Origin of the sequence: Paraburkholderia mimosarum LMG 23256 = NBRC 106338 (genome assembly GCF_000739815.1) — a bacterium.
GTDB lineage: Bacteria > Pseudomonadota > Gammaproteobacteria > Burkholderiales > Burkholderiaceae > Paraburkholderia > Paraburkholderia mimosarum.
The window spans coordinates 111693-167189 of the sequence record NZ_BBJJ01000017.1; the positions used below are offsets into that span (position 1 = coordinate 111693).

Sequence of the window (55497 nt, forward strand, 5' to 3'; positions counted from 1 at the left end):
CGCAGTTCTCGCTCGACGGGTTGCCAGGCATCGGTGTTCACGCCCAACGCGATCGGCTCAGGCTCGTAGGACGGCTTTGCGATCTCCCTTGCGAGCAGTTCGGGCGCGTTGACCTTCGCGTAGATGCGGCTTTCGAAGTCGAGCCCCGGCGAGAGGCCGAGATAACTGTGCGTGGGCCGCGCGAAACAGTAGATGCAGCCGTGCTCGCAACCGCGGTAGGGATTGAGCGAGACGTTGAACGGGATGTCCGGCGACTGGTTGCGCGTGAGGATGCTTTTCGCGCGTTCCTCGAAAACTTCGGTCCGCAGCGCGGGCTCGACGGTTTGCTCGCCATCGGGCGCCTCGCCGCCCGGGTGCTGCCATCCGTCGTCGAAGGCTACACGCTGGTCGACTTCGTAGCGCCCTTGCAGGTTCGTGACCGCACCGCGCCCCTTGCGTGCCGTGGGCGGCGCAATGGGGTACCAGGTAGCGGCATCGGGATCGGGGTGACGGGAATCGCTCACGGCAAAGGCGGAACAGACAGGGAAACGCGGCTCGATACTGTACAAATATACAGTATCGAGCCGCGTTGTCGAGTCCTAAAAACGGGGCGCTTTCAGTTGCCTCGCACGCCTCGTCATTCACCCACGGCGATCGTCAGCGTCTCCTTGATCTCTTCCATCACCACGTAGCTTTTCGACTGCACCGCGCCCGGCAGCTGCAGCAGGATGTCGCCGAGGAGCTTGCGATAGTCGGCCATCTCGCCAATGCGCGCCTTGATGAGATAGTCGAAGTCACCCGACACGAGGTGACATTCGAGCACCTCGGGGATCTTCTGCACCTCGCGACGAAACTGGTCGAACATGTTGCCGCTCTTGTGGTCGAGCGTGATTTCCACGAACACGAGCAGCGCGGCCCCCAGCACCGACGGATTCACGCGCGCGTAGTAGCCGGTGATGACACCGTCGCGCTCCATGCGCTTCACGCGCTCGATGCACGGCGTGACCGAAAGCCCGACCTGTTCCGCCAGGTCCTTCATGGCCATCCGGCCGTCTTCCTGGAGCAGCTTGAGGATGCGGTGATCGAGCCGGTCGAGCGCGCGGACCGGTTGGCGCTGCGTTCTCATGATTTAATCCTGAAAACCTGAAAAATACGATAACAAAACCTGGACGTACCGCAATAGTATAGCTGCAAATACTGGCTATACCCGGATTTTCGTGCCTTCCGCCCTATCGGTGCCACAACACCGCGCTTCGGGCTCCCGGCAACGCGGCATAGCCCCCACGAATCTATATGGAGCAGCTATGCGAGTCGTCATCCTGGGCAGTGGTGTGGTCGGTGTGGCCAGCGCCTGGTATCTCGCCCGCGCGGGCCACGATGTCACGGTGATCGACCGCGAGGCCGGTCCCGCGCTCGAAACCAGTTTCGCCAACGCCGGCCAGATCTCGCCGGGCTACGCCGCGCCGTGGGCCGCGCCGGGCGTGCCGCTCAAGGCGATCAAATGGATGTTCGAGAAGCACGCGCCGCTCGCCATCCGGCTCGACGGCACGAAATTCCAGTTGCAGTGGATGTGGCAGATGCTGCAGAACTGCACGACCGAACGCTATGCGCTCAACAAGGGCCGTATGGTGCGCCTCGCCGAATACAGCCGCGATTGCCTGCAGGCGCTACGCGCCGACACGGGCATCCAGTATGAAGGCCGCACGGGCGGCACGCTGCAGGTGTTCCGCACGCAGCAGCAATTCGAAGGCGCGGCGAAGGACATCGCCGTGCTGAAGGACGCCAACGTCCCGTACGAACTGCTCACCGCAGCCGAACTCGGCCGCGCCGAACCGGCGCTCGCCGCGGTTTCGGGCAAGCTCACGGGCGGCCTGCGCCTGCCGGGCGACGAAACCGGCGACTGCCAGATGTTCACCACGCGCCTCGCCGCGATGGCCGAACAACTGGGCGTCAAGTTCCGCTACAACACGCCGGTAGACGGCCTCGTCATGTCGGGCGATCGCATCGCGGGCGTGCAATGCGGCGCCGAACTCGTGCGCGCCGATTCGTATGTGGTCGCACTCGGTTCGTTCTCCACGAAGATGCTCGCAGGTCTCGTGAAGATCCCCGTGTATCCGCTCAAGGGTTACTCGATCACGGCGCCGATCGTCAACGCCGATGCCGCACCCGTCTCGACCGTGCTCGACGAAACCTACAAGATCGCGATCACGCGCTTTGACGACCGCATCCGCGTGGGCGGCATGGCCGAGATCGTCGGCTACGACAAGACGCTCAAGCAGGCGCGTCGCGAAACGCTCGAAATGTGCGTGAACGACCTGTTCCCGGGCGGCGGCGACACGACCCAGGCCACCTTCTGGACCGGTCTGCGCCCGATGACGCCGGACGGCACGCCGGTCGTAGGCCGCACGCCGATCCCGAACCTGTTCCTGAACACGGGCCACGGTACGCTCGGCTGGACGATGTCGTGCGGTTCGGGCCAACTGCTCGCCGACCTGATCTCGGGCAAGCAGCCCGCCATCCGCGCCGACGACCTTTCGGTGCACCGCTACCTCGGCGACACGCAGGGCGCGCATCGTCCGGCTTACGCCTGAGCCAGACTCTGTGCGTGAAAGAACACGGCGCCTCGAGGGCGCCGTGTTTCATTGGGCGCGCGAATGGGCGGACGTCGTCAGAACTGATCCTCCGCCAGCGCCAGCACGCCTTCGCTGCCGTTCGCGCTGACGATCGCCGCTTCGAGCGCCACCGCCTGGGGCAACACGTGCTGCGCGAAGAACTGCGCTGTGGCGATCTTAGCGCCGTGGAACTTCGGATCGTCGTGCATGAGGCGCTGCGAGGCGAGCATGGCGCGCGCCATCTGCCAGCCGCCCAGCACGATTCCCGCGAGCTCTAGATACGGCACGCTGCCCGCGAACACGGCGTTGGGATCGCGCTTCGCGTTCGCCAGCACGAAATCCACGGTCGAAGCCAGCGCGTCCTTGCCGAGCGCGAGGTGCTTGCGCATCGACTCGAACGCCGCGCCTTGCTGTGCGCCGAGCGCGTCCACGGTCTGCGAGATATCGGCGAGCAGGGCCTGCGCCGCCGCGCCGCCGTCGCGCAGCGTCTTGCGCCCGATGAGATCGTTGGCCTGAATCGCCGTCGTGCCTTCGTAGATCGGCAGGATGCGCGCATCGCGGTAGAACTGCGCCGCGCCGGTCTCCTCGATAAAGCCCATGCCGCCGTGCACCTGCACGCCGAGGCTCGTCACCTCCAGCGCAAGCTCGGTGCTCCATCCCTTCACGATTGGCACGAGGTACTCGTAACGCGCCTGATGCCGCGCGCGGGCCGCCTCATCGGGATCGCCGTGCGCGCGGTCGCTCTCCCCCGCCGCGACGTAGGCGAGCGCACGCGCGGCTTCGGTGAGCGCGCGCATGGTCGCGAGCATGCGCCGCACGTCGGGGTGATGGATGATGGTCACCGCCGCTTTCGCGGAACCGTCCACCGGGCGGCTTTGCACACGTTCCTTCGCATAGGCGAGCGCCTTCTGGTAGGCGCGATCCGAAATGGCCACGCCCTGCATGCCCACGGCGAAACGCGCCGCGTTCATCATGATGAACATGTACTCGAGGCCGCGGTTCTCCTCGCCGATCAACTGGCCGATCGCGCCGCCATGATCGCCGAACTGCAGCACGGCAGTCGGGCTCGCCTTGATGCCTAGCTTGTGCTCGATCGACACGCAATGCACATCGTTGCGCGCGCCGAGCGAGCCATCTTCGTTGACGAGGAACTTCGGCACGACGAAGAGCGAAATGCCCTTCACGCCTTCGGGCGCCGTGGGCGTGCGCGCGAGCACGAGATGGACGATGTTCTCCGCCATGTCGTGCTCGCCCCAGGTGATGAAGATCTTCGTGCCGAACAGCTTGTAGGTGCCGTCGGCTTGCGGCTCGGCGCGCGTGCGCACGGCGGCGAGGTCCGAACCGGCCTGAGGCTCCGTGAGATTCATCGTGCCGGTCCAGATGCCCGAGATGAGCCGCGGCACGAAGCGTTGCTTTTGCGCTTCGCTGCCGGCGGTGAGCAGCGCTTCGATCGCGCCGTCGGAAAGCAGCGGGCACAGTGCGAACGAGAGATTCGCCGCGTTGAGCATTTCCATGCACGGCGTACCGACGAGCTTCGGCAAGCCCTGTCCTTCGTATTCCTGAGGATGCTGCACGCCCTGCCAGCCGCCTTCCACGTATTGCCGGAACGCCTCCTTGAACCCTGGCGTCGCGTGCACGTTACCGCCTTCCCAGCGGCTCGGATTGCGATCGCCTTCGGCGTTCAGCGGCTCCAGCACTTCGCCGCATAGCTTCGCGGCCCCCTGCAGGACGGCTTCGACGGTTTCGGGCGTGGCATCCTCGCCGCCCGGCAACTTCGCGATCTCCTCGAGGCCGGCCAACTCCTTCATGACGAACAGCATGTCGCTCGTGGGCGCCTGGTACATGGCAGTCTCCTCGTGTGTCGACCGGACCGGGCGCTCGAGCGCTGGGTCCGCTCCCATGCAATGCACGGCCAGTGTTGACACCATGGTGCCTGGATCTGGCCACATCCAGCCTACGCCGTCCAAATGACAAAGGGGCGCCGCGGCGCCCCTTTGTAGCTTCGTCTCACGCCGCGAGGTCGTTCATCTTTCGCAGCGCCCGGTAGCGTATTTCACCGGCCAGCTTCAGCCGAGTTCGTTGACGAGTTCCGGCACGAGCGTGAACAGATCGCCGACGAGACCGTAATCGGCCACGCTGAAGATCGGCGCTTCTTCGTCCTTGTTGATCGCGACGATGACCTTGGAGTCCTTCATGCCTGCAAGGTGCTGGATCGCGCCCGAGATGCCCACGGCCACATACAGTTGCGGCGCGACGATCTTGCCGGTCTGGCCGACCTGGTAGTCGTTCGGCACGAAGCCCGCGTCCACGGCGGCGCGCGATGCGCCGAGTGCTGCATTGAGCTTGTCCGCGAGCGGCTCCAGCACCTTCGTGTAGTTCTCGCCGCTGCCCAGACCCCGGCCACCCGAGACGATGATCTTCGCGCTCGTGAGTTCCGGACGGTCGAGCTTCGTGACTTCACGGCCGACGAACTGCGAGAGGCCGCTGTCTGCTGCCGCTTCGAGCTTCTCGACCGCCGCACTGCCGCCTTCGGCCGCGACGGCATCGAACGCCGTCGTGCGGACCGTGATGACCTTGATTGCATCGGCCGATTGAACCGTTGCAATCGCGTTGCCCGCATAGATCGGACGCTCGAAGGTGTCCGGCGAATCGACTGCCGTGATGTCGCTGATCTGCGCGACGTCGAGCTTCGCGGCGATACGCGGCGTGACGTTCTTGCCCGCTGCCGTTGCCGGAGCCAGGATGTGCGAATAGTTCTTTGCGATGCTCAGGACCGTCGCTTCGACGTTCTCGGCGAGACCCTGTTCGAGTTGCGGCGCATCGGCGAGCAGCACCTTCGCAACGCCTGCGATCTTTGCTGCCGCGTCTGCTGCGGCCTGTGCGTTGTGGCCCGCGACCAGCACGTGCACGTCGCCGCCAATCTTCTGTGCTGCGGCAACCGTGTTCAGCGTTGCGGCCTTGATCGACTGATTGTCGTGTTCTGCAATAACCAGATTCGTCATTTTCGTCTGCTCTCCTTACAGCACCTTGGCTTCGGTCTTCAGCTTCTCGACCAGCGTCTTCACGTCCGGCACCTTCACGCCAGCCGAACGCTTGGGCGGCTCGGCAACCTTCAGCGTCTTCAGACGCGGCGTGACGTCGACGCCGAGGTCCTCGGGCTTGATCGTCTCGAGCGGCTTCTTCTTCGCCTTCATGATGTTCGGCAGCGTGACGTAGCGCGGCTCGTTCAGGCGCAGGTCGGTCGTGACGACTGCGGGGAGCTTCAAGGACAGCGTTTCCGCGCCGCCATCCACTTCGCGCGAAACCGTTGCCTTGCCGTCGGCGACCACGACCTTCGATGCGAACGTCGCCTGCGGCAGGTTCGCCAGCGCGGCGAGCATCTGGCCGGTCTGGTTCGAATCGTCGTCGATGGCCTGCTTGCCGAGGATCACGAGCTGCGGCTGTTCCTTGTCGACCAGCGCCTTCAGGAGCTTGGCCACGGCCAGCGGCTGGAGGTCTTCGTTCGACTCGATCAGGATCGCGCGATCGGCGCCGATCGCCAGCGCCGTGCGCAGCGTTTCCTGCGCTTGCGCGACACCCGCGGACACGGCGATCACTTCCGTCGCCACGCCCGCTTCCTTCAGGCGCACCGCCTCTTCCACGGCGATTTCGTCGAACGGGTTCATCGACATCTTCACGTTCGCAATGTCGACGCCCGTGCCATCCGACTTCACACGAACCTTTACGTTGTAATCGACTACGCGTTTCACTGGCACAAGGACTTTCATTCACATGCTCCGAAGTTACGAATACGTCAACCTGGCGGACATTATAGCGAGAGCCCCGCAGGGCAGATCTGCCACCAGCAATTTTCACGAACAACCGCTGCCGCAACCCGGCTGTCGGTAGCGAACGATCGTGCTATTTTACGTTGCAAAAAACCCGGGCATCAAGCCCGGGCGCCGAAAAATATCGCTGATTTCATGGCAAAAAAGGGGCGCTTACCATGAGGTGATGACCGCGCCACCGAACTTCGTTTCGATGTACTGCTTCACCTCCGGCGAGTGGTAGGCGGCCACCAGCTTCGCCACCCAGGGCTTGTTGCGATCGGCTTCGCGGATCGCGAGGATGTTCACGTACGGGCCCTTCGGATCCTCGATGGCGATCGCGTCCTGTTTCGGCTTCAGGCCGGCTTCCATCGCGAAGTTGGTATTGATCGCGGCGGCGTCCACGTCGTCGAGCGAGCGCGGAATCTGCGCGGCGTCCAGTTCGACGATCTTCAGCTTCCTGGGGTTTTCCACGATGTCGAGCGGCGTCGCCTTCAGGCCAGCCTCGCTGCGCAGCTTGATGAGGCCTTGTTTCTGCAGCAGCAGCAACGCCCGGCCACCGTTCGTCGGGTCATTGGGCACTGCGATACGCGAGCCCGGCTTCAGCTCGGCGAGCGACTTGATCTTCTTCGAGTAAATGCCCATCGGGAACGTGACCGTATCGGCGATCTTCACGAGCTTGTAGCCGCGATCCTTCACCTGCGCGTCGAGATACGGTGCGTGCTGGTAGCTGTTCGCGTCGAGGTCGCCGCCCGCGAGCGCCGCGTTCGGCTGCACGTAGTCGGAGAACTCGACGATCTTGATGTTCAGCCCGTTCTTCGCGGCCACGCTCTTCACGACTTCCATTACCTGCTCGTGCGGGCCGCCCGTCACGCCGACCTTGATGGTGTCGTCCGCGTGGGCCGCCAGCGGTGCGATGAACACAGCCGCACCCAGGGCGGCCGCGAACCGGATCACGAAACGTCGTTGCATATCCAAACCTTTGTTTTGTGGAGTTGTGTCGATCGAAAGAACGCTTGCTGCAGGGGCTTATTTGTGGCTCAAGCGCCGCACGAGCCAGTCGCCGAACGACTGCACGAGCTGCACGAACACGATCAGGATCACGACGACGATCAGCATGACTTCAGGCTCGAAGCGCTGATAGCCATAGCGGATGCCGAGGTCGCCCAGCCCGCCGCCGCCGATCGCGCCCGCCATCGCCGAATAGCCGACGAGCGAGATGAACGTGATGGTGAGCCCCGCCACGACGCCGGGCAGCGACTCGGGCAGCAGCACCTTGAAGACGATCTGGCTCGTGCTCGCGCCCATGGCCTGGGCGGCTTCGATGAGGCCGCGATCGACTTCGCGCAGCGCCGTTTCCACGAGCCGCGCGATGAACGGCGCAGCGGCGATGGTGAGCGGCACGATGGCGGCCGCCGTACCAATCGACGATCCCACCACCAGACGCGTGAACGGAATCACGGCGACGAGCAGGATGATGAACGGCGTCGAGCGCACGGCGTTGACGACCACGCCCATCACGCGATTCGCAGCGATGTTCTGCAGCACGCCATTGCGGTCGGTGAGATAGAGCAGCACGCCGAGCGGCAGGCCGATGGCCGCGCCCACGAGCCCCGAGATGCCCACCATGACGAGCGTCTCCCAGAACGACTGGACGAACATGTCGAACATTTCACTCCACATGGGACAGCTCCTCCACCACGACGCCTTGCTCGCGCAGCCATGCGATGGCCTGCGCCACCTTCACCGGATCGCCGCCCGCGAGCACCGCGAGCGAGCCGAACGCCTGCCCCTGGATCTCGTCGATCTGGCCGTGCAGGATGTTGAAATCGAGTTCGAAGCGGCGAATCGTCTCCGATAGCACGGGCTGATCGACGCCCGTGCCCTTGAACGCGAGACGCAGCAAGTGGCCGCTGCCTTTTGCGAGGTGCTCGGCCACGCGCGCCTTGAGCGCCGGCGGCAGCTCCTGGGCGATGACGTCGCCGAGCAGCGCACGCGTGACTTCATGGCGCGGCTGCAGAAACACGTCGATGACGGGACCGCTTTCCACCACACGGCCCGCATCGAGCACGGCCACACGGTCGCAGACCTGTTTGATCACTTCCATCTGGTGCGTGATCATCACGATGGTCAGGTTCAGCTCGCGATTGATCTTGCGCAGGAGGTCGAGAATGGCGCGCGTGGTTTCCGGGTCGAGCGCCGAGGTCGCTTCGTCGGAGAGCAGCACTTTCGGCTTGCTCGCGAGCGCGCGTGCGATGCCGACGCGCTGCTTCTGGCCGCCGCTGATCTGCGACGGATAGCGGTCCTTCTGCGCGCTCAAGCCGACGAGTTCGAGCAGGGGCAGCACCGTCGCTTCGATCTCGGCGCGCTTCACGCCGGCGAGTTCGAGCGGTAGCGCGACGTTGTCGAACACGGTGCGCGACGACAGCAGGTTGAAGTGCTGGAAGATCATGCCGATCTCGCGCCGCGCTTCGCGCAGGTCGCCGGACGAAAGCGACGTCAGCGCGCGACCGTTGACGACGATATCGCCTTCGGTTGGACGTGTGAGCAGATTGATGGTACGGACGAGCGTGCTCTTGCCGGCGCCGCTGCGCCCGATGATGCCGAACACTTCGCCCGGTGGAACCGTCAGATTGACGTTGTGCAGCGCTTCGATCCAGCCTTGTGGGCCGGCGAAGCGCTGGGACACGTTTCGAATTTCGATCATGGAAAAAACGAAACGGCGGGTGCGCCGCGCGCCGCTCACGTAGCCCGCCCTTTTGGGTTTCGGGAAACGCGTCGCGCCGGCAGACAGCCGCCGTTTGCTAGTTTGCTGGACTGGATTCAGGCCGGCATTTTACCCTGGCATGTAAAATTCCTTTTAATAATCAATTTCGATACTTTCATGACTTTGAGACATTAGAGGCCGCCGGCAGGCCGCCGGGGCTCAAGAGGCCGTACACTGCCTGGCCACGCACTGACGAACGATACCGACAATGAACGGCGAGCCTGGGAGGGAGATGGAGACCAGTCAGCAGAGCGGCCCAATACACGCCACCGGGTCCACCGAACCGGCGACATTGCGTACGCGTGACGGCGTCGAACTACCGCTTTACGTCTGGCGTTCGAACGCGCCGCCGCGTGCGGCGCTGGCGCTGGTTCATGGCCTCGCGGAACACGCGGGCCGTTACGCTTCGCTCGCCGCGCGACTGAACGCCGCTGGCATCGATGTCTATGCGATCGATCTGCGGGGCCACGGTCACGCTCCCGGCCGCCGCACGTGGGTCGCGCGCTTCGACGAATATCTCGACGACGTGGAGGCGCTCGTCGCCTACGCGAGCGCGCAGTGCGCCGCCGGTGCCGCGGGCGCCAGTGCGCGCACGCCGCTCTTCCTGATGGGCCACAGCATGGGCGGCGCGATCGCCGCGCTCTACGCGATCGAGCGCCTGCCGCAATCGCGTGTGCCGCTGGCGGGCCTTCTGCTTTCGAGCGCGGCGCTCGCGCCGGGCCGCGACGTTCCCGCGTGGATGATTGGCGCGAGCCGCATCATCAGTGCAATCTGGCCGCGCTTCCCGGCCATGAAGATCGACGCCGCGCTGCTCGCGCGCGACCCCGCGGTGGTCGAAGCGAATCGCGCCGATCCGCTCGTGCATCACGGCGCGATTCCCGCCCGCACGGGGGCGCAATTGCTCGAAGCGATGCAGCGCATCGAAGCGGGCCGCGCGCAATTGCGCGTGCCCGTGCTGGTCTGGCATGGCACCGCGGACAAACTCACCGAACCCGAAGGCAGCCGCGAATTCGGCGCGAACGTGGGATCGCCCGATCGCACGCTCACGCTGTATGAAGGCAGCTATCACGAAACGCTCAACGACCTCGATCGCGAACGCGTGATCCGCGCGCTGATCGACTGGATCGACCCGCGCTGCTGAGCGGCCGGACGCTGTTATCTTGCGCTGCGTTTTTCGATGAACGCCTGGACGCCGTCGAGGGCGGGGTCGGTCATCATGTTGCAGGCCATGGTCTGTCCGGCCAGCTGATATGCGGCTTCGATGCCCATTTCGAGCTGCCGGTAAAAGAGGCCCTTGCCGGCCGCGACCGCTTCGCGCGGCTTGGCGCAAATGCTCGTGGCCAGCGCCGTCACGGCGCCGTCGAGTTCGTCGGCGGGGACCACGCGGTTCACGAGGCCTTCGCGCTGCGCCTGCGCCGCGTCGATGAACTCGCCCGTCATCAGCATCTCGAAGGCCGCCTTGCGCGAGACATTGCGAGTGAGCGGCACGGCGGGCGTGGAGCAGAACAAGCCGAGGTTGATACCCGACACGGCGAAGCGCGCCGAATCGGCTGCGACCGCCAGATCGCACATCGCGACGAGCTGGCAGCCCGCCGCGGTCGCCACGCCCTGCACGCGCGCGATGACGGGCTGCGGCATCTTCTGGATCGCCAGCATCATCTTCGAGCAGCGCTCGAACAGCCTCGCGTAGTAGGCGTGCGAAGGTTCCGCGCGCATTTCCCTGAGATCGTGGCCCGCGCAGAACGCGCGGCCCGCCGCCGCGATCACGACGACGCGCGCATCGGAAGCGGCGAGCGCCGTGAGCTCGGCATGGAGCGCGTCGATGAGCGCCTCGGAAAGCGCGTTGAACGCGTCAGGGCGATTGAGCGTGAGGCACACGACGCCCGGCACCCCCCAGGCGTCATGCGCGATTTCGACGAGCGGCGCGCCCTCGGCCTGCGCTGGCGATGCGCTGGGATTTGCGCTCATGATGCGTGTCTCCTTCGTTCAGATGTGCGCGCCGCCTGGGGCACCGAGGGACGCCTAGATATCCGCCAGCACGCGCAGATGCGCGACCACGCTGCGCCCTAGCGCCGAGAGGTTGTAGCCGCCTTCGAGGCAGCTCACGATGCGCCCCTTCGCATAGCGGGCCGCAATCGTGCGGATCTGTTGCGTGATCCAGGCGAAGTCATCCTCCACGAGCCCCATGTTCCCCAGGTCGTCCTCACGGTGCGCGTCGAAGCCCGCCGAGACGAACACCATCTCGGGCTTGAACTCGTGCAGGCGCGGCAGCCACATGATGTCGATGGCCTCGCGCACTTCCATGCCCTTCGTGCGCGCCGCGATCGGCAGATTCACCATGTTCGGCGCCGGATTTTCGGCACCCGTATACGGATAGAACGGATGCTGGAAGAAGCTGCACATCAGCACGCGCGAGTCGCCCGCGAACGCCGCTTCGGTGCCGTTGCCGTGATGCACGTCGAAATCGATGATCGCCACGCGTTGCAGACCGTGGACTTCGAGCGCATGGCGCGCCGCGATCGCCACGTTGTTGAAGAAGCAAAAGCCCATCGCGCGCGCCGGTTCCGCGTGATGGCCGGGAGGCCGCACGCTGCAGAACGCGTTCTCGTAGCGGCCCGCGAGCACGGCATCGGTGGCGGCGATCGCCGCGCCCGCCGCGCGCAGCGCCGCCTGCCACGTGTGCGGATTCATCAGCGTGTCGGGGTCGATGCTCGCGTAGCCTTCCCTGGGCGCGGTGTTGCGGACGAAGTCGATGTGCGCCTGGGTATGCACGCGCAGCAGTTCTGCCTCAGCCGCGAGCGGCGCCGATTCGTCGCGCTCGATCAGCGCAGCGATGCGGCTGGCGATCAGCTGGTCTTCGATGGCCTGCAGACGCGCCGGACATTCGGGATGCCATTCGCCCATCTCGTGCAGCAGGAAGTCGGGGTGAGAGAAGAAACCGGTCGTCATGAGTCGCACTGGCCGCGGGCTTCTGGCGCGGCCGCGTGTCTCCTTGTGTCTTTTGTATGCCGGCGCGCCGGCTGGCGCGCCATCAGTCACCACGTTACCACAGCGACCCGACGCTCAGGCGCCGCCGCGCTCGCAGGGGTCCAATTCCCGCCAGGCGCTCGGTTATACTGCCCGGGTTCTTCCTGGCCCGCTCTCCCCCTCTTCGCTCATGACGCTCAACACTGCCCTGTCCGCCTCCGGCCGCCCACGCCGCACGACCCTCGCACTCGCGCTTTGCGTGGCGGCGTCGCTGTGCACCGGTGCCGTGCGTGCGCAATCCAACGCGCCGAAAACGCGACAGACGCCGCTTACGCTCGCGCAGGCACAGCCGCAAACGCCGACCCCGGGCCAGACGTTCGAAGAGGAAATCGTCCCGCAGCGCTACGCGAACAATCCCGACGTCGACGGCTTCATCAACGACATGGTGGCGCGCTACGACTTCGATCCCGCCGCGCTGCACGCACTGTTCGCGAGCGCCAACTATTCGGCGACGGCCGTGAAGCTCGTCACGCCCTCGCCCGTGCCGGGCATCAAGAACTGGCACGCGTATCAGGCGCGCTTCCTCGACCCGGTACGCATCAATGCGGGCGTGCGCTTCTGGCGCGCGAACCAGGCCACGCTGCAGCGCGCATCGGAAGAGTTCGGCGTGCCGCCGGAGGTGATCGTCGGCATCATCGGCGTCGAGACGATTTACGGGCGCTACATGGGCGATTTCCGCGTGCTCGACGCCCTCACGACACTCGCTTTCGACTACCCGAACACACCGAATCGCGCCGAGCGCATGGCAACGTTCCGCAAAAATCTCGAGGACTACCTCGTGTGGACGCGCGGCGCGCAGATCGATCCGTCGTCGGTGCTCGGCTCGTACACGGGCGCGATCGGCATTCCGCAATTCCTCCCGAGCAGCATCGTGCAGTACGCGGTCGACTACGAAGGCAACAACCATATCGACCTGCGCGGGAGCCAGGCCGACGCGATCGGCAGCGTGGCGAACTATCTGCGGCAGAACGGCTGGGAAACGGGACGCCCCGTCGTATGGAATATCGCCACCGATGCGGGTAGCCTGGGTATTGCGCAGGCTGCCGCGGACGGCAAGCCCGAACCGCGCTGGCCGCTCAGCCAGTTGCTGCGCTCAGGTCTCGTGCTGGACCAGCCGGACGTTGACATCGCCGCCGAGGCGAGCACGCCCGTCACGGTCATCGACCTGCCCACGCCGGGCCGCGGCACGGAGTACAAGCTCGGGCTCAAGAACTTCTATGTGCTCACGCGTTATAACCGCAGCTTCTTCTACGCGCTCGCCGTCTATCAGCTGGGCTTGCGCGTGAAGGCGCAGATGCTGGCGACGCAGCCGGGCGTGGGCGTGGGCCCGTCGAACGGTAATCGTGCCAGTGGTGGCAATGGTGGCAATGCCGGCAGTTCGAACGGTGCCAATGATGTCAATGGCGGCAACGCCAATGGCAATAGCAGCAACGGCACGAACAGCGGCGCAGGCAACGCAGGCGGCACGGGCGCGACGCCTGCGGGACAAGACCAATAACGCGACAGCGAGCCGAGCCGCACAAACGAAACGGCCTTCGGAACACCGAAGGCCGTTTTTGCATCGAGGCTTCGATCAGGCCGGGAACACGCCCGTCGACAGATACCGGTCGCCACGGTCGCAGACGATGAACACGATGGTCGCGTTCTCGACCTGGCGCGCGAGACGCATCGCCACCTCGCACGCGCCGCCCGACGAAATGCCGGCGAAGATGCCTTCGACCGAGGCCAGACGACGCGCCATGTTTTCAGCGGCAGCCTGGCTCACGTTCTCCACGCGATCCACACGGCTGCGATCGAAGATTTTGGGCATATACGCTTCGGGCCACTTGCGAATGCCCGGGATGCGCGAGCCCTCCTCCGGCTGCGCGCCGACGATCTCGATGGCCTGGTTCCTTTCCTTCAGGTACTGGGACGTACCCATGATCGTGCCGGTCGTTCCCATCGACGACACGAAGTGCGTGATGCGCCCTTCCGTGTCGCGCCAGATTTCCGGGCCGGTGCCCTCGTAATGCGCGAGCGGATTGTCGGGGTTGGCGAACTGATCGAGGATGATGCCCTTGCCGTCGCGCTGCATCTGCTCGGCGAGGTCGCGCGCATATTCCATGCCGCCCTTCACCGGCGTGAGCATGATTTCGGCGCCATACGCGGCCATGCTCTGGCGGCGCTCCACCGACAGATCCTCCGGCATGATGAGCACCATCTTGTAGCCACGGATCGCCGCCGCCATGGCGAGCGCGATGCCCGTGTTGCCACTCGTCGCCTCGATGAGCGTATCGCCCGGCTTGATGCGGCCGCGCTCTTCGGCCTTGCGGATCATCGAGACCGCCGGGCGGTCCTTCACCGATCCAGCCGGGTTGTTGCCTTCCAGCTTGGCCAGAATGACGTTGTTGCGGGCGCGGGTTTCATCGTCCGGCAAGCGGACGAGCTGCACGAGCGGGGTGTTGCCGATCGTGTCTTCAATGGTCTTGTAGGGCATGGGAATGGCGGTGAGGCGCGATGACGTGATCCGTCGATTCTAAACCACGCGGCCAGCGACCGCAGGGGACCCATGACGCCGGTATGGCCGCAGGCTGAAGCGCGAGGCGCCACGCAGGCAAAAAGCCCGCGGCCTGAGCCGCGGGTCGAAGTCGCGGGTGAAGTTCACCGAGGCGACACCTGAAGGAGACTGACGCCCCGTGACGCCGGTGCGCGAGGACGCACGACGCGCGGGGTAAAGCGCAAGAGGACGCCTACTTCTTGACGGCCACGGCAGGCGGCTGATGGGCAACCGGCTGCGCGGCCACCTTCCCAGACGTTGCCTGTGCAACTTTCGCCTGCGCCGCCTGGGCGTTCGCCGGGCCGACGGCCAATCCTTCGGCCTGCAAACGTTCGACAGTATGGCCGCCCATGCCCTTCACGCGCTTGCCGAGGTCGGCGGCATCCTTGTAAGGGCCGTGCGCACCGCGCTCGTCGAGAATGGCCTTGGCGCGCGCGGGCCCAATGCCCTTGATGCCGCGAAGCGCGTCTTCGTTCGCGGTGTTGACGTCGACGGCCGCTAGGGCGTGGCCGAACACGGCCAGGAGCGCGGCCGCCGCAAGGACTTTTCGGAACATGCTGGATCTCCCTGAAAACGCCGGCGACGATCGCCGGCGAGGAGAGTCCAGTTTAGGAAGTCGCGGCTTTGCGTTACACCTGGCCAGAAAGCCAACGTACGTAACGATCCACCCCTTCCTGCACCGTCAGGAACGGGGCGTCGTACCCCGCTGCGCGCAGCTTCGACTGGTCCGCCTGCGTGAAGCACTGATACTTGCCGCGCAGCGCATCGGGGAACGGAATGTATTCGATCAGCCCTTCCTTGACCTGCTCCGCGAGCGAGAGCGCGGGCTTGCCTTCCATCGCACGCAGTGTGTTCACCACGGTCGTCGCGATGTCGTTGAACGGCTGCGCGCGGCCGCTGCCCAGATTGAAGATGCCCGTTTTCTCCGGGTGATCGAAGAAGAACAGGTTGACCTTCACCACATCCTCGACCGAAACGAAGTCGCGCGTCTGCTCGCCGGGCGCATAGCCGTTGTACTCGCCGAACAGCTTCACGCGGCCTTCGGCGCGGAACTGGTTGAAGTTGTGGAACGCCACCGACGCCATGCGCGCCTTGTGCGTCTCGCGCGGGCCGTACACGTTGAAGTAGCGAAAGCCCGCAATCTGGCTTTGCGCCGTGGGCAGCACGCGGCGGATCACCTGGTCGAACAAGAACTTCGAATAGCCGTACACGTTCAGCGGCGCTTCCACTTCGCGTTCTTCGACAAAGCGCGTCGAGCCGCCATAGATCGCCGCCGACGACGCATACAGAAACTGCACGCGCTGCGCGAGGCATGCGTCGAGCACGGCGCGGCTGTAGCGGAAGTTGTTGTCCATCATGTAGCGGCCGTCGGTTTCCATCGTGTCCGAACAGGCGCCTTCGTGGAATACCGCGCGCACGTCGCCGAAATCGCCGCGCGCGAAGCGCTCGACGAACTCGGTCTTGTCGATGTAGTCGTCGATCTCGCAATCGACGAGATTCCTGAACTTGTCCGCGCGGGTCAGGTTGTCGACGGCGATGATGCGGTCTTCGCCGCGTTCGTTCAGCGCCTTGACGATGTTGCTGCCGATGAAGCCGGCCGCGCCGGTGACGATGAGGGTCATGATAGGTCTGCGGTGACGAGGTTCACACGAGGTTGATAGCCCGCCGGAATAACGCTCGGGAAATTCCGGCCGCGGCGCGAGCGCTGCGCGCTCGCGTGCACAACGTTATTGGAAGAGTTCGTCGTAGTCGACGGTGGCGGTACCCAGCTTGCCGACGACGATGCCAGCCGCGCGATTGGCGAGCGCGACACATTCGACGAGCGGCAGGCCCGCGCCCAGCATGACTGCGACGGTCGCGATCACCGTGTCGCCGGCGCCCGAGACATCATACACTTCGCGCGCGTCGGCCGCGGCGTGGAGCACGCCGGCGTCGGAAAAGAGCGTCATACCCTCTTCCGAGCGCGTGAGCAGCAGCGCATCGAACTGCAGTTCGCGGCGCAGCTTCGTCACGCGTGCATGGAGATCCTCCTCCGACTTCCACGTGCCCACCACTTCACGCAATTCCGCGCGATTCGGCGTAATGAGGCTCGCACCGCGATAACGCTCCCAGTCGTCGCCCTTGGGATCGACGAGCACTGCCTTGCCTGCGGCGCGCGCCTTCGCAATCATCTGCGTGACATGCGTGAGGCCGCCCTTCGCGTAGTCCGATAGCAGGATCACGTCGTACGTGGGCAGCAGCGCGTCGAAGCGGGCAAGGCCGGCGAGCAGGATTTCGTGCGCGGGTGTGTTCTCGAAGTCCACGCGCAGGAGTTGCTGCTGGCGCGAAAGCACGCGCAGCTTGATGGTCGTCGGCAACGCGGGATCGCGTTCGAGATACGCGTTCACGTTGCTCTCGCCCAGCAGCTCGATGATGCGCTCACCGGGTTCGTCGTGGCCCACCACGCATAGCAGGCCCGCATGAGCGCCGAGCGCGGCCGCGTTGCGCGCGACGTTTGCCGCGCCGCCAAGGCGGTCTTCCTTGCGTTGCACATGCACGACCGGCACCGGCGCTTCAGGCGAGATGCGATTGACGTCGCCGAACCAGTAGCGGTCGAGCATCACGTCACCAACGACCAGTACGCGCGAGGTAGCGAGTTTCTCGCGCGGCACGACGCGCACCTCTGGCGCGATCGGGGTTGCGAGCGCAGTCACAGCCGCGGCTTCAGGCTGCGGAGTTTGTGAAATTGACATGGGGCCGCCCAATCGAGTGATAGTCAATGCCGAGCTCCGCCATCGTGTCGGGCTCATAGAGATTGCGTCCGTCGAAGATCCGCGGCGCCTTGAGCACCTTCTTCAGGTGCGCAAAATCGGGCGCCTTGAACGCGGTCCATTCGGTGACGATCACGAGCGCGTCCGCGCCCATGAGCGCGTCGTCCTGGCTCGAAGCGAACGTGAGGCGCGCGTGTTGCTCGGGCGCGTGGGCCAGATCGAGCGCGAACACGCGCTGCGCCTCCTCGGCCGCCACCGGATCCCACGCTGCTACGGTCGCGCCGCGCGCAAGGAGGTCGGCGATCAGACGGCGGCTCGGCGCTTCGCGCATGTCGTCGGTATTCGGCTTGAACGCAAGGCCCCATACGGCGAAGTGCTTGCCGGTGAGGTCCGCGCCACACACCTTGGCGATCTTCTTAACGAGCACTTCCTTCTGGCTGTGATTGACCTCTTCGACGGCTTCGAGAACGCGCAGGTGCTGGCCCGACTCCGCGGCGGTGCGAATCAGCGCCTGCACGTCCTTCGGGAAGCACGAGCCGCCATAGCCACAGCCCGCATAGAGGAAGTGATAGCCGATGCGCGGATCGGAGCCGATGCCGCGCCGCACCGACTCGATGTCGGCGCCCACGCGGTCGGCGAGATTCGCCATCTCGTTCATGAACGAAATGCGCGTGGCGAGCATGGCGTTGGCCGCGTACTTCGTGAATTCGGCGGAGCGCACGTCCATGTAGATGGTGCGCTCGTGGTTGCGGTTGAACGGCGCGTACAGGCGTTTCATCTTCTCGCGCGCGGCGTTGCCGTGATCATCATCGTCGAGGCCGATGATGATGCGGTCGGGGCGCATGAAGTCGTCCACGGCCGCGCCCTCCTTCAGGAACTCGGGGTTCGAGACGACCGAGAAGCGATGGTCCGCGCTATGCGCGAGGCCGCGTTTCGCGAGCTCTTCGGCCAGCACGCCGTGCACGCGCTGGGCCGTGCCGACCGGCACCGTCGACTTGTCGACGACCACCTTGAAGCCGTTCATGTAGCGGCCAATGCTGCGCGCCGCTTCGAGCACGTACTGGAGATCGGCCGAGCCGTCTTCGTCGGGCGGCGTGCCCACGGCGATGAACTGCACTTCGCCGTGCTCGACGCTTGCCGGGACATCGGTGGAGAAGGTGATGCGACCCGCCGCGCGATTGCGCGCGATGAGCTCGAGGAGGCCCGGCTCGTGAATGGGCACGCCGCCGCCATTGAGGATGTCGATCTTGCGTGGATCGACGTCGAGGCAAAACACGTCGTGGCCGATTTCGGCAAGACACGCACCGGTAACGAGGCCGACGTAGCCGGTACCGACAATGGTGATCTTCATGGGCGCTCCGGTGACAGATGCTGGTGTTGAAATGACAATGCGGTACGGCCGGTTAGGTACGGCCGGTTAGCTACGGCCGGTCAGGTGCGGCCGGTCAGTGCGGCCGCTCAAGTACGTCCGGTCAGGTACGGCCGGTTAGGTACGGCCGGTTAGGCACGGCCGGCGAGCCGCGCGGCTCGGTGCGCGCGCCCGCGGGCTCAGCTCGACGCGGGAACCGGTTCGACGCGACGAGGCGCATAGGTTTCCCAGCCGCTGCAGCCCGGGCATTGCCAGTAAAAGAGGCGCGCCCGGAACCCGCAGTTCTGGCAGGTATAGCGTGGCAGATTTTTCGTGCGCTGCTGGAGCAGCTTGTGCATCAGTTCGAGTTCGCTGCGACGCGGCTCGTCGGCAGCGGCCTGCTGCGCCTCGAGCAGGCGCGACATGCCGGCGAGGTTCGGCGACTTCTGCATCTGCGCGCGGGCGAGCGCGTGTGCCGCATCGGCGCCGCGCAGCGCGGCGACGTACTTGTACGCGACGTCGAGCAGGTCGTTCGACGGATAGGCGTCGACCCACGTCGTGAGCAGTTCTGCGCCCTCTTCCGCACGCCCGAGCGCCTCGTAGGCCTTCATGACCTTTTCGGCAACGAGCGGCAGATAGGCCGGGTTTTGCGCCTCGACCTCGCGCCAGTGGCCGAGTGCCGTTGCGGAGTCGCCGCTTGCCGCATCGACGTCGCCCGCGAGGATCGTCGCGCGCACGTTCTGCGAATTGGCCTTGAGCGCGAGCGAAAGCTGGCGGCGCGCCTCATCGGGCTTCTTCTGCTGGAGCGCTTCCTGCGCGAGCTCGCAATGGAACTGCGCGATTTCGAGGTCGAGCGACGCCGCGCCCATGACTTCGAGTTGGCGCGCGGTGTCGATGCAGCGGTTCCAGTCCTTCTCGATCTCGTAGATCGCGAGCAGCGCGCGCTGCGCGCCGAGCGCGAAGTCGCCCGTCTTGAGCTTGCCGAACGTCTCCTCCGCGCGGTCGAGCAAGCCCGCCTTCAGGAAGTCCTGGCCGAGTTCATAGAGCGCGTGGTCGCGCTCGTTCACAGGCAGGTCGGAACGCGAAAGCAGATTCTGATGCACGCGGATCGCGCGGTCGGTCTCGCCGCGGCGGCGAAACAGATTGCCGAGCGCGAAGTGCAATTCCACCGTTTCGGGGTCGAGCTTGGCGACCTCGATGAACGCATCGATGGCCTTGTCCGGCTGTTCGTTGAGCAGAAAATTCAGGCCCCGGAAATAGGAGCGCGGCAAGTTTGCACTTTCGGAAAGCAGTGCCTTCAGGTCGTAGCGCGACGCCATCCAGCCGAGCGCGAAGGCAACGGGAATGACGAGGAGCCACCAGAAATCGAGATCCATGCGAGCGATGGTGAGAGCGGAAATTCAGCCGCACGCGTTTGGCGCGCGGCACGGCAATACGAATCAGATGAGCGGCGGCAGCGGCGGCTCGACGCTCGGCGTGGGCGTTTCACGCGCCACGCGCAGGTCGCGTTTGAGGCGGCCGTTTTCCATGCGCAGCCGGAACACGCCAGGCAGCGCCGAAAGCAGCCCCGCCAGCAGCCCGACAACGAAAAACGCGAGGCCGATCAGGATAAGCGGAGCCTGCCACGAATACCCGGCCAGAAAATTCAGCGTCGTGCTTTGCGTGTTGGCGAGTGCGAGTACGAGCAGCAGCACGAACACCAGCACACGGATCACCCAGGCGATCAATCTCATGAAGGATTCTCTTGGCAGTTGCAAAGACACCGGCCGCACCGGCGAAGCCGGCATGCTGCGCCGCAGCACCAGCCGGGCCGAAGTGTCCCGTATTGTAATTGAACGGCCCGCCCGCCGACACGTGCCAGCGTGCGGGGAGCCAGATCGAAACGCCATGGCGTGCAATCAGCGTCGAAAAGGCGCAGGCGAAAAAAAACGCCGGGGTTGTTCACCCCAGCGCCTTTTACCGGTCCATGCGTTCTGGCCATCTGGCATTGACCGCCGACGACCGCAATCGCCCGATCGAAAACGATCGCGCGCTTACAGGTCGTCGTCCGGCTCTTCCGCCTTCAGCGGCTCGCCCGAATGACGGTCCACGCGCTCGCGCAATTCCTTGCCCGGCTTGAAGTGCGGCACGAACTTCTCAGGCACCAGCACCTTTTCACCCGATTTCGGATTGCGGCCGACGCGCGACGGCCGACGATTCAGGCCGAAGCTGCCAAAGCCGCGAATTTCGATGCGATGACCCTTGGCAAGGGCCTCGGACATCGCATCGAGCATCGTCTTGACCGCGAAATCCGCATCCTTGAGAACAAGTTGCGGAAATCGCGTAGCCAGCTGCGCGACCAATTCAGATTTGGTCATACTTCAGCTTGCCCCCGTTTGAGGCTTACTGGTTCTGGCCGTCGAGCTTGGCCTTCAGCAGTGCGCCCAGGTTGGTCGTGCCGGTGGCAGCCGAACCCGTGTCCGACGACATGCTGCGCAGTGCTTCTTGCGTCTCAGCCGAGTCCTTAGCCTTGATCGACAGGTTGATGCCACGCGACTTGCGATCGATGTTGATGATCATCGCGTTGACCTTGTCGCCTTCCTTCAGCACGTTGCGAGCATCTTCCACGCGGTCTTGCGCGATTTCCGAAGCACGCAGATAGCCTTCGACGTCCGCGTTCAGCGTGATCACAGCGCCCTTGGCATCGACCGACTTGACCACGCCGTCGACGATCGAACCCTTGTCGTTGACAGCAACGAAGTTGCTGAACGGGTCGCCTTCGAGCTGCTTGATGCCGAGCGAGATACGCTCCTTCTCGACGTCGATGCCCAGAACCACGGCCTCGACTTCGTCGCCCTTCTTGTACTTGCGCACGGCTTCTTCGCCGGTTTCGCTCCACGACAGGTCGGAGAGGTGAACCAGACCGTCGATGCCGCCGGGCAGGCCGATGAACACGCCGAAGTCGGTGATCGACTTGATCGCGCCTTGCAGCTTGTCGCCCTTCTTGAAGTTGCGGCTGAAGTCATCCCACGGATTCGGCTTGCACTGCTTCATGCCGAGGCTGATACGGCGGCGGTCTTCGTCGATCTCGAGGACCATGACTTCGACTTCGTCGCCCAGCTGGACAACCTTCGAGGGGGCCACGTTCTTGTTGGTCCAGTCCATTTCCGAAACGTGGACGAGGCCTTCGATGCCCGACTCGACTTCGACGAACGCGCCGTAGTCGGTGATGTTCGTGACCTTGCCGAACAGGCGCGTGCCCGACGGGTAGCGGCGCGAGATGCCTTCCCACGGATCGTCGCCCAGTTGCTTGATACCGAGCGAAACGCGGTTCTTTTCCTGGTCGAACTTGAGGATCTTCGCGGTGACTTCCTGGCCAACCGAGAGAACTTCGCTCGGGTGACGCACGCGACGCCATGCGATGTCGGTGATGTGCAGCAGGCCGTCGATGCCGCCCAGGTCCACGAACGCGCCGTAGTCGGTGATGTTCTTGACCACGCCGTTGACGATCGCGCCTTCCTTCAGCGTTTCGAGCAGCTTTGCGCGCTCTTCGCCTTGCGTGGCTTCGATCACTGCGCGGCGCGACAGCACGACGTTGTTACGCTTGCGGTCGAGCTTGATCACGCGGAATTCGAGCGTCTTGCCTTCGTACGGCGTCGTGTCCTTGACCGGACGCGTGTCGACGAGCGAACCCGGCAGGAACGCGCGGATGCCGTTGACCATGACGGTCATGCCGCCCTTGACCTTGCCCGTGATCGTGCCGGTCACGAGTTCGTTGTTGTCGAGGGCCTTTTCCAGCGACAGCCACGAAGCAAGACGCTTCGCCTTGTCGCGCGACAGGATGGTGTCGCCGTAGCCGTTTTCCAGCGCGTCGATCGCGACGGAAACGAAATCACCCGCCTGAACCTCCACTTCGCCCTGGTCGTTCAGGAATTCCTCGATGGGAATGTAAGCCTCGGACTTCAGGCCAGCGTTCACGACCACGAAGTTGTGGTCGACGCGCACGACTTCAGCGGAGATGACTTCGCCGGCGCGCATGTCCTGGCGGGTCAGCGACTCTTCGAACAGAGCCGCAAAGGATTCGGTATTGGGGGTGGAGGTTTGCAGGTCGGACATAAAAATCTGGATTTGCATGGTTTTCGCTGCTCGACCAGCCAGTCTTGACTGCCGGGCGTTGAGGCCGGAACGCTTGGGTTCGCGGCACAGATGCAAAAGCCACACTGGGTTAAAGGGTTTAACACACGCCCCGGCGCCTTGACTGACGCTATACGGGGCACCTACTCGTACTGCCACTACGACTGCTGTTTTCTACTGCGCACTGCCGTGCTCAACTACTAGTGCTCAACGACTACCGGACAGCCGCAGTTGGCTCGATTCCTGATACCACCGCACGACCTGTTCGACCGCCTGGTCGACGGAGAGCGCCGAAGTATCGAGAAGCTGCGCATCCGCTGCGGGCTTGAGCGGCGCGGCCGCGCGGTTACTGTCGCGCGCGTCGCGTTCACGCAAATCCCGAAGCAAGTCATCCATATTAGCAGAAAAACCTTTTTGGATCAATTGCTTATGCCGGCGGGCCGCGCGGGCCTCCACGCTGGCCGTCAAGAACACCTTCAGGACGGCGTCCGGGAAGATCACCGTGCCCATATCGCGGCCGTCCGCGACGAGCCCCGGAAGCTTGCGAAACGCCCGCTGGCGCGCCACGAGCGCCGTGCGCACGGCCGGATGCGCGGCGATCATCGAGGCCCGGTTGCCCACTTCCTCGGCGCGGATTTCGTTCGAAACGTCAACGCCGTCGAGCTGCGCGAGCCCCTCGCGAAACGTGATATGGAGGTCATCGATCAATTTCGCAAGACGCTCGGCATCGTCCGCGGCAATCGCATAGCGCATGCTCGCGAGCGCCGCCAGACGGTAGAGCGCGCCGCTGTCGAGCAGGTGAAAGCCGAGATGCGCGGCAACCAGCGCCGCCACCGTGCCTTTGCCGGAAGCGGTGGGGCCGTCGATCGTGATGACGGGCGTCGGATAAAAGGGACGGGTCGATTTCATGCGGCAAACGTGCTTGGCTTCGTATCAATCAAGGTTGCGCGAGCGCCAGGAAGCGCTCGAAATAATCGGGGAACGTCTTGCCCACGCACTTCGGGTCGTTGATGCGCACCGGCACGCCGCCAAGGCTCACCAGCGAAAAGCACATCGCCATGCGGTGGTCGTCGTAGGTGTCGATCGCGGCGTTGGGCGTGAGCTTTTCGGGCGGGCGCACGATCAGGTAATCGGGGCCCTCCTCCACATTCGCACCCACCTTGCGCAGTTCCGTGGCCATCGCCGCGATGCGGTCGGTTTCCTTCACGCGCCAGCTTGCGATGTTGCGCAGCGTGGTCGCGCCGTCGGCAAAGAGCGCCGCCACGGCGATCGTCATGGCCGCGTCGGGGATCAGGTTGAAGTCCATGTCGATGGGATCGAGCTTGCCGTGATCGTTGCCGATGCCGCGCACTTCGATCCAGTCGTCGGCGACCGTGACGTTCGCGCCCATGCGCATGAGGGCCGCCGCAAACGCGACATCGCCCTGGATGCTGGAGCGGCCTACGCCTTCCACGCGCACCGGCCCGCCGCCGATCGCGCCCGCGGCGAGGAAGTACGACGCCGATGACGCATCGCCTTCCACCATGATCCTGCCCGGCGACTGGTAGCGCACGCCCGCGGGAATCTCGAAGCGATGCCAGCCGTGGCGCTCGACCTTCACGCCGAAGCGCTCCATCAGCTTGATCGTGATCTCGATGTAGGGCTTGGAAATCAGCTCGCCGTCCACCTCGACGATCGACACACCGTCCTTGGCGCGCACGAGCGGCAGCGTCATGAGGAGCGCCGTGAGGAACTGGCTCGACACGTCGCCGCGCACGCGGATGGGCGCCTCGACCGAAATCGGCGCCGGACGGATGCGCAACGGCGGATAGCCTTCGTTCTCCTCATAGTCGATCTTCGCGCCGATCTGGCGCAGCCCGTCCACCAGGTCGCCGATGGGCCGCTCGTGCATGCGCGGCACGCCGAAGATCCGGTAATCGCCGCCGTTCACGGCGAGCGCCGCCGTGAGCGGACGCACGGCCGTGCCCGCATTGCCGAGGAATAGATCCGCGCGCACTGCCTGAAACGCGCCGCGCGTGCCCTGCACGACGCAGGTGTCGTCCTCGCGCTTGAGCTTCACGCCGAGCTTTTCGAGCGCGTCGAGCATGACGCGCGTGTCGTCGGAGTCGAGCAGGTTCGTGATGGTCGTTTCGCCCTCGGCCAGCGCGGCGAGCAGCAGCACGCGGTTCGAGATGCTCTTCGAGCCGGGCAGACGGATCGTGCCGGACGCACGGGTGAACGGTCCGAGATCGAGGTGTTCCATGAGCGTGTCCTGAGAATGCCTTGTTGCGACCCTGGCGGCGTACGCGCCGCCTGGCGGATTCCTGCTTGCTTGTTTGCGTGCCTGCGTGTTGGTGTGCCTATTTGCCTGGCGCTGCTTCGATGGCCGCCGCGCCCTTGCCGCCGCGTTCCTGCCACGCCTCGCGCGCCGCGCGCGAGCGCGCGAACACGGTTTCGAGCGCGGCCCCGTCGCCGGCGTCGATGGCCGCACGCAGCTTCGCGAGCACCTCAGTGTAGCCGTCGAGCTCCGCCAGCAGCGCTGCGCGATTGGCGAGACACACGTCGCGCCACATTTCCGGGCTGGAGGCAGCGATACGCGTGAAATCGCGGAAACCGCCCGCTGCGAACGAGAACTTCAACTGGGCGTCGGGCGAGGCGAGAATCTGGTCGACGAGCGCGAACGACAGCAGGTGGGGCAGATGGCTTACCGAGGCGAAGACACGATCGTGCTGCGCGGCCGGCATCTCGCCGATCACGGCGCCGGTGGCGCGCCACATCGCGGCAACACGTTCGACCGCCGCAGGCGCGTTTTCCGCGAGCGGACACAGTACGACGTTGCGGCCCACGTAGAGGTCGGCCAGCGCGGCATCGACGCCGCTCGATTCGCGTCCGGCGATCGGGTGACCGGGAACGAACTGCGCGATGCGAGTGCCGAGCGCGGCGCGGGCCGCGGCGATCACGTCGCTCTTGGTGCTGCCGGCGTCGGTGACGATGGTCTCTTGTCCCAGATGCGGCGCGATGCGCTCGAGCAGCGCCTCTGTCTGCGCAACGGGCGCGGCGATCAGCACGATATCGGCGCCGGCGAGTGCGGCGGCTAGCGCAGCTTCGTCATCCAGCGTCGCGGCTGCGTCGATCACGCCCAGTTCGAGCGCGCGCGCGACCGAATGCGCGCTGCGCCCTACGCCGACCACCTGCGCACCGTCTTCGCCATGCGAATCGCGCTCGCGCAACGCGCGAGCAAGGGATCCGCCAATGAGGCCGACGCCGAAAATCACCAGCTTGTTAAACGAAAACGCACTCACGACGTCACCGAAAAAATAGGGATTGCGCGCTCATGGGGCTTCACGATGCGCCCTTCTTCAAACCCGTATTCGCGGGCGACTTTCGAAACCGGTTGTCGGCGACATAAGGGGCGATCGCGCGCACATACGAGGGGGCGAATTGCATGGTCATGCGTTTCTCCAAGGCTCAATGCGGGGCTGGGTTCGTTACCCCGTGCGGTGGCGCTGCGCGCGCCGTATCGCGGACCGGTCCAGACAGGAGGCGCCCGGTTCGGCGCCCTCCCTCCCAAACGCTTACCGTGCGCGCGGATACGAGCCGAGGATCTTCAGGTACGCGGCCTTCTTGCTGAGTTCGCCGAGCGCCGCGGCCACGGCCGCATCCTCGCGATGGCCTTCGAAGTCGATGTAGAAGTAGTACTCCCACGTGCTGCCAACGCGCGCCGGACGCGATTCGAAACGCGTCATCGAGACGCCGTGGCGCGCGAGCGGCTCAAGCAGCTTGTAGACCGCGCCCGGCTCGTTCTTCACCGAAACGATCATCGACGTCTGATCATGACCCGTCGCGCCCGCCGGCTGCTTGCCGATCATCACGAAGCGCGTGCGGTTGTGCGGATCGTCCTGGATCAGTGCACTGGCGATCAGGAGACCGTAATGCGTGGCGGCGCGTTCGCCGGCAATCGCGGCGATCGTCGGGTCGGCGGCGGCGAGACGCGCGGCCTCGGCATTGCTCGACACGCTCTGACGCTCCAGCTGCGGAGCGTTCGCGGTCAGCCAGTGCTGGCATTGTGCGAGCGCCTGCGGGTGCGCGCACACGCGCGTCACGCCCTTGAGGTTGCCGCTTTGCGTCAGCAGGTTGTGCTGGATCGGCAATGCGATCTCACCGCCGATGACCAGCTGCGTTTCCAGGAAGAGGTCGAGCGTGCGCGAAACGGCGCCCTCGGTCGAGTTCTCGACCGGTACGACGCCGAACTCGGCGGCGCCCGCTTCGACCGAGCGAAACACCTCGTCGATCGACGGGCACGGCAGGCCTTCGATCGACTGCCCGAAGTACTGGTACATCGCCTGCTCGCTGTAGGTGCCGACCGGCCCGAGGAACGCAGCGGAAATCGTCTTCTCGAGCGAGCGGCTCGCGGCCATGATCTCGCGCCAGATCGCGCTGATGTGATCGCCGCCGAGCGGGCCTTCGCTCATTGCCTGAAGGCGCTCGATTACCTGAAGCTCGCGCTCGGGGCGAAACACCGGCGCGTTGAAATGTTTCTTGACCTCGCCGACTTCGAGCGCGACGGATGCGCGCTGGTTCAGGAGCGCGATGAGCTGCGCGTCGATCGCGTCGATGCGTTCGCGCAGCGGCTTGAGTTGGGAGTTGAGTTCGTCGTCCATGCGTGAGACCGGCAATCTGAAAGGATGCGCGCGGCGCTCGGGGCTTCCCCCGGCGCTTACGCGTGCTTCGCCTCGAATTCCTTCATGTACTCGACCAGCGCCTTCACTGCCTCGAGCGGCACCGCGTTGTAAATCGATGCCCGCATGCCGCCGACGGACTTGTGGCCCTTCAGCTGCAACAGCCCGCGCTCCCTGGCGCCGGCGAGGAAATCTGCGTTACGTGTTTCGTCGGCGAGGAAGAACGGCACGTTCATCCGCGAGCGCGCGCGGCGCTCCACCTTGTTGATATAGAAGCTGCTTGCGTCGATCGTTTCGTAGAGCAGCTTCGCTTTTTCGACATTGCGCGCCTCGATGACTTCGAGACCGCCCTGGCGCTTCAACCACTTGAACACGAGCCCCGCGATATAGATCGCGTAGGTCGGCGGCGTGTTGTACATCGAGTTGTTCGCGGCCACGGTCTTCCATTCGAACGCCGAAGGGCAGATCGACATCGAGCGGTCGAGCAGGTCTTCGCGCACGATCACGACCGTCACGCCCGCCATGCCGATGTTCTTCTGCGCGCCACCATAAAGCACGCCGTACTTGGCGATGTCCATCGGGCGCGAAAGGATGTGCGACGAGGCGTCGGCCACGAGCGGAATATCGCCGAGATCGGGAATCTCGAACGTCTCGACGCCGTCGATCGTCTCGTTCGTGCACAGGTGCACGTAGGCCGGGTCGTCGGAGAGTTGCCACTCGCTCTTCGGCGGCGAATGCGTGAAGCCGGCCTCGGTGCGGCCCGTCGCGGCGATATGCGCTTCACCGTACTTGAGGGCTTCCTTCTGCGACTTCTGCGACCATGAGCCCGTGATCACGAAGTCCGCGCGCGGCTTCGTGCCGAACAGGTTGAGCGGCACGATGGCGTTCTCGCCAATGCCGCCGCCCTGCAGGAACAGGATCTGGTGACTCGCGGGCACCTGCATCAGCTCGCGCAGATCGAGCAGCGCCTCGCTATGGATCTGCATGAATTCCGGACCGCGATGGCTCATCTCCATCACGCCCATGCCGCTGCCGTGCCAGTCGAGCATTTCGTCGGCGGCCTGACGCAGGACCTCTTCGGGCAACGCTGCCGGTCCGGCTGAGAAGTTGTAGACGCGCATCGTAAAAGAGATCCCCGAGGCTGGCGCTGTCGCCACTGTGGCCGTTGTGGAAAAAACCACCGCCGGAACACACGCCAAAAAGAAAAATGGTCGCTTGCGCTCACGCGCAAACGACCATTATCGCATTGTCGCCAGGAACCCGCCAACGCGGGCCTTCCACGGCGCATTGCTACATCGGGCGCTACATCCGGCCCCGTTACCCTGCTGAAGGATCGGGGCCCAGGGAGCGCGCGATGCCAGAAGGCTTACTTGGCGACCTTGACCGAAGCGACTTCCTTGTCGGCCTGGTCGCGCGTTGCCTTGATCGACTGCGGCATGTACTTCTGCATCAGGCTGTTCACGACGTCGCGGCCAACCTGGTCTTGAACCTGAATGAACTTGCGGCCGGTCGGGCTGCGGTAGAACGTGGTCAGGTCCTTGATTTCCTGCGTGCTGTAGTACTTCGCGTAAGCGTCGTACTGAGCTTCCATGGCGTCCTGCTTGAACGAGTCGGTCGCGAAGACCTGGCCTGCCGAGTCAACCAGCTTCGGCACGGCGTTCTTTTGCAGCGACGGGACGGCAGCCTGCTTTTGCTTGTCCGTCATCGTCTTGTTTTCCGAGAGCGCGTCCGACAGGATGGCCGGGACGAGCTGCTTGGCTTGCATCTGGGCGCTGTTGCCGATCGCGCCGACGAGCTTCTGTGCGTCGATCGCGTCGAGCAGGTCCTTGATCGCGGCTTGCTTCGCCGGATCGACGGGTGCTGCTGCCGCGGCCGGTGCCTGGGCGGGCGCCTGGTTCTGGAGCGCCTGAGCCATGGCAAACGTCGGCACGAGAGCGGCCAGCAACATCACCTGCTTGAATCGTTTTTGCATCATTACTCCCTTTGAGAAATTAATCGAGTTGCGCTGCCGCGCGGACCGCGGGGCGCTGCTCGCCCGCCGCCCGATCCGCCCGGCACACCATTCATTTAGCTGACAGTAACAAGATTCACTGAAACCCACCTTAAAGGCACGCGCGTAAGGGGATCGCTTGAGCGCACACTACATGCTCGCGGGCACCCCCCGGCGCGTCACTCCTCGGCTTCGCCTTCGGCTGGCTCGCCCTCGCCCTCGGCGTCCGCCTCGGCGATCTGCTGCAGTCCTGAGAGCTTCGTACCTTCGTCAAGGCTGATGAGTGTAACACCTTGCGTTGCGCGTCCCATTTCGCGGATCTCCGATACGCGGGTGCGAATGAGCACGCCCGTGGTCGTGATCAGCATGATCTCCGCTTCGGGATCGACCAGTGTGGCCGCAACCACCTTGCCGTTGCGCTCCGAAGTCTGGATCGCGATCATGCCCTTCGTGCCGCGGCCATGGCGCGTGTACTCCGTGATCGGGGTGCGCTTGCCGTAACCGTTCTCGGTCGCGGTCAGCACCGATTGCTGCTCGTCACCCGCCACGAGGAGCGCGATGACCTGCTGGTTGTCTTCGAGCTGCATGCCGCGCACGCCGCGCGCTTCGCGGCCCATGGGTCGCACGTCGTTCTCGTCGAAGCGCACGGCCTTGCCGGCGTCGGAGAACAGCATCACATCGTGCTCGCCGTCGGTGATGGCAGCGCCGATCAGGTAATCGCCGTCGTCAAGACCGACCGCAATAATACCCTTGCGCAACGGACGGCTGAAGGCTTCGAGCGGGGTCTTCTTGACGGTACCCAGCGCCGTGGCCATGAAGACGAACTTGTCGGCCGAGAATTCCTTGACCGGCAGCACGACCGTGATCTTTTCGCCGTCCTGCAGCGGGAACATGTTGACGATCGGACGGCCACGCGAATTGCGCGAACCTTGCGGCACTTCGTACACCTTCACCCAGTACACACGGCCGCGATTGGAGAAGCACAGGATGTGATCGTGCGTGTTGGCGATGAAGAGCGTGTCGATCCAGTCGTCTTCCTTCATCTGGGTCGCCTGCTTGCCGCGACCTCCGCGCTTCTGCGCGCGATATTCCGACAACGGCTGCGATTTCACGTAACCCGAGTGCGACATGGTCACGACCATATCCTGCGGCGTGATCAAGTCCTCGGTATTGAGCTCGGTGGCGTTCAGTTCGATCTTCGAGCGGCGGGCGTCGCCGAATTCACCCTTGATCGAGGTGAGTTCCTCGGAGATCATGACAGTTACGCGCTCGGGGCGCGCAAGAATGTCGAGCAGGTCGGCGATCTGCGCCATGACTTCGCGGTACTCGCCGATGATCTTGTCCTGCTCCAGCCCGGTCAGGCGCTGCAGACGCATTTGCAGGATTTCCTGCGCCTGCGTGTCGGACAGACGGTAGAGGCCGTCGGCCTGCATACCATATTGCGGGTTCAGCCCTTCCGGACGGTAGGCTTCGCGACCGCCCACCGCCGAATTCTCCTGCTCCGCGCGCGTGAGCATCTCGCGCACGAGCGACGAATCCCACGAGCGGTTCATCAACTCCTGTTTCGCGATCGGCGGCGTGGGCGCGGCCTTGATGAGCTCGATGAATTCGTCGATGTTCGCGAGCGCCACGGCAAGGCCTTCGAGCACGTGGCCGCGCTCGCGCGCCTTGCGCAGTTCGTAGACCGTGCGCCGCGTGAGCACTTCGCGACGGTGCGAGAGGAAATGCTCGAGCATTTCCTTCAGGTTCAGCAGCTTCGGCTGATTGTCCACCAGCGCGACCATGTTCATGCCGAACGTGTCCTGGAGCTGCGTCGCCTTGTAAAGATTGTTGAGGATGACCTCGGGCACTTCGCCGCGCTTGAGCTCGATCACGACACGCATGCCGCTTTTGTCCGACTCGTCGCGAATATCAGAAATACCTTCGAGCTTCTTCTCGTTGACGAGCTCGGCGATGCGCTCGAGCAGCGAGCGCTTGTTCACCTGGTACGGCAGCTCGTCGACGATGATCGCCATGCGCTGGCCGCGATCGATTTCCTCGAAGTGCGTGGCTGCGCGCATCACCACGCGGCCGCGGCCGGTGCGATAGCCGTCGCGCACACCGGCGACGCCGTAGATGATGCCGGCGGTCGGGAAATCGGGGGCGGGAATGATCTCGATCAGCTCGTCGATCGTTGCCTGGGGATTTTTCAGCAGATGCTGACAGGCGTCGACAACTTCGTTGAGATTGTGCGGCGGGATATTCGTGGCCATGCCGACCGCGATCCCCGACGAACCGTTGATGAGCAGGTTCGGGATGCGCGCGGGCAGGATCTGCGGTTCGTTTTCGCTGCCGTCGTAGTTCGGCCCGAAGTCGACGGTTTCCTTGTCGATGTCGGCCAGGAGCTCATGGCCGATCTTCGCCATGCGGATTTCGGTGTATCGCATCGCTGCGGCGTTGTCGCCGTCGATCGAGCCGAAATTGCCCTGGCCGTCGACCAGCATGTAGCGCAGGGAGAAGTCCTGCGCCATCCGCACGATCGTGTCGTAGACAGCCGTATCGCCATGGGGATGGTACTTACCGATGACGTCGCCGACGATACGCGCCGACTTCTTGTAAGCACGGTTCCAGTCGTTGTTGAGCTCGTGCATCGCGTAGAGCACGCGCCGGTGCACGGGCTTCAGGCCGTCGCGAACATCCGGAAGTGCTCGCCCGACGATCACGCTCATCGCGTAATCGAGATACGAGCGGCGCATTTCCTCCTCGAGGGAGATTGGCAGAGTCTCTTTCGCGAATTGATCCATTATCGATGTCTTGTTTGGGCACGCGCAGGGCTAGCGCCCTGTCCCGGCAAGCGGGGCAGAGGTCACCAACGGCCACTGCCGAAAGCCCAGCTGTCGCATGGACGCCGCGGACGCAGCGCATCACGCGATTCTACCATGCGAGACACCCTCGCCCGCCGTCTACGTATACCTATTAGAGGGGCGCGCGCGAAGGGCTCAAAACCGCAAGGAGCGTGGCGCAAACGCCGCAGTGACGACGCGAATCAGATTCGCCGCGACTGATTTGGGTGACAATGTGGCACGCACACTCGACCCAGGCGCATTACCAGGTAAAATTGCGGGAACTTTTTGTTGCGGGCCCACCACATTCGGCGCGCCGCCGCCCAAAAGGGGCGGATTTTTTTATCGTCGGACGGGAACGATATGGCAAAATGCCAACGCACAAACTTAGACACTGCTCGAAGTCTACACAACGCAAACCGTGCCCCACAACCTGGCAATGTTATACTTCGAGCAATGTATGACTTGTCTTCGTCATATAGCTCGCAGTAAACCTGCGGTAATCTCAATTTCGAGAGGAGAAATATGAATAAACTTTCAAAGCTCGCGTTCATTGCAGCTACCGCAGTTGTGGCTGCATCCGCTCAGGCACAATCGGTGCCGGCGTCGCGACAAGCCGTCAATGACAACTGGGTGAATGGTACCGGCGAATACGTGTGGATGAACGGCACGAACGAGCTTTGCTGGCGCGATGCATTCTGGACGCCGGCCACCGCCAACGCCAAGTGCGATGGCGCCCTGGTCGCCCAGGCACCGCAACCGCCGGTCGCTCCGCCGCCGCCGGCCATCAGCAGCCAGAAGATCACGTACCAGGCTGATGCCCTGTTCGACTTCGACAAGGCTATCCTGAAGCCGGCTGGTAAGGAAAAGCTGGACGATCTGGCAGGCAAGATTCAGGCGCTGAACCTCGAAGTCGTCGTCGCAACGGGCCACACCGACCGTATCGGCTCGGCTGCCTACAACGACCGTCTGTCGCTGCGCCGCGCGCAAGCCGTCAAGTCGTACCTGGTTAGCAAGGGTGTTCCGGCCGACCGTATCTACACGGAAGGCAAGGGCAAGCGCAACCCGGTTACCACGGGCTGCAACCAGAAGAACCACAAGGCTCTCATCGCCTGCCTCGCACCGGACCGTCGCGTGGAAGTCGAAGTCGTCGGCACGCAAAAGCAGTAATCGCGAGCTTTCGACCGTAAGCCTCAAGAGCCCCGCTTCGGCGGGGCTTTTTTCATCCCGCCCCATCCCTTTATTCCCCTTTCATTTCGCCTGTTTCCGCCCGGCTTTATCGTTTTGGAAAGTTTTACGGCACGGCGTGGCATTTTGCCGCCCTGCTCACCCGCCTATATACTCGGGGTTTATTCTTTCCGACCCGCACCGCGCTTCAGGCTGCTACGACATGACGAATGCCGACCCCCACGAGTTGCAGAAATTCAGCGATCTTGCTCATCGCTGGTGGGATCCGAACGCCGAATTCAAGCCGCTGCACGACCTCAACCCCATTCGCCTAGGCTGGATCGATAGCCATGCGCATCTGCCGTCCAAACGCGTGCTCGACATCGGGTGCGGCGGGGGCATCCTGTCAGAATCGATGGCGGGACTTGGCGCCAGCGTCAAGGGCATCGACCTCTCGAACGAGGCGCTCGGCGTGGCCGACCTGCATAGTCTGGAAAGCGGCGTGACGGTCGACTACGAGTTGATCGCGGCCGAGGCGATCGCTGCGCGCGAGCCGGCGTCGTACGACGTCGTGACCTGCATGGAAATGCTCGAGCACGTGCCGCAGCCCGCCGAGGTCGTCAAAGCCTGCGCGACACTCGTGAAGCCGGGCGGCTGGGTGTTCTTCTCGACGCTCAATCGCAACGTGAAGTCGTACCTTCTCGCCGTGATCGGCGCGGAATACATCGCCAAGATGCTGCCCAAGGGCACGCACGACTACGCGCGATTCATCCGCCCCTCGGAGCTTGCCGCCTTCGTGCGTGACGCCGGACTGCGCGTCGCCGACATCAAGGGCATCACCTACAACCCGCTCACGCGGCAATTCGCGCTTTCGAACGATTCGAGCGTCAATTACATGATTGCCTGCCGGCGCGACGCCTGACGGGACTTCTGCGATCGGCGCCGCCGGATCATCGGCTCCGGCGGCAGTCCCTCTACATCGGCGCGCCGCGCCACTCCCTCCGTGACATGAACCCATCCACCCACGCCCAATCCGCGACGGACAGCGCCGCGCTGGCCGCCTGCGACGCCGTGCTGTTCGACTTCGACGGCACGCTCGCCGATACGGCCCCCGACCTGGCGGCCGCCGTCAACCAGATGCGCCACGCACGCGGCCTCGCGCCCGCCCCGCTCGAAAAACTGCGCCCGCTCGCTTCGGCCGGCGCACGTGGCCTCATCGGCGGCGCGTTCGGGATCGGCCCCGACGATCGCGAGTTCGCTGCCATGCGCGAAGAATTTCTCGCGAATTACGAAGCGAATCTGCGTATTGAGACGGCACTCTTTGCCGGAATAGACGCCGTCCTCGACGACCTGGACGCCCGCCGCGTGCGCTGGGGCATCGTGACCAACAAGGTTGCGCGCCTCACCGAGCCGCTCGTGAAACTCATGCATCTCGACACGCGCGCGAGTTGCGTGGTGAGCGGCGACACGACGCCCTACTCCAAGCCGCATCCCGCCCCGTTGCTGCACGCGGCCGAGGCGCTCGGCATGGCGCCGCAGCGCGTCGTGTATGTCGGCGACGACCTGCGCGACGTGCAGGCGGGCGCCGCGGCCGGCATGGCCACGATCGCCGCCGCTTATGGCTACTGCGGCAACGACGTGCCGCCTGCGCAATGGAATGCGCAATATCTGGCCGACACTACGGCAACGCTGTTCGCCCTGCTCCAGCACGTCGGCAAGCGGGACTGAGCGGTTTTTGCGCGGTGAAGGGTCCACGCGCCCTTGAACGGGTCGCGGTTCGCCTCATATGGCGAACTATGGGATAATTGTTCTTCCTCTGGGGCCGACCTGGTTTCGACAGGGGTTATGAAGTAATCAGGGCATGCCGAGGACCCGTCACCTCGTTAATCAATGGGAAAAACGTAACCGCAAACGACGATACGTTCGCACTGGCAGCCTAAGGGCCGCCGTCCTCTGCCTGGCTCACTGACGGGCTAGCGTCGCAAGACCGGTAGCAATACCGCCAGAGGTCATTTACGTCAGTTAAGCCTTGGTGGCGTCACGACGCCAAGGTCGAAAATCCAGTGAATCGCCGTAGCGCAGCGTGTTCGTCCGCGTCGCTGCGGTTAAATCAAATGACAGAACTACGCATGTAGAACTGGTTATGGACTGCTTCTGGACGCGGGTTCGATTCCCGCCGGCTCCACCAGATATTGCTGTTCGCCTCACGTACAAAGCCCCGGTGCCGCAAGGCCGCCGGGGCTTTTCGTATTCCGTCGATCAACTCGGTCGATCGACTCGACCAATAGACGCCAGCAAATCACTCGCGAAAGCCGCACAACTTTCGCGAGTGGTTCTTCCACGCGGCGAAACATCGCGCCGCGGCGCCGTTAATTCATCAATTGTCCTGCGGGCACTGCAGATTACAACCGTTCGGGTCGCCGAGGTCGCCGCGCTTGCGCGCCGCAGTCGGCTTTCCGTGCTGATACTTGCCCGACGGCGCCGAAGCGGCGAACTGCATTTGCGGATGCTCGTTGAACTTGAACTGATCGTCGAGGATGCCGCCGGGGACGCCCGGCGAGTTCTGCGCGAAAGCAAGGTTGAACGTGGCGAACAACGCCGCTGCCGTGACGGCTGCGGCACCAACTTTGAGAACAAATTTCATGGTCGATCGGCGCGGCGGGCGCGCATGGGGAGCCTGAGAACAAAAACGAACTGAAAGTATCACAAAAAGCACCAGAGTCTGCAGCCGGGCCAGAATTGACGATTGCTTTCGGTTACAAGGCCTGCGGCTCACCCTCACGCGAGCCGCCCCAAGCGGCGTCAAGCTCAATGACCTCACCGCAGGACGCAGGGTCATAGCCCTCGAGTTGCGCAACCGATGCACGGAATTCGCCGCCGCGGAGCAACGCCAATACCGTCGCAAGCGGTTCGTGCGCGAGGTGAGCACGATCGCACGCGAAATAGTAGTCTTCATCGGCGATTTCGATGAAATCGAGTCCGAAATGGTGCGCGGCCGGCTCGACACCGAAACCCACATCGGCCATGCCGCTCGCCACGAACGCGGCGATCGCCGAATGCGTGAGTTCCGAAGATGCGTACCCGTTGACGCGTTCGGGATCGACGCCGATCCGCGTGAGCAGCAGATCGATCAGCATGCGGGTGCCCGAGCCCGGCTGCCGGTTCACGAAGCGGATGTCACCGCGCGCCAGATCGGCGAGCCCGGTGACCTGCTTGGGGTTGCCCCGCCCGACGAACAGCCCCTGCTTGCGCTGCGTGAGATGGATGAGCACATGTCGCTGCGGGTCCAGCCAGCCGCGGTAGGCATTTGCGCACGCCGCCCGGAAGTCGCTGCGCGGCAGGTGAAAACCCGCAAGATCGCATTCGCCGCGCGCGAGCGCCGTGATCGCATCGACGCTGTCGCGGTACTTGATCTGCACCGGCACCTGGTCGGCGACGAGCGCCGTCACGAGAGCGGCCACCGCGTAGCCGTGCGAGGCATGGATGCGCAAATCCTGCGCGGCGGGCGCCAGCCAACGGTTCAGGTCGCTCGCCACTTCGCTCGCCAATGCGTCCAGGTTGCCCTGCAGTCGCTCCGCGCACAGGCGCTGCGAGCGCAGCACAGACTCGCCCAGTTCCGATAGCACGGAGCCACGGCCGCGCGCTTTGGCGATCAGTGCGCCCCCCAGGCGCGCTTCCACTTCACGCAAAACGCCCCACGCATGGCGATAGGACAAACCCTTACGCTGCGCGGCTTGCGCGATGCTTCCCTCTTCCGCGACGAGCGCAAGCAACGGCACAACGTCCGTCAGGCTTGCCTCGCGACCTTCCGCGTCGCGCACGACCAGCTGCGCATGGCACTCGACCTTGATCATTATGAAGTCTCCCTTCCTATTGCGTCTGCCTTTGCGGGGGCCTATTGTTCGGTCAGACAACAAGACAACCGCAGCATAGATGCACGCTTTATGAATAACAAGTGCATATATGCCCTGGAGAAGCCCCATGATGGAAGAGACAGCTGTTAGCGCGCCGGACGCTCTCGTCCAGCGTCACGTGCAACCGGGCCGCACACTGCTTGCGATCCTTCACGCGATCCAGGACGAAACCGGTTTCGTACCGCCGGACGCCGTCGTGCCGCTCGCGAAGGCGCTCAATCTTTCACGCGCCGAAGTGCACGGCGTGATCACCTACTACCACCACTTCCGCACTGCGCCGCCCGCGCCGGTCACCGTGCAGCTGTGCCGCGCCGAGGCTTGCCGCAGCATGGGGAGCGAGGCGCTTGCGCAGCACGTCGAGGCGCATACCGGCTGCCGTTTCGGCCAGCACGGCCACGACGCCGAACATGCTCACGCACACGACGGCCCGGTCGCGCTGGAGTCCGTTTATTGCCTCGGCCAATGTGCGCTCTCGCCCGCCATGATGATTAACGGCACTTTGCACGCAAAAGTGACCCCGCAGAAGTTCGACAAGCTCTTCGCCGCCGCGATGACGGTCGTTGCACGCGCTCAGGAGGCCGCATGACTCGCGTCTATGTCCCCCGCGATTCCTCGGCCCTCGCACTCGGCGCGGATGCCATCGCCGAAGCCATCGAATGCGAAGCCGCCGCGCGCGGCATCAGCATCGAACTCGTGCGCAACGGCTCGCGCGGCCTGCTTTATCTCGAACCGCTCGTCGAAGTGCAGACCGCCGAAGGCCGCGTAGGCTACGCGAACGTCGAAGCCGACGACGTCGGCGCGCTCTTCGACGCCGGCTTCCTGCAAGACGGCCAGCACCCGCGCAGCGTCGGCCTCGTCGAGCAGATTCCGTATCTGCGCAAGCAGCAGCGCCTCACCTTCGCACGCATCGGCATCACCGATCCGCTTTCCACCGACGACTACGTCGCCCACGGCGGCCTCGAAGGATTGCGCGAGGCGCTGAAGATGACCGGCGCCGAGGTCTGCGAAGCGCTCGTCGAGTCGGGCCTGCGTGGCCGCGGTGGCGCCGCGTTCCCGGCCGGCATCAAGTGGCGCACCGTGGCCAACGCGCAAGCCGACCAGAAGTACATCGTCTGCAATGCAGACGAAGGCGATTCGGGCACGTTCTCCGACCGCCTCGTGATGGAAAGCGACCCTTACGTGCTGATCGAGGGCATGACGATCGCCGGCATCGCGGTGGGCGCCACCGTCGGCCATATCTACGTGCGCAGCGAATATCCGCATTCGATCGCGGCGCTCGAGGAAGCCATCCGCCGCGCGCGCACCGCCGGCTGGCTCGGCGACGACGTGCTCGGCAGCGGCAAGCGCTTCGACCTGTTCGTCGCCAAGGGCGCGGGCGCTTATGTCTGCGGCGAGGAAACCGCGCTGCTCGAATCGCTCGAAGGCAAGCGCGGCATCGTGCGCGCGAAGCCGCCGTTGCCCGCGCTCGCCGGCCTCTACGGCAAGCCCACGGTCATCAACAACGTCATCACGCTCGCCACGGTGCCGATCATCTTCGCGAAGGGCGCGGCGTTCTACAAGGACTTCGGCATGGGCCGCTCACGCGGCACGCTGCCGTTCCAGCTCGCGGGCAATATCGCGCGCGGCGGCCTGGTCGAACTCGCGTTCGGCGTGACGCTGCGCGAGCTGATGGTCGACTACGGCGGCGGCACCGCCAGCGGCCGCCCCGCGCGCGCCGTGCAGGTGGGCGGCCCGCTCGGCACCTATCTGCCCGAGAGCCAGTGGGATATTCCCATGGACTACGAAGCTTATGCGGCCGTGGGCGCGGTCGTGGGCCACGGCGGCATCGTCGTGCACGACGACACCTCGAATCTCGCCGAACTCGCGCAGTACGCCATGGAGTTCTGCACACTCGAATCGTGCGGCAAATGCACGCCGTGCCGCATCGGCTCGACGCGCGGCGTCGAGGTGATCGCGAAGATCCGCAAGGGCGACAGGTCCGAAAAGCAGGTCACCTTGCTGCGTGACCTGTGCGACACGATGGTGTCCGGCTCGCTCTGCGCGATGGGCGGCATGACGCCCTACCCGGTGATCTCCGCACTCGATCATTTCCCTGAAGATTTCGGTCTCGAACCTGCTACTCAACCGGCGGCGGCCGCCTGAACGAGGAACCACCATGTCCGACACGCTCATGAATCAGGCCGGCGGTTGCGGTTCCGGCAATTGCGCCTGCAAATCGGCGGCAATGAACAAGGCAAACGCGCGCTCGCCCTTCGACGACACCGATTACGGCACGCCGCTGCGCCACGCCGATGTCGATGTCACGCTCGAAATCGACGGTCAAAGCGTCACGGTGCCCGCGGGCACCTCCGTGATGCGCGCCTCCATCGAGGCCGGCGTCAACGTGCCCAAGCTTTGCGCGACCGATTCGCTCGAACCGTTCGGTTCGTGCCGCCTGTGTCTCGTCGAAATCGAAGGCCGCCGCGGCTACCCCGCTTCGTGCACGACGCCCGTCGAAGCGGGCATGAAGGTGCGCACGCAGAGCGACCGCCTGCAGAAGCTGCGCCGCAACGTGATGGAGCTGTACATCTCCGATCACCCGCTCGACTGCCTCACCTGCCCCGCCAACGGCGACTGCGAGCTGCAGGACATGGCGGGCGTCACCGGCCTGCGCGAAGTGCGCTACGGCTTTGACGGCGCGAATCACCTCAAGGACAAGAAGGACGAATCGAACCCGTACTTCACCTACGACCCGTCGAAGTGCATCGTCTGCAATCGCTGCGTGCGCGCCTGCGAGGAAACGCAGGGCACGTTCGCGCTGACCATCGCCGGGCGCGGCTTCGAGTCGCGCGTCGCCGCGGGTGCGAACGAGCCGTTCATGGAGTCGGAGTGTGTGTCGTGCGGCGCGTGCGTGGCCGCCTGCCCGACCGCCACGCTGCAGGAAAAGACCGTCGTGATGCTGGGCCAGGCCGAGCACTCGGTCGTGACCACCTGCGCGTATTGCGGCGTGGGCTGCTCGTTCAAGGCCGAGATGAAGGGCAACGAAGTGGTGCGCATGGTGCCGCACAAGAACGGCCAGGCGAACGAAGGCCATGCCTGTGTGAAGGGCCGCTTCGCGTGGGGCTATGCCACGCACAAGGACCGCATCAAGAAGCCGATGATCCGCGCGAAGATCACCGATCCGTGGCGCGAAGTCAGCTGGGAAGAGGCGATCAACCACGCCGCGAGCGAGTTCCGCCGCATCCAGGCAAAGTATGGACGCGATTCGATCGGCGGCATCACGTCGTCGCGCTGCACGAACGAGGAAACGTATCTCGTGCAGAAGCTCGTGCGCGCCGCGTTCGGCAACAACAACGTCGACACCTGTGCACGCGTGTGCCACTCGCCCACGGGCTACGGCCTGAAGACGACGCTCGGCGAATCGGCGGGCACGCAAACCTTCGCCTCGGTCGACCACTCCGATGTGATCATGGTGATCGGCGCGAACCCCACCGACGGCCACCCCGTATTCGGCTCGCGCCTGAAGCGCCGCGTGCGCCAGGGCGCGAAGCTGATCGTCGTCGATCCGCGCCGCATCGACATCGTCGACACTGCGCACGTGAAGGCCGACCATCACCTGCAACTGCGCCCGGGCACCAACGTCGCGATGATCAACGCCATCGCGCACGTGATCGTCACCGAAGGGCTCGTCAATGAGTCGTTCGTCGCCGAGCGCTGCGAAACGCGCGCATTCGAGCAATGGCGCGATTTCGTCGCGCTGCCGGAGAACTCGCCCGAGGCCATGGCCGAAGTGACCGGCGTGCCGGCCGAACAGGTGCGCGCCGCCGCGCGTCTCTACGCAAAGCAAGGCAACTCGGCGATCTATTACGGCCTCGGCGTGACCGAACACGCGCAAGGCTCGACCATGGTCATGGGCATCGCCAACCTCGCCATGGCCACGGGCAACATCGGCCGCGAAGGCGTGGGCGTGAATCCGCTGCGAGGCCAGAACAACGTGCAGGGTTCATGCGACATGGGCTCGTTCCCGCACGAGCTGCCGGGCTATCGCCACGTGGGCGACTCCACGGTGCGCGGCCTTTTCGAGAGCGCCTGGAACGTCGCGCTGCAAAGCGAGCCCGGCCTGCGCATACCCAACATGTTCGACGCAGCGCTCGACGGCTCCTTCATGGGCCTTTACTGCCAGGGCGAGGACATCGTCCAGTCGGATCCGAACACGCAGCACGTCGCCGCGGCGCTCTCGTCGATGGAATGCATCGTCGTGCAGGACATCTTCCTGAACGAGACGGCGAAGTACGCCCACGTGCTGCTGCCCGGCTCATCGTTCCTCGAAAAGGACGGCACGTTCACCAACGCCGAGCGCCGCATCTCGCGCGTGCGCAAGGTCATGCCGCCGATCGCCGGCTATGCGGACTGGGAAGCGACGATCCTGCTCTCGCGCGCGCTCGGCTACGAGATGGACTACACGCATCCGTCGCAGATCATGGACGAGATCGCGCGCCTCACGCCCACTTTCCACGGCGTCTCGTACAAGAAGCTCGACGAGATGGGCAGCATCCAGTGGCCGTGCAACGAAGCGGCGCCCGATGGAACGCCGATCATGCACATCGATGCGTTCGTGCGCGGCAAGGGCAAGTTCGTCATCACGAAGTTCATCGCCTCGCCGGAAAAGGTCACGCGCCGCTTCCCGCTGCTGCTCACGACGGGCCGCATCCTCTCGCAGTACAACGTGGGCGCGCAGACGCGCCGCACCGAGAACTCGCGCTGGCACGAGGAGGACCGCCTCGAGATCCATCCGGTGGATGCCGAAGACCGTGGCATTCGCGACGGCGACTGGGTGGGCATCGAGTCGCGCGCCGGCAATACGGTGCTGCGCGCGAAGGTAAGCACGCGCATGCAGCCGGGCGTGGTCTACACGACGTTCCACTTCCCGGAATCGGGTGCGAACGTGATCACCACCGAAGCTTCGGATTGGGCCACGAACTGCCCCGAGTACAAGGTGACGGCCGTGCAGGTCAGCCACGTCCAGCAGCCGTCGGAATGGCAGCGCGAGTACTCGCGCTTCAACGCGACCCAGCTCGACCTGCTCCGCCAGCGCGAAGCGCTCACCACTTCGGGGAAATAAGGCGATGAAAGCAGATCACCTGATCGACATGGCGAACCAGATCGGCATGTTCTTCGAATCGCTGCCCGATCGCGAAGAGGCGCTCACGGGCATCGCGGAGCACATCCGCAAGTTCTGGGAGCCGCGCATGCGCCGCACGCTGCTCGCGGCGCTCGACAGCGAGGGAAAGGACGCGGGCTTCACCCAGATCGTGTTCGAGGCGCTCACGAAATATCGCGAGACCTTGATGCCCGTGGCAGCCTGAGCAAGACACGCCGGGCCTGCCCATCCGGTCGCGGGCCCGGCGCCGCACGTTCGAACGACATTCAGAGCGGCGGAGGCTGAACGAGGCCCGGTGCCGCGTACCATGTCTCACAGTGGCGCAGCAACGCATTGAGGTCCGAGACCGGGCGCCCCCGCGCACCGATATAGCCATCGGGACGCACGAGGTAGAACGCGGGCCGCGTGCGCCCGTACGATTCGTCTAGCGAGGGCGCCCCTTCGCCCGCCAACGGTGTCTCGCCGTTGGCGAGATCGGCGATCCACCAGACCCGCAGCGCCTGCGGAAAGAGCCGCTCGACAGCCTGGGCGAAACGCTCGAGCGTCGCGCCCACGTCTGCGCCGTTGTTCGTCGAAGCCGCATCGGCATCGCCCTCCACCAGCAGGAACAACGAGAAGCACGCCGGGTCGTGCAGATCGAAAATGCGCCCCTTATCGGGCGCCTTGCCCAGTGGACCGTCCACCACCCGCACGAAGGCGTCCGGGGCGCGTTCGCCGGCGCGCGGGCCACCGTCCAGCACGCGCTCGAGCGTGAGCGGGCTGCGGCGATACTGGATCGACAGCTCGCTCACCGCCTGGCGCGCGGCGTCGCGCAGCGGCCCCAGCGCGACGAGCGCCGGCATCACGCGCTCGCGCAGCAGCTTGAGCGGTCCGTGATCGGCTTCGACCAGCTGCGTCATGAAGCTCGTTTGCTGGAGCACGAGGCGCTCGATGGGATAGCGCTCGGCGTGATAGGTGTCGAGCAGGCGCTCGGGCCCGCCGCCCGCATGCACGCGCGCGATCTTCCAGCCCAGATTGAAGGCCTCCTGGATGCCCGTATTCATGCCCTGTGCGCCCGCGGGGCTGTGGACATGCGCGGCATCGCCGGCAAAAAAGGTGCGCTCGACGCGCAGTTGCCGAACCATCCGGCTGTTCACGCTGAAGTACGACGCCCAGCTCATGTCCGAGACGGAAACAGGATGATGCATGCGCTGCAGGACGATCTCGCGGCACTCTTCCAGCGTGGGCACGGGAATCGTGCCTTCGGGCGCGGCAGGCAGCATTGCCTTGTGGTCGGCGATCAGGCGGTAGCGGCCATGGCCGAACGGAAAAAGCGCAGCGAGACCCTCGCCCGAGGCGAAAACGTGAAACTCGTCGTCGGACCATGGCGTGCTCGCGCTCAGGTCGGCGAGCAGGAACGATTGCGCCATCGTCTCGCCGTCGAACTTCATGTCGAGCCGGTGGCGCACGGTGCTATGGGCGCCGTCGGCGGCGATCACCCAGGCGCAGCGCAGCGATTCGACGCGCCCGTCAGGGCGGCGCACTTCCGCGCTCACACCGGCCGAACCTTGGCTGAATTCGAGCAGTTCGGAGCCGCGCTCGATTTCCACGCCGAGCGTCGCGAGATGTTCGGTGAGAATGCGCTCGGTGACCGTTTGGTCGATGAAGAGCAGATAGGGATAACGCGTGAACAGCGGGTCGAAGTCGAGCCGCGCGCGGCGCTGGCCGTTCGAGTAGAGGTTCGCGATGTGCGCGCGATGACCGAGTTCGAGAAAGGGCTCGACGATGCGGTGCTGCTCGAACAGTTCGAGCGTGCGCGCCTGAATGCCAATCGCCCTCGAATGGCGGCCTGGCTGCGGCGCGCGATCGATCAGCCTGACCGGAATACGCGCGCGCGCAAGGCTCATCGCGGCGGCGAGCCCGGTGGGTCCCGCACCCACGATGAGCACGGGCGCGAGAGAAGAAGCCACGGCCATGCAGAACCTCCATGCGCTCGGTACCGCGTAGTGTATCGCCCGCGCCCCGACCGGTCGCGCGGCAGCGCATCAAATGCAGCGCGACTTGCCGCGCTTCAGCGTGAATGCGAATGCCCGTGTGCCTGCGTGCGCCCCTCTGCGCCGCCTGGCGACTCGAGCGCGCAGCGATGCTCGCTCGTGCCGAGATCCACCTGCAGCGTCGCGTGCCGCATTCCAAAGCGCGTGTTGAGCGATTCGACGATACGGTCGAGCGCGGCGTCACCGGGATGTCCCGCCGGCATCACGAGATGCGCGGTGAGTGCGCAACCCGTGGTGGAGAGCGCCCAGACGTGCAGGTCATGCACATCGATCACGCCCTCCTGCTGCGCGAGGAATGCCCGCACGCGCACGATGTCGACGTTGCCTGGCACCGCGGCGAGGGCGAGGCGCACCGACTCGCGCAGCAGCCCCCAGGTGCCGTACACGATCACCAGCACGACGGCGATGGACATGAGCGGATCGATCCAGTTCCAGCCGGTCGCGAGAATCACGAGACCGCTCACGGCCACGGCCGCGGAAACGGCCGCATCGGCGGCCATGTGCAGGAAAGCGCCGCGAATGTTCAGGTCGTCCTTTTGGCCACGCATGAAAAGCCATGCCGAAAACCCGTTGACCACCATGCCGACGGTCGCGACGACGAACACGTCGAAGCCCGCGACAGGCGCGGGATGAAACAGGCGCCCAAGCGCTTGCGCGAGGATCGCGCCGCACGCGAGCAGCAACAGTGCGGCGTTGGCCAGCGAAGCGAGAATCGACGAGCTGCCGAAGCCGAACGTGAAGCGCGCGGACGGGCGGCGCGTCGCGAGCCACGCGGCGCCCCAGGCGAGCAGCAGACCGAGCACGTCGGAGAGATTGTGGCCGGCGTCGGCCAGCAGCGCGGTGGAATGCGCCAGCAGGCCATAAGCCGTCTGAACGACGACGATGAGAACGTTCAGCGCAACGGCGATCGCGAACGCGCGGCCATGACCGGTGGCCGGCCCGTGATGATGGTGATGGTGATGGTGGCCGTGCCCGTGATCGTGCCCGTGCGGTGCCTGGGCGTCCTGCGCGCAGGCATCGTCGTGGTCGTGGTCGTGATTGTGATCGCGATGCTCACCCGGCTCGCCGTCTGGACGACGCGCATGCGCAGTCGTTGCATGCGGCGTCTGGCCGTGCGCCTCGTCGAACCACACCGGCGCGTGATCGTCCTCGCGCTCCTGCGCGCCCTTGAGGTCGTTCGCGCGATCAGCGGCCGTCATGCGCCCTCCTGCCATTGCGTGGAGGGCTCGGCCACGTGCTCCAGCATGCCGGCGAGCATTGCGCTGATATGCGCGTCCGCGGCCACATAGAACACCTGCTTGCCCTCTCGTTCCGCGCGCACGATGCGCGCTGCACGCAATAACCGCAGATGGTGGCTCACGAGCGACGGCGACAAATCCAGCGCATCGGCGATCGCACCGACGGCGAGCCGCTCCTGCACACAGGCGAGAACGATGCGCAGACGCGTGGCGTCGCCCAGCAGGCGAAAGAGGTCGGCGAGCGGCACTGCGCGCTCGTCGTCGGAAACTGGGGTCATGATGACGTGCAATACATATGAACAGATGTTCATATGTTAGTTCCACGACGGATCCTGGTCAAGTTCCCGTCAAACATCAGTCAACTTCGGGAGCGGATTCGCGACTGTGGGAAAATGCCGGCTTTGCGTCCCGAACGTTTGCTTTTCAGTCATGGAACCCGTTTTTGTCCGCGCGTACGCCGCACATCGCGACGGCCGGCTGGCTGACGCCGAGCGCGGCTACCGCGCGACGCTCGCCGCCGATCCCGTGCACGTCGATGCGCTGCATCTGCTCGGCGTGCTGCGGCACCAGCAGGGCCAGCACGCCGAGGCTGCGGATCTCGTGCGCCGCGCGGTCACCTTGCGCCCCGACGACGCTGCGCTCCAGCTGAACCTCGGCAACGCGCTGAAGGCGCTCGGCGAACTGGACGGCGCGATCGAACGCTTTCGCAACGCGCTCACGCTCGCGCCTGCCTTCGCGCTCGCGCACTACAACCTCGGCAACGCCTACGCTGCGATTGGGCGCCACGAGGACGCCATGTACGCGTTCAGCCACGCCGTGCGCCTGCAGCCCGGGGACGCCTCCTCGCACAACAATCTCGGCAACGCGCTGCACGCGCTCGGCCGCCACAGCGAGGCCGCCGACTCGTTTCGCCGGGCGCTCAAGATCCGGCCCGGCCACGGCGGCGCGCACAACAACCTCGGCATGGCGCTCAATGCGCTTGGCGACAGCGCGGGCGCGCTCGATCACTTCCGCAAGGCGCTGAGCGTGCAGCCGCGCTTCGTGGCCGCGCACTTCAATCTCGCGAATACGCTCGATGCGACCGGCCAGCACAGCGAAGCCGTGGGCGCCTTCGAAACCGCACTCGCGCTGCAGCCCCGCTTCGTGCCTGCCCTGTTCGGGCTCGGCAACGCGCTCTCCGCGCTCGGCCGCCACGACGAAGCGGTCGGGCCCTACGAACGAGCGATCGGCTTCGACCCGAAATTCGCCCTCGCGTGGCTCGCGCTCGGCAGCGCCCATCATGCGCAAGGCCGGCATGCGGCCGCACTGCGCGCCTTCGATCAGGCGCTGCGCGTGCGCCCCGATCTCGCCGCCGCGCATCTGAATCGCGCGCTCACGTGGCTGACCCTCGGCGACTTCCAGCGCGGACTGCCCGAGTACGAATGGCGGCTCGATCCCGCCGCCCGCGACGCAGCGCAAGCCAACGCGCCGCGCGGCGCAGGCTTTGCCTCGGCCCCGCCTGGGGCCATGCCGATGGCGTCGATCGGGCCGCGTACGATGGCAGGCGCACTGCCGCGCTGGCACGGCGAGCCTCTGAACGGCCGCACGATAGTCATCGAAGCCGAACAGGGTTTCGGCGACACGCTCCAGTTCGTTCGCTTTGTGCCCCTCGTTGCCGCAGCCGCGGCACGCGAAGGCAACGGGCGCGTCGTGCTGGAAGTGCAGCGCGCGCTCGTGCCGCTCATCGCGCCGGCAGCCCTTGCCTGGCGCGTCACGCTCATCGAACAGGGCGCGCCGCGCCCCGCCGCCGACCTGCACTGCCCGCTGCTTTCCCTGCCGCTCGCCCTCGGCATGACCATCGACACGTTGCCCGCGCGCACGCCTTACCTCAACGCCAGCGCCGCCTACCGGCGCAAATGGCGCGGCTCGCTGGGCGGCCAGGCGCGGCGCAAGATCGGCCTCGCGTGGTCGGGCCGCATCCAGAAGCACGAGAACCGCGCGATTGCACTATCCCTGCTCGAGCCGCTTTTCGCGCTCGACGGCATCGACTGGATCGTGCTGCAACCGGACCTGAGCGCGGCCGAACACGCGGCGCTCGACGCGCACCCGCGCGCGCGCTCGATCCATCGCCTCGGTGGCAAGTTCGAGGATTTTGCGGATACCGCGGCCGTGATCGAGCGTCTGGACGGCGTCGTGTCGATCGATACCTCGATCGCTCACCTGGCGGCGGCGCTCGGCACGAAGCTATGGGTCATGCTGCCGTTCGCCGCGGATTGGCGCTGGTTCACTGGCACCGACGACAGCCCCTGGTATCCGTGCGCGCGGCTCGTACGCCAGCCGCGGCCGCGCGCATGGGCAGAAGTCGTCGAAACGGTCGCGAGCGAATTGCGCGAAGCATGAGCCCTACCGCGGTAGGGAGCGAAACAAAAGCGGGGCGCCCGAGTGAACTCAGCGCCCCGTTTTCATTGATCGCGCCGGGCGGGCGATTCGATGATCAAGCCGCCTTTTACTGATCACGCGCTTCGGGCGTGCGATAGAGCACGAGCGTCGCGATGAGGCCGCACGTCGGCGGTTTCTTCCCTTTAAATTACATTACGTATTCTTCAATCTTTCGCTTTCCTGACTCCGCCGCGAGCGCTCCCGGATGCGGCACAATAGGCGCAGCAGGGCTCGGCGCGCGGCCCCAGACGCGCGCCTTGACTCACATGGCCCAGACGCCACCATTCTGCATGACCCAAGCCTCCGCCCTTACACTGCGCCCGGCCACCGTCGCCGATGCCGCCTTGCTCGCCTCCATGCACGCCGCAAGCTGGCAGGCTACTTATCACGCACTGCTGCCCGCCGCGTTTCTCGAGCACGATGTCGCAGCCGAGCGCGCCGCCTACTGGCGTGCGCGTATGGAAGCGCCTGGCGGCGACCGACGTCTCGTGCTGATCGCCGAACTCGACACGGGCGCTGCTGCGGGGTTCGTCTGCGCCGAGCGCCAGCCTGGATCGCCGTGGGGCGTGCTCCTCGACAATCTCCATGCGTTGCCGGCACATCAGGGCATTGGCGTCGGCAAGCGGCTCATGCGCGCCGCGCAGGACTGGGCCCGCGCGCAGGGCGAAGCCCAGCTCTACTTATATGTGCTCGACGGCAACACGCCCGCGATCTCGTTTTACGAGCGCCAGGGCTGGACCTACTCGGGCTCGGAGCCCGATCGCATGGGCGGCATCGACATCACGGCATTGCGCTACGTGTATCGCCTCGACCGTATGTGAGGCACGACTCCGCCGCTTGCCTGGCGATCTCGTCATCGCGGCCCACGGGCACTATCTTTTAGGACATCTCCGATAGAGCGTCGAAAAGGGGACTGTCATCATCTGTGGCATCCCCATTTTTTCCACGCGCCGCAGGCGACTCACTTTTCGCGCCGCCGATGATATTGCCTCCCGGCGCCGGCGCCACACCGGGCTGCGAGAGATCGATGTCAACATTCCCGTTCGTTCAGGTTCAAGGCGCGCTGGCCTTGCCGCACATTCGCCCGCTTGCCCGCTTGCCCGTGTCATTTGGGCGGGAATGGGCGCTCACGCCCCCTCATTCCAGCTTGCGGGCCGAACTGCGAGCGCTTTATGCGGCCATCCTGCGCACCGTCTGCCTGAGCGCCGAAGCGTTCCGCGCCGCCGCGCGATGGGACACCTGCCATAGCCCGGCGCCGCAGTCTCATCGCCCCGTTGCCGCGCCCATTGGGTCGCAAACTGACTGCGGGCCGACGGCCGCCCGCGCCGCATACGCGGTCAGCTCACCCGCGACGTCGCTCGGACACAAGCCACCGGCAGAGCAACACAGGCTCGCTGGCGGCGCAGTCGCGATTGGCGGTGCGGCGTTGCTCGCCTGGATCGTCGCCAGTCACGCGCCTCATGAAGCGGCAACCGAAACCGGCAGCGCGAATGCTCGCCCTGTTCCAGTCACGCATCAAGATGCTTCGCGTCATCTTGCCGAAGCGCGCGCGCAGCACGAGCCCCTCGTCACCGGCCCAGTCAGGCAGGCTGCGTTGCCACCATCTCCCCCTGCAACGTCCTTGCCGCGCGGTGCGGACTCAATGTCCGTCGAAGCGGCCGCGGTGCCAATGGCGGACAAACGGGCTCCCGTCGTTGCAGCTCCGGCGCCGGCACAGGTTCACCGGGCCGAAGCAGCAACCGGCCGCAGGCCTGCGCAAGCCAACCTGGCTGCGCGCACGAAACCCGATTTCAGTTTGCGCGCGCACTCGAAAACCGTTGCTCCCGCGCGACTAGTCCAGCGCGAGCCGCGCGGCGCCGAACGCATCGCCACGCAAACCGCGACGCAACGCAAGGTCACCGCGCATCACGATGTCCACGAATTCGCCCCCCATCGTGAAACGCGGCCGGTCACGACCCATCGCGCGCGAGGCGCCTACTCGGAAGCGTCGAGCTATTCACCCCGACAGACCGGCGCGAATCAGGCCGACGAATTCGCTTCCATCCTCGCTTATGCGAAAACGTACGCCCCGGCGCAAGCATCGACCCGGCCAGCCGTGCCGGCAGATAGCACGGAGTGGGTGAACCATGTTTCACAGCGTCGCCTCACCGAGGTCCCAGACCGGTTCGCAAAATAACGCACAATTTTCGCCACAAAAAAACCCGGCTTAAAACCGGGCTTTTTTGTGGGTCGCGTAAGAAGCAAGCCAGGCAACAAGGCGGACGACCGCTCCCGCATTCGCCGGCCGCTCCCTTCAGTGTCGCGCAGTGGGCAGGCCTGCCTCCGTCGCGCGCTGGAGCGCATCCACCTGGCGCTCCAGGTCTCGCAGTTGCGCCTGCGCCTGTGCCTTCTGCGCATTGAGCGCCGTGGCGTCGCCCTGCACTTGGCGCTGGTGGGCATCGACCCGCGCCTGTTGCGTGCGCGCGATGTCGAGGTCGGCCTGCAACCGGCGCGCGCGCGCTTCGGACAGCGCGATCACGCGCTCGATGAAGGTCTTTTGCGCCTCGAGCTGCGTGCGCCGTATCTCAACCTGGGCGAGTTGCTCGGTTTGACGCACGAAATCGGCATAGATCGCTTCCGAACGCGCTGCGTCCTGCGAACGGATCACGCGCCAGAAGTGCTTGTCCTGAAACAGCACGACGTAGTACGTCATCTCCGGCGGGTAGAAGAAGAGGCTCGCACCGTAGCTCGCGTTATAAGTCGTACGGAGTTCGACGAGTTGCGCGTCGTGAATCAGTTGCATCAGCGTGGCAACATCGCCTTGCGACGCGCCGGCGCTGGCCTGCTCATCAGGATTGCTCACGGCTGGCAGCACGCCGGCCGGCTGCGGCGTCAAGCTGCCGAGCGCCGGGCGGCTGCCCGCGAGCGGCGCCCTTTCTCCAGCCGCGGCGGGCGCGGAGCCCATGTTCGCCGCGTCGGCCGGCATGCCCGCCCATGCCGTTGCGCCCCGCTGCAGCAGTATGAGGGTCGCGGCGCTGAGCATCACACGGCGCAACGTGATCGAATGCTTCATACCTGCCTATTCCGTCCATGATTCTCAGTAACCCTTCATTATCGCCGCGGGAAAATCTCAAAAATGAGGTTTAATTTTAGATAGGCCGACGAATCGCAAGATTAGGACGATTCTTATGCGATAAGGACGCCCATCCCGTGCACAAGGGATGCAAGCTGCGTAGGACTCCGAGGCATGGACCCAAAAGACCATGGCCCAAGGAAGCGGAGCGCGCAGGCTGCGGGCGGCCGGTATGAGATGGCAATCGCCGTGGTCGGCGATCAAAAGCGCGTTTCGCGCGCCGAGCGAAGGAAGGTGTCGAGCAGCGGCGTGCAATCGAGCAGTTCCGGGCCACCCGCGCGGTGAAACTCCGGGTGCCACTGCACGCCCACGACGAACGGCGCTCGCCGGTAACGCACTGCCTCGATGAGCCCGTCGCCGGCCGATACGGCCTCTACCGTCAAGTCACGCCCGAGGTTTTTCACGGCTTGATGGTGGATCGAGTTGACGAGGGCTTCGCGCCTACCGGGGAACATGCTCGCGAACGTCGATCCTTCCGGGAACGAGATCGAATGGCGATGCTGGTCGTAATGCTCGCTCACGTGAACGCCGGCAGTCGGCACGTCGCTGGCGATGTCCTGATAAAGCGTGCCGCCGAATGCAACGTTGATGAGCTGGCAGCCGCGGCACACGCCGAGCACCGGCTTGCCCGACTCGACGAACTCATGAAGCAATTCGAGTTCGTACATATCGCGCACGCGGTCGCCCGGCCACTCGGGGCGCGGCGAGATTTCCGCGTAGGTCTGCGGCGAAACGTCGGCGCCGCCCTGGAGCAACAGGCCGTCGAGATGCTTCGCGTAATCGCGCAACCGGATGTTGCTCGGATGCAGCATGCCCTGGTGGCCGACCGTCGGGATCATGAACACGATGACGTCGCGCGACATCACCCAGTGCGCAATCGACTCTTCGAGGTATTGCAACGTTTTGCCGCGCAGCCCCTGTGCCCCCGGCTCCGGGTGGAAGATCCGCGCCGAGACGCCGATGCGCAGCGTGCGCTGCGTGATGCGCTGACCGGCGCGGTCGAACAGCTGCCGTGCACGCGCCGCAACGATGCGGCCGAACACCGCCCACGCCGAATCGCTCGGACGCAGATAGCGCGGCGGCTCGGGCGGAATGGCGCCGGGCGGCGGCGGATGATGGGCCGTGAAGTCGGGCGCCTGGCCAAACCCGGGGGGCGCCGCCCCAGGACGCGCCTGCGCGGCGGACCCCTCGCCAGTGCTCACCGGCTCCGTGTGCGCAGCGGGTGCGGGTGCAAACGCGCCTGCGGCACTGGTTTCGCCGATCGGGATGCGCGGCGACGCGCCGGCGGGCGCCCGCTCCGGCAGTTCGCCCGGCGTCGAAGCGGCGGAAGGCTGTGCGGCAGACGGCACGGCGCCTGGCGTGACGGTCGAGGCGCTGTCCGGCGAGTCGGTCGACGCGCGTTGCGCAGCTTCCCCGGAAGGCGAAGCGGTGGGCGACGATGGAGCGGGAGAACTGGAAGGGACGCCAGCGGAAGTGCCCGGCGATGGACCCGTTGCGCCTGTGGGAGCGGGAATCGAGGAGGACGGGGTGCCCGCAGGGCGGCTTGCACCGTCAGGGACGCCGGGGTGATCTGATTTGTTTTCGCTCATGACGTGGGGTCAGGCGCGCGGCGCGCGAACGAATGAACAGGGCTTGATTATCCGTCGCACCGCACGCCGCCGCCACCCCTGCGCACAATTGCTCACATTCCATCGTATGTGACAGGGTTGCCGGGACAAACGGCTGCGCGAGCGAGCGCAAGCCGTGCCGCCTGCCGATGCGGCCAGCTCAGGCATCCGGCCGTTCGTCGAAGGTCTCGCGCAACGCTATCTGCATCGACGCGTGAATCTTCACGCACCAGCGCCACAGCAGCATGGTGAGCGCCGCCGCGCACACCAGCACCCCGATGAGAAAACCCGTGGGCGGCAGGATCGTCCCGGAAAGCGCGGCCACGAGGAGAAACACGCCGAACATCGAGACCACGGGCAACAGTTCCGCTATCACATGACGGATGGCGCGCGTGAAGCGCCCAGCCTTCTCCGGGTGCACGCTCACCTCGGCGAGCAGTCGCGCGAGCGACTGCGTCTTGCGCCACACCGCAACGAGAAACGGCATCGCGAGCATGAGCGCCGCGCTCCAGAGCACGACACGCTGGACGCGCTCGTCGACGATCCAGTGCGCGAGCCAGGGCGCCGCGTAGCGCGCGCCATAAGAGACGCCGATGAAGATCGCCGAGACAAGCGCGAGATTCACGGCAATCTGGAGGACGATCGCTTCGTGAGCGAAAAGATCGTGGGCCCGTCCGAGCGCGGCACGAGGCAGCGCAGCCACTGGCTGTACATCCCGAACACGTTGGAGACGGCGGGCGGCATGGCGCGGGCGAGGCGCTGCGAGAGCGGATCGGCGATGCGGATGAGGTAAGGCGTAGTGAGCGTCGTGATCGCGGAGACGGTCACCGCGATGGGATAGAGAAAGCCGCTCGTCACCTTCAGCGTGAGGCCGAGCGAGGCGATGATGAACGAGAATTCGCCGATCTGGGAGACGGTCATCCCCACGCGCATCGCGGTGCGTCCGTCGCGGCCCGCGAGAAAGGTGCCGAGGCCGCACGACACGAGCTTGCCGAGCACGACGGCAAGCGAGATCACGGCGATCGGCCCGGCGTAGTCGACCAGCACGAGCGGGTTGAGCATGAGCCCGATCGTCACGAAGAAAATGGCCGAAAAGGCATCGCGCAGCGGCGCGACGAGATGCTCGATGCGATGCAGATGGCGCGACTCGGCCATGACCGCGCCGATCAGGAACGCACCGAGCGCGATCGAATAATCGAGCTTCACGACGAGCAGGCAAAAACCGAAGCAAAAGCCCAGCACCGAGACCAGCAGCATCTCGTCGCTACCTACGCGCGCGACGTAGCCGAGCGCGCGCGGCACGACGAGGATACCCGCGAGCAGCGAAACGACCATGAAGAGCAGCAGTTTGCCGAGCGTGATCAGCGCGATGCCCGGCGACAGTTCGCCCGTCTGCGCTATGCCGCCCAGCAGCACGAGCATCGCGATGCCGAGAATGTCCTCGACGATCAGGACGCCGAACACGAGCTGCGCGAACGGCTCGCGCTTCACGCCCAGGTCGGAGAGCGCCTTGACGATGATGGTCGTCGACGAAATGGCGAGGATCGCGCCGAGGAACAGCGAATCCATCGTGGCCCAGCCGAACGCGCGGCCGATCTCGTAGCCCACCCACAGCATCAGCACGATTTCCGAGAGCGCGGCGACGATGGCCGTTGCACCCACCTGAAAGAGCTTGCGCAGGCTGAATTCGAGGCCGAGCGAGAACATGAGGAACACCACGCCGAGCTCGCCCATCGTGTGGATGGTCGCTTCGTCGTGGATCAGGTGGAAGGGCGGCGTGTATGGCCCGATGATCACGCCCGCCGCGATATACCCGAGCACGACCGGCTGCTTCAGGCGATGAAACAGCACTGTGACGACGCCCGCGAGCGCCATCACGACTGCCAGATCCTGAATGAAGCCGATTCCATGGTGCATGAAGACTTTCCTTACGAATTGCTATCAATGCCTTGCATGTTACCCGATGCGCAGCCCGATCCAGATTGCACGCCAGGAAAAAAGCCGACCTACAATGATGCGACCCTTGCCGGCGCCGTTCCCGCGCCTGCCGCCTGCGCAAGCATTTGGCTGATAAGGCCACCGCCCGCGCCGCCGCGCACATCGACTGCGCATTAATGGATTGTTCCGCCGCCATGACTACTGCTTCCGCCGCCGTCACTCCCACGCTCGCCCCGTTTCCGCCCCTCGCCCAGCTCGCCGCCGATCTGGCGGCGGGCCGCACGACGAGCCGCGCGCTCGCAGAAGTCGCGCTCCAGCGCATCGCCGATCCGGCGGGCCAGGGCGCGACCGTCTTCACGCACGTCGACCCGGAGCGCGTGCGCGCCGCCGCCGACGCGCACGATCGCCTGCGCGCGGCCGGCACGGTGCTCTCGCCGCTCGCGGGCATTCCGGTCTCGGTGAAGGATCTGTTCGACGTGGCTGGGGAAGTCACGCGCGCCGGTTCCACCGCGCTCGCGAACG

Annotated in this window: 46 protein-coding genes, 1 other RNA gene and 1 pseudogene (1 of these 48 cut by a window edge); 14 read left to right on the plus strand and 34 right to left on the minus strand. The window is 65.1% G+C overall.

The features are described from left to right. A protein-coding gene (locus tag BMI01S_RS15030; protein WP_028212876.1) for a PA0069 family radical SAM protein crosses the window boundary here: on the minus strand, nt 1-503 show its 5' end (the start). The gene continues 658 nt to the left of window position 1, outside the view; only the first 503 of its 1161 coding nucleotides appear in the window; its start codon is at nt 501-503; its stop codon lies off the left edge, out of view. Between the two features lie 113 nt (nt 504-616). Continuing rightward, on the minus strand, nt 617-1105 hold the full coding sequence (locus BMI01S_RS15035; RefSeq protein WP_028212875.1) for an Lrp/AsnC ligand binding domain-containing protein: 489 nt from the start codon (nt 1103-1105) through the stop codon (nt 617-619). 178 nt (nt 1106-1283) lie between these two features. Here BMI01S_RS15035 and BMI01S_RS15040 point away from each other — a divergent pair, with 178 nt between their 5' ends. Continuing rightward, on the plus strand, nt 1284-2570 hold the full coding sequence (locus BMI01S_RS15040) for a D-amino acid dehydrogenase (protein WP_028212874.1): 1287 nt from the start codon (nt 1284-1286) through the stop codon (nt 2568-2570). A 77-nt stretch (nt 2571-2647) separates the two neighbouring features. Here BMI01S_RS15040 and BMI01S_RS15045 read toward each other — a convergent pair whose 3' ends face one another. From BMI01S_RS15045 to BMI01S_RS15070, 6 genes are all read right to left on the minus strand, one after another. Beyond that, the gene (locus tag BMI01S_RS15045) at nt 2648-4435 is read right to left on the minus strand and encodes an acyl-CoA dehydrogenase (RefSeq protein ID WP_028212873.1); all 1788 of its coding nucleotides are present in this window, start codon (nt 4433-4435) and stop codon (nt 2648-2650) included. Nucleotides 4436-4657: 222 nt separating this feature from the next. Beyond that, entirely contained in the window at nt 4658-5593 is a 936-nt protein-coding gene (locus BMI01S_RS15050) for an electron transfer flavoprotein subunit alpha/FixB family protein (protein WP_042289684.1), read from the minus strand. Nucleotides 5594-5608: 15 nt separating this feature from the next. Continuing rightward, nucleotides 5609-6358: an electron transfer flavoprotein subunit beta/FixA family protein gene (locus BMI01S_RS15055; RefSeq protein ID WP_028230526.1), complete on the minus strand. Its 750-nt coding sequence runs from the start codon at nt 6356-6358 to the stop codon at nt 5609-5611. 213 nt (nt 6359-6571) lie between these two features. Then, nucleotides 6572-7369 (minus strand): MetQ/NlpA family ABC transporter substrate-binding protein, encoded by a 798-nt coding sequence (locus BMI01S_RS15060; protein WP_028211708.1) that lies wholly within the window; start codon nt 7367-7369, stop codon nt 6572-6574. A gap of 57 nt (nt 7370-7426) precedes the next feature. After that, nucleotides 7427-8080, minus strand: a complete 654-nt coding sequence (locus tag BMI01S_RS15065; protein ID WP_028211707.1) for a methionine ABC transporter permease — start codon at nt 8078-8080, stop codon at nt 7427-7429. Continuing rightward, nucleotides 8070-9104, minus strand: a complete 1035-nt coding sequence (locus BMI01S_RS15070) for a methionine ABC transporter ATP-binding protein (RefSeq protein ID WP_028211706.1) — start codon at nt 9102-9104, stop codon at nt 8070-8072. Before BMI01S_RS15070 ends, BMI01S_RS15065 begins: the two co-directional genes overlap by 11 nt. A 352-nt stretch (nt 9105-9456) precedes the next feature. On the opposite strand from BMI01S_RS15070, the gene BMI01S_RS15075 reads away from it, so the two are divergent. Beyond that, entirely contained in the window at nt 9457-10305 is an 849-nt protein-coding gene (locus BMI01S_RS15075; protein ID WP_028211705.1) for an alpha/beta hydrolase, read from the plus strand. A 14-nt stretch (nt 10306-10319) separates the two neighbouring features. Here the strand turns inward: BMI01S_RS15075 and BMI01S_RS15080 are convergent, their stop codons facing one another. After that, nucleotides 10320-11132, minus strand: a complete 813-nt coding sequence (locus BMI01S_RS15080) for an enoyl-CoA hydratase (protein WP_028211704.1) — start codon at nt 11130-11132, stop codon at nt 10320-10322. A gap of 54 nt (nt 11133-11186) precedes the next feature. Then, a complete protein-coding gene (locus BMI01S_RS15085) occupies nt 11187-12113 on the minus strand; it encodes a histone deacetylase family protein (protein ID WP_028211703.1) in 927 nt (308 codons plus the stop codon). 208 nt (nt 12114-12321) lie between these two features. Here BMI01S_RS15085 and mltB point away from each other — a divergent pair, with 208 nt between their 5' ends. Continuing rightward, entirely contained in the window at nt 12322-13689 is a 1368-nt protein-coding gene (gene mltB / locus BMI01S_RS15090) for a lytic murein transglycosylase B (RefSeq protein ID WP_081715972.1), read from the plus strand. A 75-nt stretch (nt 13690-13764) separates the two neighbouring features. Here mltB and cysM read toward each other — a convergent pair whose 3' ends face one another. The 16 genes from cysM to gyrA all read right to left on the minus strand — a co-directional run bounded on the left by cysM (nt 13765) and on the right by gyrA (nt 32369). Continuing rightward, nucleotides 13765-14667 carry a cysteine synthase CysM gene (gene cysM / locus BMI01S_RS15095; protein ID WP_028211702.1) on the minus strand — a complete coding sequence of 301 codons (903 nt, stop codon included), beginning with the start codon at nt 14665-14667 and terminating at the stop codon, nt 13765-13767. Nucleotides 14668-14920: 253 nt separating this feature from the next. Continuing rightward, on the minus strand, nt 14921-15283 hold the full coding sequence (locus BMI01S_RS15100) for a ComEA family DNA-binding protein (RefSeq protein WP_028211701.1): 363 nt from the start codon (nt 15281-15283) through the stop codon (nt 14921-14923). Nucleotides 15284-15356: 73 nt separating this feature from the next. Next, entirely contained in the window at nt 15357-16349 is a 993-nt protein-coding gene (gene rfaD, locus BMI01S_RS15105) for an ADP-glyceromanno-heptose 6-epimerase (protein WP_028211700.1), read from the minus strand. 105 nt (nt 16350-16454) lie between these two features. Further along, nucleotides 16455-17459, minus strand: coding sequence for a D-glycero-beta-D-manno-heptose-7-phosphate kinase (rfaE1, locus tag BMI01S_RS15110; protein WP_154671194.1), 1005 nt, complete (start codon nt 17457-17459; stop codon nt 16455-16457). After that, complete coding sequence (locus BMI01S_RS15115; protein ID WP_028211699.1) at nt 17431-18828, minus strand: UDP-glucose dehydrogenase family protein; 1398 nt, start codon at nt 18826-18828, stop codon at nt 17431-17433. The genes rfaE1 and BMI01S_RS15115 overlap by 29 nt, the downstream gene beginning before the upstream one ends. 197 nt (nt 18829-19025) lie before the next feature. Then, the gene (gene lapB, locus BMI01S_RS15120) at nt 19026-20201 is read right to left on the minus strand and encodes a lipopolysaccharide assembly protein LapB (protein WP_028211698.1); all 1176 of its coding nucleotides are present in this window, start codon (nt 20199-20201) and stop codon (nt 19026-19028) included. A 63-nt stretch (nt 20202-20264) separates the two neighbouring features. Continuing rightward, a complete protein-coding gene (locus BMI01S_RS15125) occupies nt 20265-20558 on the minus strand; it encodes a lipopolysaccharide assembly protein LapA domain-containing protein (RefSeq protein ID WP_028211697.1) in 294 nt (97 codons plus the stop codon). Nucleotides 20559-20858: 300 nt separating this feature from the next. Then, on the minus strand, nt 20859-21182 hold the full coding sequence (locus tag BMI01S_RS15130; protein ID WP_028211696.1) for an integration host factor subunit beta: 324 nt from the start codon (nt 21180-21182) through the stop codon (nt 20859-20861). A 25-nt stretch (nt 21183-21207) separates the two neighbouring features. After that, nucleotides 21208-22938 (minus strand): 30S ribosomal protein S1, encoded by a 1731-nt coding sequence (gene rpsA, locus BMI01S_RS15135; RefSeq protein ID WP_028211695.1) that lies wholly within the window; start codon nt 22936-22938, stop codon nt 21208-21210. Nucleotides 22939-23145: 207 nt separating this feature from the next. Beyond that, nucleotides 23146-23847, minus strand: coding sequence for a (d)CMP kinase (gene cmk, locus BMI01S_RS15140; protein WP_028211694.1), 702 nt, complete (start codon nt 23845-23847; stop codon nt 23146-23148). A 28-nt stretch (nt 23848-23875) separates the two neighbouring features. Continuing rightward, the gene (aroA, locus tag BMI01S_RS15145) at nt 23876-25180 is read right to left on the minus strand and encodes a 3-phosphoshikimate 1-carboxyvinyltransferase (RefSeq protein WP_028211693.1); all 1305 of its coding nucleotides are present in this window, start codon (nt 25178-25180) and stop codon (nt 23876-23878) included. 97 nt (nt 25181-25277) lie between these two features. Further along, nucleotides 25278-26219 (minus strand): prephenate dehydrogenase, encoded by a 942-nt coding sequence (locus BMI01S_RS15150; protein ID WP_028211692.1) that lies wholly within the window; start codon nt 26217-26219, stop codon nt 25278-25280. Between the two features lie 273 nt (nt 26220-26492). Beyond that, complete coding sequence (gene pheA / locus BMI01S_RS15155) at nt 26493-27578, minus strand: prephenate dehydratase (RefSeq protein ID WP_028211691.1); 1086 nt, start codon at nt 27576-27578, stop codon at nt 26493-26495. Between the two features lie 56 nt (nt 27579-27634). Next, entirely contained in the window at nt 27635-28717 is a 1083-nt protein-coding gene (gene serC / locus BMI01S_RS15160; protein ID WP_028211690.1) for a 3-phosphoserine/phosphohydroxythreonine transaminase, read from the minus strand. A 245-nt stretch (nt 28718-28962) separates the two neighbouring features. Continuing rightward, nucleotides 28963-29568: a DUF2059 domain-containing protein gene (locus BMI01S_RS15165; protein WP_028211689.1), complete on the minus strand. Its 606-nt coding sequence runs from the start codon at nt 29566-29568 to the stop codon at nt 28963-28965. Nucleotides 29569-29765: 197 nt separating this feature from the next. Beyond that, nucleotides 29766-32369 carry a DNA gyrase subunit A gene (gyrA, locus tag BMI01S_RS15170; protein ID WP_028230525.1) on the minus strand — a complete coding sequence of 868 codons (2604 nt, stop codon included), beginning with the start codon at nt 32367-32369 and terminating at the stop codon, nt 29766-29768. Nucleotides 32370-32933: 564 nt separating this feature from the next. Between gyrA and ompA the strand changes: the two genes are divergently transcribed. The 4 genes from ompA (at nt 32934) to ssrA (ending at nt 35763) form a co-directional block, all read left to right on the plus strand. Beyond that, entirely contained in the window at nt 32934-33578 is a 645-nt protein-coding gene (gene ompA / locus BMI01S_RS15175; protein ID WP_028211687.1) for an outer membrane protein OmpA, read from the plus strand. Nucleotides 33579-33798: 220 nt separating this feature from the next. Continuing rightward, a complete protein-coding gene (gene ubiG / locus BMI01S_RS15180; protein WP_028211686.1) occupies nt 33799-34497 on the plus strand; it encodes a bifunctional 2-polyprenyl-6-hydroxyphenol methylase/3-demethylubiquinol 3-O-methyltransferase UbiG in 699 nt (232 codons plus the stop codon). An 86-nt stretch (nt 34498-34583) separates the two neighbouring features. Further along, on the plus strand, nt 34584-35303 hold the full coding sequence (locus BMI01S_RS15185) for an HAD-IA family hydrolase (RefSeq protein ID WP_028211685.1): 720 nt from the start codon (nt 34584-34586) through the stop codon (nt 35301-35303). Nucleotides 35304-35393: 90 nt separating this feature from the next. Further along, nucleotides 35394-35763: a transfer-messenger RNA gene (gene ssrA / locus BMI01S_RS38545) on the plus strand. A gap of 189 nt (nt 35764-35952) precedes the next feature. Here ssrA and BMI01S_RS15190 read toward each other — a convergent pair. Beyond that, complete coding sequence (locus tag BMI01S_RS15190) at nt 35953-36219, minus strand: hypothetical protein (RefSeq protein WP_028211684.1); 267 nt, start codon at nt 36217-36219, stop codon at nt 35953-35955. Between the two features lie 112 nt (nt 36220-36331). Continuing rightward, nucleotides 36332-37429: a substrate-binding domain-containing protein gene (locus tag BMI01S_RS15195; protein ID WP_028211683.1), complete on the minus strand. Its 1098-nt coding sequence runs from the start codon at nt 37427-37429 to the stop codon at nt 36332-36334. A 130-nt stretch (nt 37430-37559) separates the two neighbouring features. Between BMI01S_RS15195 and BMI01S_RS15200 the strand changes: the two genes are divergently transcribed. The 4 genes from BMI01S_RS15200 to BMI01S_RS15215 are packed head-to-tail and all read left to right on the plus strand — an operon-like array spanning nt 37560 to nt 42834. Continuing rightward, nucleotides 37560-38075 (plus strand): NAD(P)H-dependent oxidoreductase subunit E, encoded by a 516-nt coding sequence (locus BMI01S_RS15200; protein ID WP_028211682.1) that lies wholly within the window; start codon nt 37560-37562, stop codon nt 38073-38075. Beyond that, nucleotides 38072-39631, plus strand: coding sequence for a formate dehydrogenase beta subunit (locus BMI01S_RS15205; protein ID WP_028230524.1), 1560 nt, complete (start codon nt 38072-38074; stop codon nt 39629-39631). The genes BMI01S_RS15200 and BMI01S_RS15205 overlap by 4 nt, the downstream gene beginning before the upstream one ends. A 13-nt stretch (nt 39632-39644) precedes the next feature. After that, nucleotides 39645-42590, plus strand: a complete 2946-nt coding sequence (fdhF, locus tag BMI01S_RS15210; protein ID WP_028211680.1) for a formate dehydrogenase subunit alpha — start codon at nt 39645-39647, stop codon at nt 42588-42590. A 4-nt stretch (nt 42591-42594) separates the two neighbouring features. Then, nucleotides 42595-42834, plus strand: coding sequence for a formate dehydrogenase subunit delta (locus BMI01S_RS15215; protein WP_028211679.1), 240 nt, complete (start codon nt 42595-42597; stop codon nt 42832-42834). A 61-nt stretch (nt 42835-42895) separates the two neighbouring features. On the opposite strand, the gene BMI01S_RS15220 is transcribed toward BMI01S_RS15215, so the two are convergent. From BMI01S_RS15220 to BMI01S_RS15230, 3 genes are all read right to left on the minus strand, one after another. After that, nucleotides 42896-44584, minus strand: coding sequence for an FAD-dependent monooxygenase (locus BMI01S_RS15220; RefSeq protein WP_028211678.1), 1689 nt, complete (start codon nt 44582-44584; stop codon nt 42896-42898). Between the two features lie 95 nt (nt 44585-44679). Further along, nucleotides 44680-45861 carry a cation diffusion facilitator family transporter gene (locus tag BMI01S_RS15225; RefSeq protein ID WP_081723361.1) on the minus strand — a complete coding sequence of 394 codons (1182 nt, stop codon included), beginning with the start codon at nt 45859-45861 and terminating at the stop codon, nt 44680-44682. Next, entirely contained in the window at nt 45858-46178 is a 321-nt protein-coding gene (locus BMI01S_RS15230; RefSeq protein WP_238327776.1) for an ArsR/SmtB family transcription factor, read from the minus strand. The genes BMI01S_RS15225 and BMI01S_RS15230 overlap by 4 nt, the downstream gene beginning before the upstream one ends. 151 nt (nt 46179-46329) lie before the next feature. Between BMI01S_RS15230 and BMI01S_RS15235 the strand changes: the two genes are divergently transcribed. Next, nucleotides 46330-48279, plus strand: a complete 1950-nt coding sequence (locus tag BMI01S_RS15235; protein ID WP_028211676.1) for a tetratricopeptide repeat protein — start codon at nt 46330-46332, stop codon at nt 48277-48279. A gap of 329 nt (nt 48280-48608) precedes the next feature. Then, nucleotides 48609-49139: a GNAT family N-acetyltransferase gene (locus BMI01S_RS15240; RefSeq protein ID WP_028211675.1), complete on the plus strand. Its 531-nt coding sequence runs from the start codon at nt 48609-48611 to the stop codon at nt 49137-49139. A 1472-nt stretch (nt 49140-50611) separates the two neighbouring features. On the opposite strand, the gene BMI01S_RS15250 is transcribed toward BMI01S_RS15240, so the two are convergent. The 3 genes and pseudogenes from BMI01S_RS15250 to BMI01S_RS15260 all read right to left on the minus strand — a co-directional run bounded on the left by BMI01S_RS15250 (nt 50612) and on the right by BMI01S_RS15260 (nt 54954). Beyond that, a complete protein-coding gene (locus BMI01S_RS15250) occupies nt 50612-51370 on the minus strand; it encodes a DUF2968 domain-containing protein (RefSeq protein WP_028211672.1) in 759 nt (252 codons plus the stop codon). A gap of 260 nt (nt 51371-51630) precedes the next feature. After that, nucleotides 51631-53019, minus strand: a complete 1389-nt coding sequence (locus tag BMI01S_RS15255) for a gamma-glutamyl-gamma-aminobutyrate hydrolase family protein (protein ID WP_028211671.1) — start codon at nt 53017-53019, stop codon at nt 51631-51633. 178 nt (nt 53020-53197) lie between these two features. After that, a pseudogene (locus tag BMI01S_RS15260) lies at nt 53198-54954 on the minus strand (cation:proton antiporter). A 215-nt stretch (nt 54955-55169) separates the two neighbouring features. Here BMI01S_RS15260 and BMI01S_RS15265 point away from each other — a divergent pair. After that, nucleotides 55170-55497, plus strand: a 328-nt coding sequence (locus tag BMI01S_RS15265) for an amidase family protein (protein WP_042289693.1), incomplete at its 3' end; no start/stop codon positions are given.

What these genes read in the sequence shown, in the direction of transcription:
- BMI01S_RS15035 (WP_028212875.1), bottom strand. Translation starts at nt 1,105, where the DNA reads ATGAGAACGCAGCGCCAACCGGTCCGCGCGCTCGACCGGCTCGATCAC.
- BMI01S_RS15040 (WP_028212874.1), top strand. Translation starts at nt 1,284, where the DNA reads ATGCGAGTCGTCATCCTGGGCAGTGGTGTGGTCGGTGTGGCCAGCGCC.
- BMI01S_RS15045 (WP_028212873.1), bottom strand. Translation starts at nt 4,435, where the DNA reads ATGTACCAGGCGCCCACGAGCGACATGCTGTTCGTCATGAAGGAGTTG.
- BMI01S_RS15050 (WP_042289684.1), bottom strand. Translation starts at nt 5,593, where the DNA reads ATGACGAATCTGGTTATTGCAGAACACGACAATCAGTCGATCAAGGCC.
- BMI01S_RS15055 (WP_028230526.1), bottom strand. Translation starts at nt 6,358, where the DNA reads ATGAAAGTCCTTGTGCCAGTGAAACGCGTAGTCGATTACAACGTAAAG.
- BMI01S_RS15060 (WP_028211708.1), bottom strand. Translation starts at nt 7,369, where the DNA reads ATGCAACGACGTTTCGTGATCCGGTTCGCGGCCGCCCTGGGTGCGGCT.
- BMI01S_RS15065 (WP_028211707.1), bottom strand. Translation starts at nt 8,080, where the DNA reads ATGTGGAGTGAAATGTTCGACATGTTCGTCCAGTCGTTCTGGGAGACG.
- BMI01S_RS15070 (WP_028211706.1), bottom strand. Translation starts at nt 9,104, where the DNA reads ATGATCGAAATTCGAAACGTGTCCCAGCGCTTCGCCGGCCCACAAGGC.
- BMI01S_RS15080 (WP_028211704.1), bottom strand. Translation starts at nt 11,132, where the DNA reads ATGAGCGCAAATCCCAGCGCATCGCCAGCGCAGGCCGAGGGCGCGCCG.
- BMI01S_RS15085 (WP_028211703.1), bottom strand. Translation starts at nt 12,113, where the DNA reads ATGACGACCGGTTTCTTCTCTCACCCCGACTTCCTGCTGCACGAGATG.
- mltB (WP_081715972.1), top strand. Translation starts at nt 12,322, where the DNA reads ATGACGCTCAACACTGCCCTGTCCGCCTCCGGCCGCCCACGCCGCACG.
- cysM (WP_028211702.1), bottom strand. Translation starts at nt 14,667, where the DNA reads ATGCCCTACAAGACCATTGAAGACACGATCGGCAACACCCCGCTCGTG.
- BMI01S_RS15100 (WP_028211701.1), bottom strand. Translation starts at nt 15,283, where the DNA reads ATGTTCCGAAAAGTCCTTGCGGCGGCCGCGCTCCTGGCCGTGTTCGGC.
- rfaD (WP_028211700.1), bottom strand. Translation starts at nt 16,349, where the DNA reads ATGACCCTCATCGTCACCGGCGCGGCCGGCTTCATCGGCAGCAACATC.
- rfaE1 (WP_154671194.1), bottom strand. Translation starts at nt 17,459, where the DNA reads ATGTCAATTTCACAAACTCCGCAGCCTGAAGCCGCGGCTGTGACTGCG.
- BMI01S_RS15115 (WP_028211699.1), bottom strand. Translation starts at nt 18,828, where the DNA reads ATGAAGATCACCATTGTCGGTACCGGCTACGTCGGCCTCGTTACCGGT.
- lapB (WP_028211698.1), bottom strand. Translation starts at nt 20,201, where the DNA reads ATGGATCTCGATTTCTGGTGGCTCCTCGTCATTCCCGTTGCCTTCGCG.
- BMI01S_RS15125 (WP_028211697.1), bottom strand. Translation starts at nt 20,558, where the DNA reads ATGAGATTGATCGCCTGGGTGATCCGTGTGCTGGTGTTCGTGCTGCTG.
- BMI01S_RS15130 (WP_028211696.1), bottom strand. Translation starts at nt 21,182, where the DNA reads ATGACCAAATCTGAATTGGTCGCGCAGCTGGCTACGCGATTTCCGCAA.
- rpsA (WP_028211695.1), bottom strand. Translation starts at nt 22,938, where the DNA reads ATGCAAATCCAGATTTTTATGTCCGACCTGCAAACCTCCACCCCCAAT.
- cmk (WP_028211694.1), bottom strand. Translation starts at nt 23,847, where the DNA reads ATGAAATCGACCCGTCCCTTTTATCCGACGCCCGTCATCACGATCGAC.
- aroA (WP_028211693.1), bottom strand. Translation starts at nt 25,180, where the DNA reads ATGGAACACCTCGATCTCGGACCGTTCACCCGTGCGTCCGGCACGATC.
- pheA (WP_028211691.1), bottom strand. Translation starts at nt 27,578, where the DNA reads ATGGACGACGAACTCAACTCCCAACTCAAGCCGCTGCGCGAACGCATC.
- serC (WP_028211690.1), bottom strand. Translation starts at nt 28,717, where the DNA reads ATGCGCGTCTACAACTTCTCAGCCGGACCGGCAGCGTTGCCCGAAGAG.
- BMI01S_RS15165 (WP_028211689.1), bottom strand. Translation starts at nt 29,568, where the DNA reads ATGCAAAAACGATTCAAGCAGGTGATGTTGCTGGCCGCTCTCGTGCCG.
- gyrA (WP_028230525.1), bottom strand. Translation starts at nt 32,369, where the DNA reads ATGGATCAATTCGCGAAAGAGACTCTGCCAATCTCCCTCGAGGAGGAA.
- ompA (WP_028211687.1), top strand. Translation starts at nt 32,934, where the DNA reads ATGAATAAACTTTCAAAGCTCGCGTTCATTGCAGCTACCGCAGTTGTG.
- ubiG (WP_028211686.1), top strand. Translation starts at nt 33,799, where the DNA reads ATGACGAATGCCGACCCCCACGAGTTGCAGAAATTCAGCGATCTTGCT.
- BMI01S_RS15185 (WP_028211685.1), top strand. Translation starts at nt 34,584, where the DNA reads ATGAACCCATCCACCCACGCCCAATCCGCGACGGACAGCGCCGCGCTG.
- BMI01S_RS15190 (WP_028211684.1), bottom strand. Translation starts at nt 36,219, where the DNA reads ATGAAATTTGTTCTCAAAGTTGGTGCCGCAGCCGTCACGGCAGCGGCG.
- BMI01S_RS15195 (WP_028211683.1), bottom strand. Translation starts at nt 37,429, where the DNA reads ATGATCAAGGTCGAGTGCCATGCGCAGCTGGTCGTGCGCGACGCGGAA.
- BMI01S_RS15200 (WP_028211682.1), top strand. Translation starts at nt 37,560, where the DNA reads ATGGAAGAGACAGCTGTTAGCGCGCCGGACGCTCTCGTCCAGCGTCAC.
- BMI01S_RS15205 (WP_028230524.1), top strand. Translation starts at nt 38,072, where the DNA reads ATGACTCGCGTCTATGTCCCCCGCGATTCCTCGGCCCTCGCACTCGGC.
- fdhF (WP_028211680.1), top strand. Translation starts at nt 39,645, where the DNA reads ATGTCCGACACGCTCATGAATCAGGCCGGCGGTTGCGGTTCCGGCAAT.
- BMI01S_RS15215 (WP_028211679.1), top strand. Translation starts at nt 42,595, where the DNA reads ATGAAAGCAGATCACCTGATCGACATGGCGAACCAGATCGGCATGTTC.
- BMI01S_RS15220 (WP_028211678.1), bottom strand. Translation starts at nt 44,584, where the DNA reads ATGGCCGTGGCTTCTTCTCTCGCGCCCGTGCTCATCGTGGGTGCGGGA.
- BMI01S_RS15225 (WP_081723361.1), bottom strand. Translation starts at nt 45,861, where the DNA reads ATGACGGCCGCTGATCGCGCGAACGACCTCAAGGGCGCGCAGGAGCGC.
- BMI01S_RS15230 (WP_238327776.1), bottom strand. Translation starts at nt 46,178, where the DNA reads ATGACCCCAGTTTCCGACGACGAGCGCGCAGTGCCGCTCGCCGACCTC.
- BMI01S_RS15235 (WP_028211676.1), top strand. Translation starts at nt 46,330, where the DNA reads ATGGAACCCGTTTTTGTCCGCGCGTACGCCGCACATCGCGACGGCCGG.
- BMI01S_RS15240 (WP_028211675.1), top strand. Translation starts at nt 48,609, where the DNA reads ATGACCCAAGCCTCCGCCCTTACACTGCGCCCGGCCACCGTCGCCGAT.
- BMI01S_RS15250 (WP_028211672.1), bottom strand. Translation starts at nt 51,370, where the DNA reads ATGAAGCATTCGATCACGTTGCGCCGTGTGATGCTCAGCGCCGCGACC.
- BMI01S_RS15255 (WP_028211671.1), bottom strand. Translation starts at nt 53,019, where the DNA reads ATGAGCGAAAACAAATCAGATCACCCCGGCGTCCCTGACGGTGCAAGC.